Raw genomic sequence first — 57,408 nt, forward strand, 5'->3', positions numbered from 1 at the left:
CGCAATCCCTACGTGAACATCATTGCCGTGCACGAGCGCGACCGCGCTGCACCCTGGGTCGCGGCCCTGCTGCGCGCCTACCAGTCCGAGCCCGTGCGCCAGTTCATCGTGAGCAGGTACCAGGGCTCGGTGCTGCCGGCCTTCTGAGGCGTGTAAGGCAATGAAGGTGGAACAGGCGGCGGCCGGCGAGCCCCATGCAATCGATGCGCTGCAGCGGCCGCACATCGTCTTCGAGGGCGTGCGCAAGTACTACCCGGGCACGGGCACGGGAAGGAGCCCGGGCGAGCCCGTGCACGCACTGCAGGCGCTGAGCTTCGAGGTGGCGCGTGCCGAGGTGTTCGGCATCATTGGCCGCAGCGGCGCCGGCAAATCCACGCTGCTGCGCACCATCAATGCGCTGGAGCGGCCCAGCAGCGGCCGCGTGCTGGTGGACGGCACCGATGTCGCCACGCTGGACGAGGACGCGCTGGTGGCGCTGCGCCGGCGCATCGGCATGATCTTCCAGCACTTCAACCTCCTGTCCTCGCGCACGGTGTACGAGAACGTGGCCCTGCCGCTGCAGGCCGCGGGCTGGCGGCCCGCGCTTGTGCGCGCGCGGGTGGACGAGCTGCTGGCCCTGGTGGGGCTGGCGGACAAGAGCGGCGCCTATCCGGCCCAGCTCTCGGGCGGGCAAAAGCAGCGCGTGGGCATTGCGCGCGCGCTGGTGCACGAGCCCGAAATCCTGCTGTGCGACGAGGCCACCTCGGCCCTGGACCCCGAGACCACGCAGTCCATCCTGGAGCTGCTGCGCGAGATCAACCGCAAGCTGCAGCTGACCATCGTGCTCATCACGCACGACATGGCCGTGATCCGCGAGGTCTGCGATCGCGTGCTGGTGCTGGACCAGGGCCGGCTGCAGGAGATCGGCGAGGTCTGGCAGCTGTTTGCGGCACCGCGCTCGGAGGCGGCGCGTGCGCTGCTGCGGCCGCTGCGGCAGGCCTTGGCGGCCGACCTGGAACTGGTGGCGGCGGCCGATGGCCCGGAGGCCGTCGCCGTGCTGGCCATCGGATGGGCCGACGGCGGCAGCCAGCAGGGCCTGCCGCTGGCGCAGCTTCAGGTGCTGGGCCCGCGTGCCCGCTTGCTGCAGGGCGGGCTGGACTGCGTGCGCGGGCGTTCGCAGGGCCGCCTGCTGGTGGGCGTGCCGGTGCAGGATCTGCCGTCGGCACCCTCGCCGCTTTCACCGCTCTCACCCCTTTCACCGGCCGCGCTGTCTTCCCTTCAACAGGCGCTGGGCGCCGATTCACTGCAACTGCTTGGCCATGTCCCTGCCCCCGCTCGATAAATACCTGCAGGCCTTTCTGGAAACCCTGCTGATGGCGGGCGCGTCCTCGCTGATCGCCATCGTTGCCGGGCTGGCGCTGGCCATCGTGCTGCACACCACGGCGCCAGGCGGGCTCTATGCCAGGCCGCGCCTGTACCGTGGGCTGTCGGCGGCAGTGAACATCGGCCGGGCCATTCCCTTCATCATCCTGCTGGTGGCCCTGCTGCCGGTGACGCGCGCCATCGTGGGCACCACGCTGGGCACCTGGGCGGCGGTGGTGCCGCTATCGGCCAACCTGATTCCGTTCTTTGCGCGCATCGCCCAGGTGAGCCTGGGCGAAGTGGACGGCGGTCTGGTGGAGGCGGCGCGCGCCATGGGCCTGCGCCGCCCGCAGATCGTGCGCCAGGTGCTGCTGCCCGAAGCGCTGCCGGGCCTGATCGGCGGCATGACCGTGAGCGTGATCGCCATGGTCAATGCCTCGGCCATGGCGGGCGCCGTGGGGGCGGGCGGCCTGGGCGACCTGGCCATCCGCTACGGCTACGAGCGCTATGAGACGCGTGTGATGTTCGAGGTCATCGTCATCCTGGTGGCCCTGGTGTCGGTGCTGCAGTTCGGCGGCGAGTGGCTGGCGCGCCGTGCCGACCACCGGCGCTCGATCTCTTGAGATGATTTGGAAATAACAGACTGAATTTTTATTATTTTTGGTTTTTTCGACTTGTCTCGACAATGGCCTGCAGCAGCATTCGGGCTGCTGATTCTTTTCCGAGACGCTTCGATGACCCACACCACACGCCCCGCCTGGCCTTCCCCTCTTGCCGGCCGCACTGCCATGAAGCCGGGCGTGGCCATTGTCTGTGGCGTCCACCATGTCCAGCTGTCCTTCCCGGCGCGCGCCCAGGCGGCCATGGAGCGCTTTTATGGCGAAGTGCTGGGCCTGTCTGCCCTGACCGTTGCCGGGCGTCCGGGCCTGAGCTTTCTGGCCGGCGGGCAGCGCATCGATCTGGTGCCCTACAAGGGGCAGTCCGGCGGCACCGAGCGCGCGGCGGGCAACCTGGTGCACCTGGCACTGACGGTCAGCGACGTGGATGCGCTGCGCCAGCAGTTGCTGGTGCACGGCGGCCTGGCGCTGGAGGTGGCGCCCGTGAGCGAGGGCCGGCGCTGCTATGCGCGCGACCCCGCAGGCAATCTGATCGAGCTGCTGGAGCTGCCCCGCGAGGCAGCGGCCGATGCCCCGGATGAGCCGGCCGTGGCCTGTTCGGCCTGAAGCCTCTCGCCGTTCCCCTCTTCTTTCCTTCCTGCTTTTGCCTTCCACAGGCCCGGGCCGCACCGGCCCCGGGCGGAGCCTTGCCCATGAACTTCCAGCAACTGCGCTATGTGCGCGAAACCGTGCGCCGCGGCTACAGCCTGACCGAGGTGGCCCACACGCTGCACACTTCCCAGCCCGGCGTGAGCCGGCAGATCCGCGAGCTGGAGGAAGAACTGGGCGTGGAGATCTTCATCCGCGCAGGCAAGCGGCTGACCGGGCTGACGCCGCCCGGCGAGGCGCTGCTGCCCATCGTCGAGCGCCTGATGCTGGAGGCCGACAACCTGCGCCGCGTGGGCGCCGACTTCAGCGCCAGCGAGCAGGGCCGGCTGTCGATTGCCGCCACCCACTCCCAGGCCCGCTATGCGCTGCCCCATGTGGTGCGCGACTTCCGCCAGCGCTATCCGCAGGTGCGCCTGCACCTGCACCAGGGCTCGCCCGAGCAGGTGGCGCAGATGCTGCGCAGCGGCGAGGCCGACATCGGCGTGGCCACCGAGGCGCTGGCCGGCTATGAAGGCCTGGTCGCGCTGCCCTGCTACCGCTGGACGCATGGCGTGGTCGTGCCGCCCGGCCACCCGCTGCTGCAGTCGCAGCAGGCGCTGACGCTGGAGGCGCTTTCGCGCTTTCCCATCATCACCTACGAGCAGGGCTATACGGGCCGCGCCCACATCGACGAGGCCTTTGCGCGCGAGGGCCTGGAGCCCGACGTGGTGCTCACGGCCATGGACGCCGACGTGATCAAGACCTATGTGGAGCTGGACATGGGCGTGGGCATCGTCGCCTCGGTGGCGCTGGATGCCGAGCGCGACCAGGGCCTGCGCACGCTGGACGCCGGCCACCTGTTCGAGGTCAACACCACGCGGCTGGGCCTGCGCAAGGGCGCCTGGCTGCGCGGCTATGCCTATGCCTTCATCGAGACCTTCGTGCCCACGCTGACGCGCGAGGTGGTCGAGCAGGCCGTGCGCCAGGGCGTGGAGCCCGAGTAGGCAGACAAAGGGGGCCGGCCTCAGCCCGGCTCGCGCGCCATCTCCAGCAGGGTGTCGCCGGTCACGCGGTAGCGGATCCACTCGGTCTGGGGCAGGGCGCCCAGGCGGTCGTAGAACTCGATGGAGGGCAGGTTCCAGTCGAGCACGCTCCACTCGAATCGGCCGCAGTCCTTCTCGACGGCGATCTGCGCCAGGCGGCGCAGCAGCGCCGTGCCCGCGCCCAGGCCGCGCGCCTCGGGCGTGACGTAGAGGTCTTCGAGGTACAGGCCGTGGCGGCCCTGCCAGGTCGAGTAATTGAAGAAGTAGACCGCAAAGCCCACGGGCTGGTCGCCATGCAGGCAGATCAGGCCGAAGACGGCGGGGTTGTCGCTGAACAGGGTGCGCTTCACATGCTCTGGCGTGGCCAGGACTTCATGCTCGGCTTTTTCATAGACGGCGAGTTCGCGCACGAAGCGGACGATGAGCTCGGCGTCATCGGGGGTGGCGGGTCGGATCTGTAGGGTGGTAGTCATTCAAACGCGGGGGGACACGGGGAGCCCGGAAAAACGGTACTGCGGCGCAAGATGGCGCCGCAATCTCCGGTTTTAGCCGATTTTCACGCCCGTGTCCGCCAGGGGCTGTTGCACCGGAAGGGGCAGGAACTGGCGCAGGATCTGGAAGTGGTCCTCGAAGAACGCGCTTTCCATGGCGGGCAGGTCGCAGACGGCCACCCAGCGCGCCAGTGCCGCATCGTCGCCGCCCTGCACGGGCGGCAGCGAGGGCAGCACGCCCAGGTCCAGGTAGTGCACATGGGTGATGGTGCGCCCGCGCAGGCTGCGGTCGGGGTGGTCGAAGACCTGCACGGACTGCAGGGCGGCCTGCAGGTCGGCCTCGCTGAGCGTGGAGCATGTCTCCTCGCGCAACTCGCGCAGGCAGGACTGCCACAGCGTGTCGCGCGGCTCCAGGAAGCCGCCCGGCAGCGCCCACAGGCCCAGGCCCGGGGCATGGCCGCGGCGTATCAGCAGGATGTGGTCCTGTTGCGCGTCTTCGTGCGGCACACGGCAGCGCAGCAGTGCATCCACGGTCACGAAGACGGGCGGGTAGGGCGCCGCAGCCCAGGCCTGGCGGTACCGGGCCAGCATGCGCCATTCCTCGCACATCTGCGCATGGACGGGCGTGGTGGCCCATTGACGCAGGAACTGCAGGGTGGCGGGCGGCACCTGGGCGGCCAGGGCCTCGAAGTCCACGCCGGATTCGCCGAAGTAGATGTCGCGCAGCGGCGTGGCGTCGAACTGGCCCAGGCGCGGCAGGCTGATCAGCTGCCAGCGCGGAAAGCGCGCCAGGTAGCCGCTGGTCGCATCCTTGAAATGGCCGACCAGGGCCACGCTGGCGCCTTCGGGCACGCAGGACTGCACGGCCTGCTGCACGGCCTGTACCCACAGCGGCTCGTTGTAGTAGTCGCGCACGGGCACGCAGTGCAGGCGGGCCGCGTCCGCGGGCGGCAGCGCCTCGCGCAGCATCTGCGCGCGCTCCTGCCAGCTGAAGGGGTTCTTGGGATTGGGCGCCTGCCAGGCGCTGCCCAGCACGACGACGATCTGCTCGGCACGCTCCAGCGCCGCACGCAGCAGTGCCATGTGGCCGTTGTGCAGCGGCTGGAAGCGCCCGATCAGCACGGCGGTGTGCACGCGCTCGCTGGTGGCCGGGGTTTCGGTGGGGGCGTCCATGGCGGCAGTCTCTTGCATAAACAGGCTCGGTGGCTTCACTCTGGCTTCATTCGTAGTGGGCGGCAATGGGCATCTGGCGGCCCGTGCCGAAGGCGCGCGGGCGCACGCGCAGTATGGGCGGGGCCTGCCGGCGCTTGTACTCGCTGCGGAAGATCATGCGCTTGACGCGGTCAACCAGCTCGGCCCCGCCGGGCTGGCCCAGCAGCTGGGTCACAAAGCGCTCGGCCGTGCCGTATTCGGCGGTGGACAGGTGCCGGCCCTCGATGGCGTATTTGAGGATTTCGTCCAGCACCGCATAGGGCGGCAGGCTGTCCTCGTCCTTCTGGTCGGGCGCCAGCTCGGCCGAGGGCGGCTTGTCGATGATGGCCTGGGGAATCAGCTCGCGGCCCGCACTGCGGTTGATGTGGCGCGACAGCTCGAAAACCTCGGTCTTGTACAGATCGCCCAGCAGGCCCAGGCCGCCGTTGGTGTCGCCATACAGCGTGCAGTAGCCCACCGAGATCTCGGACTTGTTGCCCGTGGTCAGCAGCAGGTGGCCGAAGGCGTTGGAGTACTCCATCAGCGTGGTGCCGCGGATGCGTGCCTGCAGGTTCTCCAGCGGCAGGCCCTGCAGCGGCTGGCCGAAGCTGGCCTCGAACTGGCGCGCATAGCCGTCGACCAGCTCGCGGATCGGGTGCTCGTGCAGCGTGATGCCCAGGTTGCGGCACAGGATCACCGAGTCATCGACCGAGCCGCTCGACGAAAAGCGCGAGGGCATGGTGACGGCCACCACGTTGTCCGCGCCCAGGGCCTCGGCCGCCAGGGCCAGGGTCAGCGCGCTGTCGATGCCGCCCGAGCTGCCGACCACGGCGCGCGTGAAGCCGCAGCGGCGCGCATAGTCGCGCAGGCCCAGCACGATCTGGCGGCGGTAGAACTCCATGGTGGGCAGGCCTGCGGCCGGCACGCTCATGCAGGGCTGGCCGGCCGCGTCGAGGAAGCGCCCGTCGTCGAACTGCAGCGTGCGCAGGTCTTCGACAAAGCGCTCGGCCTCGAAGACCACGCCGCGCCCGGGCTCCACCGCGAAGGAGGCGCCGTCGAACACGATCTGGTCCTGGCCGCCGATCTGGTTCACGTAGAGGATGGGCAGGCCGTGGCGCGTGGCCGCCTGGCCGAAGATCTCGTGGCGCTGCTCGCGCTTGCCCAGGTGGCTGGGGCTGGCGTTGATGCTGACCACCAGGTCGGGCGCGGCGTCGGCCATGCGCGCGAAGGGGTTGGTGGCGTAGTCGGCACCGGCGTCGTTCCAGCCGTCCTCGCACACCAGAAAGCCCACCTGGGCCTGTCCTATGCGCAGCACCTTGGCCGCGTCGGGGCCGGGCTCGAAATGGCGGCGCTCGTCGAAGATGTTGTAGGTGGGCAGCAGCTGCTTGTCGTAGCGCAGGCGCACGGCGCCGTCCTTGAGCACCAGCAGGCTGTTGTGCAGCGGCTTGCCCGGCCCGCTGGCGCGCGTGGGCGCGCCGATGACCCAATGCAATTGCGGCCACTGGCGCGTGGCCTGCAGCAGCTGCTGCAAGCCTTGCTCCAGGCGCTCGCGAAAGGCGGGCTCGTCCAGCAGGTCGCCAGGGTAGTAGCCGCACAGCGACAGCTCGGGAAAGACCAGCAGGTCCGCCTGCGCGTTCGCGGCGCGGGCAGCGGCCTCGGCCATGCGGGCCACGTTGCCGGCGATGTCGCCGACGGTGGGGTTGAGTTGGGCAATGGTGATGCGCAGCATGAATGGAGCCTTGGAGGTGTCAGGCGGTGTCAGGCGGTGTCAGGCGGTGTCAGACGGCGACAGGCTGGGCCAGGCCGAAGACCTGGCGCAGATAGGCCAGATAGGTTTCGTCGTTGCACAGCGTCTTGCCCGGCGAGTCCGAGATCTTGGCCACGGGCTGGCCGTTGGCATGGGTGAGCTTCATCACGATGTTGATGGTCTCCAGCCCCATGTCGTTGGTCAGCCGCGTGCCGATGCCGAAGCCCAGCTGTATGCGGTCGGCAAAGCGCTGGTACAGGGCCAGGGCCGTGTCCAGGTCCAGCCCGTCGGAGAACACCAGGCGCTTGGCCTGCGGGTCTATGCGCAGCTTCTGGTAGTGGGCGATGGCCTTCTCGCCCCAGGCATACGGGTCGCCCGAGTCGTGCCGCAGCCCGTCGAAGAGCTTGGCGAAATACATGTCGAAATCGGCCAGGAAGGCATCCATGCCCACGGTGTCGGTCAGGGCCACGCCCAGGTCGCCCCGGTACTCCTGCACCCAGTCCTCCAGCGCGGCGATCTGGAAGTCGCGCAGGCGCACGCCCTGGGCCTGGTAGCTCTGCAGGTACTCATGGGCCATGGTGCCTATGGGCACGATGCCGAAGTCGCGCGCCAGCAGCACGTTGGACGTGCCCTTGAACCACTGCGCCGTCTGCGTGGCAAAGGCCTGGACCACCTCGCGCTGCCAGGCGCCCGAGAAGCGCCGGCGCACGCCGAAGTCGAACAGCTCGAAGGGATTGCGCAGCCTGGCCTCGCAGGCCAGGTGGCGCAGGCGCTCGATCTTGCCGGCCAGGCGCCTGCGGCCTTCGGCCAGCGCCGCCTCGGCGTCGAAGCGCCGGAAATACAGCTCGTTGACGATGGCCAGCACATAGATCTCGAAGCCCATCACATGGACCTGGGGGCCCTTGGCCTCGATGTGCAGGGTATCGCCATCGGCCCAGGCACGGATGAAGGCGCGCTGGAACTGGAAGATGCGCAGAAAGTCGATGAAGTCGCTCTTCATGAAGCGCAGCCCGCCCAGGTAGGCCAGGTCTTCGGGCGTGAAGCGCAGAGCGCACAGGGCGTCCAGCTCGCGCTCCACCTCGGGCAGCAGCTCGGCCAGCGGGAAGGCCGTCTTCGTGCGGCAGACGAATTCGTACTCGGCCTCGGTCTGGGGATTGCGGTGCAGCATGGCCTGCCACATCGTGAATTTGTAGAGATCGGTGTCGAGCAGGCTGGTGATGATGGGAGCCATGGTGCGATGCTGGGCAAACAGAAAAGGAGGCTGCGCGCGGGAAGGCGGTCGGGCCCCTACAGGTGGAGTTCTTGGCTGGAGGCCAGCCGCAATCCGCGGGCCTGCATGGCTGCCAGGAAATCACGGTGCGCGGACTCGAAGCCCGGCACCGGGCTCATGGCGTCGTGCATCAGCACGATGCGCTCAGGATGGGGAAGGTGCTCGACCAGATGCTCGACCGTGGAGCGCACGCAGTGGCTGCTCGCCTCGCCCGCGACAACCAGCAGACCGGCGCGGTCCAGCCGCTCCAGCAGGCCGGTGTTCAGCAGGGTCGCCGGATCGGCCGGGTCGGGGACCTCGGCCAGCAGCGCGCTGTAGTGCTCGGTCCAGGGATTGAGCCCCTTGAAAACGTTGTACACGGCGCGCTGGCGCTGCTGCTGCCAGTCGCCGCAGGCCTCCAGCACATCGGCGTGGATACCGTGGCCCCAGCTGCCCACCTCGCAGTGCACGGGCCAGACCATCAGCGTGTAGCGGCTGTTGGCTTCGAGTGCATCCAGATATTCCAGGCTGCGCTGCAGCGCCCCGGCGTTGCGCGGCCAGAACACACCCGCCCGCACCTGCGCCGCCGTGATCGCGGTGAACGGCGCCACATCGCCGCCACCGCCCTGCTGCCAGAAGGCAGGATGGGCGATGTCGTAGCGCTGGTGCGAGTCCAGCGTCACCGTGATGGCGTCCACCTTCGCCCCCTCGCGCCGAATCCACCCGCCCAGCCGCTGCATGTCGGCATGTGCGCCCGCCACGGGAAGGCTGGGACGTTGCCGGCCGGGGCACCAGTCGTCAGGCAGATCGCAGAAGTCGTTCTGGGGGTCTATGACCAGGAGCTGGGTGGTGGCAGATGGCATATATGAGGGTGCACGCAAGCAACAGTGCTTGGCAGGTGCATCAGGTCAATGCTTCAGTGTAGTGCTGCAGGAACCTCGTCTGTCACCAAGGCATGATCCCGCCGCTTCTGCAGGGGTTGTGAAATACGGTGCCACATCCCTGTCAAGGCCAGGGCGAAACGAGAGGGGGAAGCGACTTCGGAACATGATGCGGAACCTACAATGGGAGGTTTTACGTATTCCCTGGGTGGTTTGGACCGTTTCATACGGCAATAGCGCTGGTTTCGGCCGTGCCCTGCATCAACCGAATGCTTTCATTCGGTAGCTTTTGATTATCAATATGGCTTCCCTTCAGGTAACAACGACTTTCATGGGCATAGGGTTGGCCGCGCTGATCCTGTACCTGATCCGGCGCGACCATCTCTATCTCATGCACGGCCTGTTCTGGGTGGTCGTTGCCGTGGCTGCCGTCGTGCTGGGCGTCTGGCCCGGGATGATCAACCGCCTGGCAGCGGTGCTGGGCATCAGCTATCCACCGGCCATGCTGCTGCTGCTGGCCAGCATCGTCCTGCTCATCAAGGCCTTGCATGCCGACATGGTCAACACCCGCATCGAGCGCGATGTGCGGCGGTTGAACCAGCGGTTGGCAATGCTGGAGGCCGATGCTGAGGATTTGCGTCGTCCACCTTCGCCCGGCGAGACTTCGTCATGAGTCATCCCCTGCTTCCTATCATTCTTTGCGGAGGATCGGGCACTCGACTCTGGCCGCTCTCCCGGGAAACCTATCCCAAGCAGTTTCTCACCTTGATGGAAGACCGGAGCATGCTGCAGCAAACTGTCACTCGTCTGAAAGGACTGGCGACACACATACCGCAGGCCTCCGTCCCGGTACTGGTGTGCAACGAGCAGCACCGCTTTTTATTAGCAAGCCAACTTATGCAGATTGGTGTTGAGCGGTGCCCCATCCTTTTGGAACCTGCAGGACGTAACACTGCACCTGCCTTGACTATTGCGGCTCTTTATGCTTGCGCTAGCGATGAGGATCCAATTTTGCTGGCAATGCCTGCGGATCATATGGTTTCCAACAAGCCTGCTTTCCATGCGGCTGTGGAGCAGGCATATACCGAAGCATGTGGGGCTTCTGTAGTTACATTTGGAGTTTCTCCTAGTCGTCCTGAAACAGGATACGGCTATATACGGTACCGAGATACCAGTGAATCAGGAGCATTATTGATCGAGAGCTTTGCCGAAAAGCCTACCGCAGAGTTAGCTCGTCAATATATTGAAAATGGAAATTACCTTTGGAACAGCGGAGTCTTTATGATGCGTTCCAGTATATGGTTGGAATTGATGGAAAAATTCCGACCGGATATTCTCGCTGCTTGTAAGATTGCGATGAACGGCGCGAGGCATGATCTTGATTTTATCAGGCCGGGTGCAGATGCATTCCTATCCTGTCCTTCAGACTCTATCGACTATGCCGTGATGGAACGATTACCGATGATGCCTGAAGTAGGTGTCAAGGCCCAAGTAGTCCCTTTAGATGCAGGATGGTCCGATTTGGGAACTTGGGATGCTTTGTGGGAGGCAAAAGAAAGAGATGATCAGGGAAATGCATTGATGGGTGACGCGGTTCAGTCCAATTGCAGGAATTCTTTTCTGGTCTCCAATGGCCGGCTTGTTACAGGAGTTGGACTGGAAAATATTGTCGTTGTAGAAACGGCGGATGCTGTCTTGGTCGTGAAAAAAGATCACACCCAGGAAATAAAAAAATTAGTTGTTGATCTTGGTGACGAAGGCCATGGATTAGCTCATTCGCATCGAAAAGTCCATCGTCCTTGGGGTTGGTATGACAGCTTAGAACGTGGTGATCGATTTAACGTAAAAAGAATCGTTGTAAACCCCGGTGCAAGCTTGAGTCTGCAAAAGCATTGTCATCGCGCAGAACATTGGATTGTTGTGAAAGGTATTGCTGAAGTTGTCAAGGGCGAAGAGAAGTTTCTATTGCGTGAAAATGAGTCCACGTATATTGGTCTAGAGGAAATACATAGGCTTAAGAATCCTGGAGATTTTCCTTTGGAAATAATTGAAGTCCAATCGGGAGATTATTTGGGAGAGGATGACATCATTCGTTTCGATGATGCGTATGGGCGTGCAGGAATATTCTAGAGTAAAAACGAAATAGTATTTTTTTCGCATGCATCAGGCTTGCGATAGATTTATAAGTATCCGAAGGCTTTTGAAAATGAGTGGCAATTCTTTGTCTGTGGTTGAGTTAATTAGGGTTGTTACTAGAAACAAGGATCTAATTATTGCTCTGACGAAAAGAGAGATCGTCGGACGCTATAAGGGGTCTGTGATGGGATTGCTATGGTCATTTTTCAATCCTGTGCTTATGCTGGCAGTATACACATTTGTGTTTGGTGTCGTTTTTAAATCGAAATGGCCGGGCGGTACTGGCTCTCAAGCAGAATTTGCATTGACGCTGTTTTCGGGGTTGATAATATTTAATCTTTTCTCAGAATGTGTGACGCGTGCCCCGCTATTAATAGTTGGTAATATTAATTACGTGAAGAAATTAATTTTTCCCTTAGAGATTCTCCCGTTAGTGACAGTAGGGGCCGCTTTTTTTCATTTTCTTGTTAGTCTGTTGGTCTGGTTGTTCTTTTATATATATTTGTTTGGACTGCCAAGTATTGAATCTCTATATTTGCTGGTAATAATAATGCCTTTGATTCTTTTGGTCATCGGATTATCTTGGTTCTTATCTTCTTTGGGCGTCTATTTAAGAGATGTTTCGCAAATTGTTGTAATACTAGTCACAATTTTGATGTTTATGACTCCATTGTTTTACGCGACGGAGTCGTTGCCAGTGAAATATCAATCGTTGATGCAAATGAATCCACTTTCTTGGTTGATTGAAGAAGCGCGTGGGGTGCTCCTCTGGAATAAAACAGTTGCGTGGGTTGAATGGGCTATGCAGATGCTTTACTCGTTTATTATCTTTCTTCTAGGATATTTCTGGTTCCAGAAGACACGAAAAGGATTTGCAGATGTCCTCTGATATAGCGATCTCTGTATCTAATATATCGAAACGATATGAAATGTATGCAGATCCTAAAGATAGGTTACTGCAATTTTTTTCCTTAAGATCCAAGCAATATTTTGAGGAATTCTGGGCACTACGTAATGTGTCTTTCTCTGTGGGTAAGGGGGAGACAATTGGTATATTGGGCCGTAATGGTAGCGGTAAAAGTACTTTGCTGCAAATTATTGCAGGTACCCTGGCTCCCACGTCAGGTGAAATAAAAACTAATGGAATATTAACGGCTCTTTTAGAGCTTGGCTCTGGATTCAACCCGGAATTCACAGGAAGAGATAATGTTTATCTGAACGGCACAATACTAGGTTTGAGCCGAGAGCAGATGGATAGTCATTTTGATAACATAGCGTCTTTTGCAGATATTGGGCTGCATCTTGATCAACCTGTCAAAACATACTCCAGCGGTATGGTTGTCAGATTGGCATTTGCTGTTCAGGCTTGCATATCTCCGCAAATATTAATTGTCGACGAGGCACTTTCAGTTGGCGATGAGAAATTTCAGCGGAAATGCTTTGATTATATTGAGAGGCTTCGGGGCAACGGCTGCTCCATTCTCTTGGTAACACACTCAACTGCGACAGTTGAGAAGTTTTGTCAGCGAGGAGTGCTTCTGCATAAAGGAGAAGTACATGGGGTGGGACCTGCAAAAGAGATCGTTGATCAATATCACGCCCTGCTTTATTCTGACGAGCGTTCTTATCTTCGCTATGTGAATCAGAGTTCCCGCCAAGCCGTGGATAAAGCTTCCTCTATTATTCTTGCGGATGACAATCATATAGAGAAGTCACAAGATGATGACAGTTCTTTCCAAGAAAAAGACGGACTTAGAGCTGTTATAAGTAACTGGGGGATGTATAACTCTGTCGGTGAAGTTTCTGAGGTTTTTTATACAGGTGATAAAGCAATCGTCCAATTCGAGGTAGATGTTCTAAAATCTGTCGAGGAAATTCAGGCGGGAATTCTGATTCGCACAGTTGAAGGTGTTTCGGCCTTTGGAACCAGTACGCTTTACCATGATTGTAATCAGGTGAACGCACGTAAGGGGACTAAGCTGGTTTTTAGCTTTGATATTGAATTGAGCCTTTGTCCTGGGTCATATTTCATTACATTAGCAATAGCTGAGGCTATCTCTCATGGAGATATGGCGTATCTGGATAGAAAAACTGATGCAATAATTATTAAGGTTGATCAAATACGCTTGATGGGGAGCGGTATAGCCATGCTGAAATCAAGCGCTAAAGTTGTGGGGATTGAGGCATGAAGTCCGTTCTTATAATAACGGAGCAGTTTACAATTGGCGGATTGGAAACCCATATTCAGAGCGAAATATTATATTTTGTGAAGAATGGGTATAAAGTCCATCTTGCAGTGGGCACGCAATTTAGTGATGTGCTTTTGCCTCAGGGAGTTGCGTCAGTCTGCAGAGATTTGAATATTAGTGCTGCCGTCAACTCTAATCAGCTGATTGAACTGGTAGATGACATCAGAAAAATTATTCAAGAGAAATCAATTGATTTGATCCATGCTCATCCGTTTAATTCCTTAATACCAAGTTTTTTGGCGGCGGAAGAAGAGGGGATATCACTAATTATCACCCTCCATGGCCCAGCATCATTGTCTGGATATAGTGGGCCATTTTATGATTTTCTCTTGAAATCGATTATCCTTCCAAATGCTTCTTCTGTCGTATGTGTTTCAGATGAGGTGCAGTCAATGGCTGCTCCGTATGTGAATGCTGAACGATTGAGTGTCGTGCCCAATGGAGTTGGATTCTCCAAGAGGAAGAGATTGGAAAGCGACTGCAGCACACAGGATCTCAGATGGTGCCTTGTTAGTCGATTGGATTCTCAGAAAATTAATGGAATTTTTGATTTTGCTGTGAAAGCCTCCTCTGCAGGGATTCCTGGTTTGTTGATCGTTGGAGATGGGCCTGCGAAGGACGATCTGCAAAATCGATTGAATAATGCAGGTCTCCAGGCGTTTGTGGATTTTTATGGTTCCAGTGTAAGGGTACAGGCACTCATGCGCCAGTATGCTGGTGTTGCCGGTATGGGGCGAGTTGCACTTGAGGGTATTGCTGCTCAAAAGACCGTCGCATTGGTGGGATACGATGGTCTTAAAGGCATAATTACTCCTCATCTTCTTGAGAAAGCAAGGGCGTCTAATTTTTCTGGGAGAAATTTAAAAAATATCGATGCCGATACTTTTCACCAGCAACTACAGGAAATTTCGGAAGATTCCATTGATTCTCTTAGAGATATTGCACGTATAAATTTTGATCAAGATGTGGTGTGGGAGCGATTCATAGCTGTATCTAGGGGATTGAGTCCGATAAGGAAAAATATCCTGAGCGAGGCTGTTCGTGTGCTCAGAATCACAGGAGTACGAGAGGATGTTTCCGTATTTGAATCCCAGGCGCTAATAAGCGCTATAGATGATTTGTCGTGCAGTCCTGGATATTTTTCACCATCTATAATTGCTAGCTTTGGCCGATGCAAGGTTGGTGTTGAAGAGATAAAAAAGAGGAGAGAGGAAATGATGGAGAGCGGAATAGCTGATGTAAATAAACAGGACACTGAATTAGAAAGTGGGAGTGATGATGCTTTGTGTGCTTTATCAAAGGGGTTAAATCAGAATACATGGGATTTAGAGGCGGTTATCTCGGATTTGAAAATTGAGGCGCATAGATTGCATGAGATTCTTCAAGAAAAAGAAAAAAAGCTAGAAGAGTTGGAGTTGAAAGTCTCATCGAGAGAAGAGGAGAATTCTGAATTCGAGGAGAAGATTGCGTTGTTGGATAAGGAGATAGCGACTCTCCGTGATTCTCAGGCAAGCTTAGCTCGTGATATTTCAATCGAATCGGGACGAGTTCATGCGATGCTTAACTCTAAGTCCTGGAGGCTAACCCGGCCGCTGAGACTGTGCGCTGATGTTTATGGAAATAAGAATAAATATATTTATCAAATCGCTAGAGCTACTTTCTTTGCATTACCTGAATTTGTTAGGAAGATGATAGAGCGTCCAGCGTACGAAATCTCTAAATATTCCAGGAACAAAATTCTTTTAGAAAATAAGGTTGAGAAGGATTGTGATTTAAGTTGGGATAGATTCTCTGAAGAAGTGCTTTCCAAAAGAAAAAAATATAAAGGAATATTCATCCAAGAGGTTGTTATTGATTGGAATGTTCCTCTTTATCAAAGACCTCAACATATGGCCGTTGCATTGGCTCGGCTGGGTTATCTGGTTATCTATCGTACAGATAATTGGACAGCAGACGATGTTAATGGTTTTAGGGAGGTTGAGAATAATGTCTGGATCTCAAATAGAGATGAAGTCGATCTGATAGATGGTGTTATCAGGTCTGTATATTCCACAGCATATTCAAATTCTGCCGAACGCCTTTTGAGAAAAGGTGCACGTGGCACGCTTATTTATGAATACATAGATCATATTGATCCAGAAATATCGGGTGACGATGAAAATATTAAGCGTCTTCTCTCGCTAAAGAATTTTGCTTTTACTGGTGGGGCTGACTATGTGGTTGCATCAGCTCAGAAATTATATGAGGAGGCCGTCCAAGCAGTAGGCGAGGAAAAGGTTATTTTTGTTCCGAATGGGGTGGATACCATTCACTACAGAAGTGAATCGCATAGGAGTTTTGTTCTGCCAGATACGCTTTTGAAATTTCGAGGGAAATACAAAAAGATTGTTGGATACTTTGGTGCTCTAGCTCCTTGGTTATGGTATGACGTAATTAAGGAACTGATCTCTCAGCGCACTGATGTTGGGTTTGTTTTTATTGGCCCTGATTACTATGGTGGCGCTGATTGCTTGCCTGAGTTAGAGAATGTTCTCTATATGGGGTCAATTGACTACAAAGTGCTCCCGGCCTATGCAAGAATGTTTGATGTTTGCTTTATTCCATTTAAGCCAGGGGAGATAGCCAGAACAACATCGCCTCTTAAATTATTCGAGTATTTTGCTCTTGAGAAGCCAGTTGTTGTTACTTCTGAAATGCTTGAATGCGTGCGCTATCCTGAAGTGTTTCGAGGTGATTCCGTAGAGTCTTTGTCAAAAGCGATTGACGATGCTTTGCTCACAAAAGACGATAAATCCTATAAATCCAGATTGTCGCTATTGGCTGATGATAATAATTGGAGCAAACGGGCGTCGGCATTGTTATTGGCAATAAAATCTGAAAAGAAGGAATAAAAGCTATGAAAAAAATTATATGTGTTGTGGGTACCCGTCCGGAAGCTATAAAGATGGCTCCTGTGATACTCGCGCTAAAAAAGGAGCCATGGGCTGATGTACGTGTGTTAGCCACAGCACAACATCGAGAGATGTTAGATCAAGTTTTGAATTTTTTTAGAATAGAGCCGGATATTGATTTGAATATCATGCGGCCAAATCAGTCATTAACGGAGTTGACGGGGCGCCTGCTTCTTCAACTCGATGAAGTCTTCAAGGCTGAAAAGCCGGATGTTGTACTAGTCCAAGGTGACACCACCACGGTAATGACTGTTGCATTGGCTTGTTTCTATCATCGAATTCCCATTGGACACGTTGAAGCAGGTTTGCGTACTTGGGATATACAGAATCCATTTCCGGAAGAGGCAAATCGCGTAATTGCAGGTAAGCTCGCGCGTTGGCATTTTGCTCCAACCGAGGGATCACGTCAGAATCTCCTTAAGGATGGAATTGCTGATAAAGATATAGTTGTGACTGGCAATACAGTGATCGATGCACTGCTAATGGCCGCGAAGAAAGACTTGGAAATCGGAATAACCATTGATCCGAATAAACGCCTCGTACTTGTTACCTCCCATCGCCGCGAAAATTTCGGAGAGCCATTTAGACAAATTTGCCTGGCATTGAAGGTGTTGGCGCGTCAAAACCCTGATATTCAGTTCCTTTATCCTGTGCACCCCAATCCGAACGTGAAGGATGTGGCTTATGAATTCTTGCAGGAGGAAGAAAATTTTATTTTATGTGAGCCGCTGGACTATGCTCCTTTTGTTGCAGCGATGAAACGCTCAGTTCTTATACTAACTGATTCTGGGGGCGTACAGGAAGAAGCGCCTGCACTTGGTAAACCTGTTCTTGTCTTGCGTGAAGAGACGGAACGTCCTGAGGCAGTTTCCGAAGGTGTGGTCAAGCTGGTTGGAGCTAATTGCGATTATATCGTGGAGCAGACACAGCGCCTACTACAAAACGACGGTGCCTATAAGGAAATGGCAAGAGGAATATCTCCATATGGAGATGGAAATGCTGCCTTGAAAATAGTTGCAGTATTGAAAGAGCAGCTTTTGTGAAAATATTGCTCATAGCATATGAGTTCCCTCCAATTTTGGCTGCACAGGCATTGCGATGGTTTTATCTTTCTCATGAGCTGTCTAAATTGGGGGTGGAGGTTGAAGTTGTTTGTCCAGACATTTCACCCGTAAATACATTTCCGATGGAGGTTGATGATCGAATTCGGCTCCATCGTGCTTGGCCAGGACCGTTTATAGGCCTGAGTCAGGTCGTTGCAAAAAAAATAGATGATGGAACTGAGGTTTTTACAGATCCTGCTCTCAGACATGGACCGTCAGCGGCGATTCGTTGCTATAGGTGGATCAGAAGTGTTTTAGATACACTTGTGTATCCAGATACAAGATCTGAATGGTATCCGTTTGCTTTGAGCAAGGTAAGGAGTCTTATAAAAGATAATCACTTTGATGTGGTAATAAGCTCTCATGAACCTGCTGTTGACATATTTATAGGAAAATACGCAAAGCAACTCGGTATACCGTGGATTATAGATATGGGAGATCCATTGCTGACTCCCTACTCTCCACGATGGCGTCGAGGTTTAGATCTCCGAGTAGAGCAGAAAGTAATTCGCGAAGCTGACCATATTTGGGTTACCGCTACAAGCGTCCTTGATCTACTAAGATTAAGGCACGGGAATGATGTTGGGGAGAAAATTTCAATAATTCCACAAGGCTTTCCAGAATATGAACTTAAAAGGTGTGTGAAAAAGAAAAGCTCTAAATTTCACATGGTTTTTACAGGAAATTTTTACAAGGATTTCAGAAATCCTGAAAAACTAGCATCGGCGTTGAAGAGGATTGTCGATGTTGATTTTCTATTTACTATCGTAGGCGATAATTACAGCTTCGCTCCGTTGTTTCAAGGTATGGATAATGTAAGAATTCTTGGTAAGAAGGATCATTTTTTCTGCCTGAATATGCAAAGAGAAGCTGACATTCTTATTAATATAGGGAATGTGCAATCTTTTCAGGTTCCGGGGAAAGTTTTTGAATATCTTGGAGCAGAAAGACCAATATTGCATATCAGGATGAGTGACAATCAGGACATAGGTGCTGATATTATTGAAGAGTCATGTGCTGGATTTTCTATTAACAACGATGTTGATTTGATTGAGCAAGCTATCCGGGATCTGTATCAGAAATGGAAAGATAATTCTCTTGATTCTTTTATAATCCGTAATGAAGAAATAATTAAAAAGCATTCGTGGAAAAGTCGTGCAGAGTTATGCCTCCTTTCTTTGCAGAAAGTGGCTGGTAAATAAATAGTTGCTGGACGTAGGAAGGCTCGCCCTATGAATTATTTGCTTTACGATTTTATGCAGGTAGCCGGGGGGGCTGAAAGAGTGACGCTGACCTTAGCGGAGTCGCTTTCTGATTTTGAGACGGTTGTGAGCCGCTGTTATGAGCAGGCTAAGCCTCTGTTGGAGACGTCTTCTGTGGAAATCCTTCAATTGAGTGGAGGATGGTCTGTATTCTTACCTAGAATATTGGAGAGCATATGGTGCTTTCGTTTTCGCTCCCATTTTCTAAGAAATGCTGAAATTGCGATATATAGTGGTTTTTATTCGCCATTAGCAGTTAATAATCAGAAAACAGGCCGGAAAATATATTATTGTCACACCATACCAAGATTTGCATATGATCTGTATGATGAGAGTAAAAAAAGATTCCCATTTTTCTTACGTCCTTTTTTCTATTTTTTTGTTATCTGGTTTCGTAATTTTTACGAATCGGCAATCCATCAAATGGATCAAGTTTTGGTGAACTCGGATAATGTAAAAAATAGGCTAAAAAAATATACAGGAATAGATTCCGTAGTTGTTTATCCTCCAGTTGCTACTTCTAAATTTGAATGTCTTGGCGATTCTGGATATTATCTTTCTACGGCACGCTTGGCGTATGGGAAAAGAGTTGATGTTATTGTTCGTGCTTTTTTGGCAATGCCAGAAATCTCGTTGGTGATATTGTCGGATGGCTCCGAAAGATTGATGCTGGAAAAGATCGCGAATAATGCAGAAAATATTAAATTTGTTGGTTGGCAATCGGACGAGGAGATAAGGCAATGGATAGGTAAATCCCGAGCGGTAATTTATATTCCGGTGGATGAGGATTTTGGTATGTCTCCTGTAGAAGCGATGGCTGCGGGAAAGCCGGTTATTGGCGTAGCAGAGGGTGGACTTCTGGAAACTATCCAGGAAGAGCAAACCGGAATTTTGTTGAAAACTCCTCTATCACCTGAGAAGTTAGTCGATGTGGTCAGGCGCATCGAGAGTGGGGAATACACATTCTCTTCGCAGGCTTGCGCCGAGAGAGCGGCGAAATTCTCTGAGGAAAGCTTCTTGGAGAAAATAAAGAAAATAATCAGTAAACATCGTGAAGAGTAATTATTTCTTTCGCTCCATACATGCAATGAGGGGACTGGCGTCATTTGCGGTGCTTATTTCCCACTCATTGACACTATACCCGTTCTTTGAATTTAGAGCGGCTGCCGCTGGAGTTGATATTTTCTTCGTAATAAGTGGAATTGTGATGTGCTTAGCTATTGAAGAAGATACCTCCAAGTTGGATTTTATAAAGAAAAGAATTATTCGTGTAGTTCCTTTATATTGGATTGCAACTGGACTTAGCGTTGCGTATATCTATGCGCGCTATCCTCATATGTCTCATTCATGGGACTGGATTATTCGTTCTTTTCTTTTTCTTCCACAGCAGCCTGGGGTGGATATGCCAATCCTATACACTGGATGGTCACTAAACTATGAGATGTTCTTTTATTTGATTTTATTTCTGTCGCTTTTTATTTTTAAAAATGCCCCAATAGCTGCTGCATGTATTGTGGCAATGATTGCATCATTTTCTGCTGTAGGTAATTTAATCTCCTATAATTATTTCTTTAAGCAAATTTTCATTGAATTTTCTTTAGGTATTTTAATTGGCTATTTCTTGAAATTTGGCGGCCGTGTTGAAAAAAATTTAGGAATATTTCTTATTTTCTTAGCATTGGTGATTTTTTTTATACATAATAAGTTCGCTTCCAGTGGCTTTCTCGCATGGGGTGTGCCTAGTGCCATGCTGATTTTAGGTGCTATCTCTTTTGAAAATTCTGAGTTATTCAAAAGAAATTTTGTTAAAATTTTTGGGGATGCTAGTTATTCTCTTTACCTTGTGCATCCGCTTGTTATATGGGGAATTGAATGGTATGTACTCCCCGAACATCGTGGAATATTACAGGTCGCAATTGCGATAGCAATATCTATTTTTATCAGTATTATTTTTTATAAATGGGTAGAGAAACCATTAATGAGATTCTTATCAAAGAATTTATAAATCTCGGATTTTTGTCACGCTTTGACAATATTTTTGAATGATTTTTTTTTGGATTTACTGTGGGCGACGCTTAAAAGGGATGAGGTTGCAGCATAGCGCACAGCATTAATCCAAGATTTGAAGATTTTTGTGTTATCTATCTTGATCGTGTGTAAGGGGAGCTCCACTTCCGCAATATGGAGTTCCTCTCGGCGCATCAGCAGCAACGTCCCGATATCCTGATAGTCGAGCATGGTCGCTTCGGTGGAACTCGCCACCTCCAGCGCCTGCCGGTTGTACAGCCTGAATCCAGAAACGAAATCCCGCAGGCCAAAACCCGTCAACCAGCGAAACCATTGCCAAGCGATGCGGCGCACCAGGCTGTTGCGCTCGGCGAAGTAGGCTACGACCATGTCCGCCTGCTGGCGTTGTGCCAGCAGCGTGGGCAGCTCCTCCACCTCATAGCGACCTTCAGCGTCGATGGTGACGACGGTCTGGAACCCATGAGTCTGCGCATAGCGCAGGCCGGTCTGCAGGCTGCCCCAATTGGTCATTGCCAGCAAGGGGCGCAGCACCCTGGCGCCGCATTGCTCGGCTTCATGGCAGGTAGCATCCGTGCTTCTGTTGTCCACGACGAGCACGCTGGCCTCGACCAATGCATGCACGCGACGTATCAGGTGCGCAATCTCGGCTTCGTTGTTGCGCGTGGAAATGACAACCAGCAAGTCCTGGCGTGCTCTTGCCGGGCGTGTGTCGGGTGCCAGGCTGCGGTAGTGGCGCGCCACGCTGCGTTCACAGGGGCCGATGCTGAAAAACCGATGCAAGGCCTTGTAGCCCGATTGGCCCAGCCGCTGCCTGAGGGCCGTGTCGTGCTGCAGGCGAGCAATGCTGCTGCGCCAGGCATCAATGTCTTCAAACGGTACATGCAGGCCGGCGTGCGAGTGGGCGACTACCCAGGGCATGCCCGAACCGGGAAGGTCGGTTACCAGGCAGGGCTTACCGTGCAGCATGGCCTCCAGCAATACGATGCCGAAAGCTTCCGTACGTTCGCGCGAGGCAAGACAGAAGATGTCGCACTCTGCAAACAAGGCATGTTTTTCCTCGTCCGACACCGAGCCCACCAGTCGCACACTGGCCTGTCTGCCCTCAGGAGTGCATTGGCGTATCAGCTCTTCCAGGGAGGCTCGCAGCTCGCCTTCTCCCGCAATCAGCAACTCCACGCCAGGCATGGCCGAGGCGGCTCGGATCAAGGTTTCGAAGCCTTTGTAGTAGGTCAATCGGCCGATGGACAACAGGCGCAGCCGGGTGTCGGGGCGCCAGCCTTGGCCGTGCTGCAGCGGTGCTGGTGCAGGAATGGTTTCGAGGTTCAGGCCCAGCGGAACGATCTCGCATTTGCTGCGCCAGGTACGAAGGGCATTGCTGGCCTCAAGATAGGGCGGCGACGTTGCGAATACCTGTTGGGCGCGTTCCAGCAAGGCCTGCTCGAACGGCCGGTACAGCATGTAGGCCAATGCCACGGACCACTTGATGTTGGACACCACCACATCGGAGTGCCAGTGGATGACCCAGGGCACGCGCCGCGCGATGGGCAGGGTAAGCGCCCAAAGCGCCGAGTTGTTGGGCAGATGCAGGTGCAGTACGTCGGGCTGAATGCGTTCGATGGCGCGGCCCAGTGCGCGCCGGAATCCCATGGCCATGGGGGCATAGACCAGATTGAATTGAACGGGCACGCGTTCCAGCCAGGCAGGATCATCTGGCTCCGGATCACCATGGACCAGGGCATGGGCATCGACACCCTGGCGTCGTTGCTCGTGTATCAGGTCGGCCAGAAAGACTTCCATGCCGCCCCGGTAGGGAGGGAAGAATTTACCGACGTGAAGTATGCGCAGGGCCATGGCGGACAGCGCCTACTTCGTCGTCTGAGGCTTTGCGGTAGCCGGGCTCAGCTGATTGCGGACCTGCCGGTACTGCGGATTCTGTGGCTCCAGGCGTATTGCCTGATCCAGACTCTTCAGTGCTTCCGGCAGGTTGCCCAGGCCGTGATAGGCCATTGCACGCCCGTAGAAAGCGGGCGCGCTGGGGCTGCGAGCAACCAGTGGTTCCAGCAGCTCTTTGGCTTGCGCGCTATCACCCTGGCCGACAAGGGCCAGCCCCAATCCGACGATCAGGCGAGGGGCGTTTGGCGAGGTCTGCAGCAGAGTTCGGAAGTCGTCAGCTGCAACTTTGTATTGCTGCACACCTATGGCCGCCTCTGCGCGTTTCAGGCGCAGGGTCTGCTCCATTTGCTTGGCATTGGCACTGTCTTCGGTGGGCTCGCCCAGGGCGCGTGAGTATTCCTCGAATGCTGCGCGCAACTGGCCTGTGGCCATCAACGCTTCGGCTTTCTGGTAGTACAGGGCTTGGCCATTGAAGCCTTTGGCCTGGGCTGCGGCAAAGGCATTGAGGGCTTCGGGGAATTTCTTTTGCTGGGACAGAACGGCACCCATATTGAACAGCGCATTACCGCCCAAGTCTCCAAGTGCGTTGGCCGTGGCGAAGTCTTGCAGCGCCTGGTCGAGCATGCCCTTGTCTGCGTGTGCTGTTCCTACGTTCAGGAAGGCACGGCCACGTCCCACGGCATTGGCGGGGGCTTTTTTGTCGATTTTTTCAGCGGCATCGGCCCAGGATGTGCCTACATCCTGAAGAGAGAGCACGCGTTCGAAAGCGAGGGCTCCGAACACCACGCCGATGACGATGCCGACGATGTAGATGGTGCGTGGTTTGACCCCCGTCAGCGCAATGGCCGCCAATCCCGGGATGGCCACAGCCCACAGATAGCTGCGATACAGAACGAAGGGGTCCTGCAGCCAGACCGTGGCGAATTCGGTCGCATACCAGAGCAGGGGAAACAGGAGGCAGAGCGCGACCAGGCCAATGACACCGGGACGCCTGAGCACGGCCCAGATCGAGCAGGCCAGCAGGGCCAGGTAACCGAGCGCGCCGGCTAGGTGCCAGATCGAGCCGAAGCCGAGAGGAAATGCCGGTCGTAGATCGATGGACATCCAGCCCGCATAGGGAACGATCCACAGAAAGCCATAGGCAAAGAAAAGGGCTGCCTCGTTGAGGATGCTCAGGGGATAGATCCGAGAGGTGATGCCGGGTTGAAGGGCTTCCAATTGCCTTGCATAGCCCTGGGATTGCTCATCGAAAATCTGGCCCACCAGACTGCCGAAAAAATGAAAGACTGCCGCCGAGGCAACGGCCAGCAGCAGCAAGGCCATTCCCACAATGACCATGGCAGCCTTCAGGCCGGGGCGCCTCACAAAAATGTAAAGCGGCACCACCATGGCGACTGTCAGAAAAGCATGCTCCTTGGACAGTACTGCAAGCACATAGCAGATCAATGCCGCAGCATGCCAGAGGGCGCGCCCGCTCTGAAGCCCACGCACAAAGGCCCAGCATGCCAGCACGGCGAACAGCGTTGCCATGACGATGGAGCGCTGCACCAGGTATCCAACGGCGTAGACCGCGACAGGGTTCAGTGCAAAAAGGATCAAGCCCAACTGCAGGGCTGCATCGCGCGATGCGAGGAAATGGGGCTGCTCCTCGATGTCATGCGGAAAGCGCGTCTGCGTCAGCAGGGCCTTGAACAGTGCATATAAAGCCGCCACGGTTGCGAGGTGCAAGGCGGTATTGAAGACGCGCTGCTTCCACCAGCCGGCTCCAAAAATCTGCTCGATCCAGACGAAGCTGCCATACGACAGCGTGCGCTGCTTGAAATCCAGCAGGCTGCCATAGTTGCCGAAGATCGTTCCATCCGTCAGGCGCATATCGTCGAACAACAGCCCGTTGTTCAGGCTGGGCAGGTAAACGCCCAATATGGCCAGCAAAAGAAGGGCACTGAACCAGTAGATCGCTTTGGGGGAGGCAGCCATTGCTTCTTGTCTTGTCTCGGATGTGGCGGAGCTTGGATGGGTTGGCCTTGCAAATGGCCTCTCATGGGAAAAGCGCAGGCAGTTTAACAGCCGTGAAACCCGGTTACTGCACCTGCTGCGTCAAGTGATGTGAGTGTTGTGAGAAGGCCCGCGATGAAAAAAGCCCCATGTCGCGGCAGGCGCGGCATGGGGCTGAGAGGCCATCAGGTGGGGCAAGTGCCCCTGGCATTTTGCTTACAGGCCGGCCGCAGCGCGCAACACGGCTGCCTTGTCCGTCCGCTCCCAGGTGAACTCGGGCTCTTCACGGCCGAAGTGGCCGTAGGCGGCGGTCTTGCTGTAGATGGGGCGCAGCAGGTCCAGCATCTGGATGATGCCCTTGGGACGCAGGTCGAAATGCGCGGCCACCAGCTTGGCGATCTCGGCGTCGGGGATGACGCCCGTGCCTTCGGTGTAGACCGTGATGTTCATCGGGCGAGCCACGCCGATGGCGTAGGCCACCTGGATCTGGCACTGGCGTGCCAGGCCGGCGGCCACGATGTTCTTGGCCACGTAGCGCGCGGCGTAGGCGGCGCTGCGGTCCACCTTGGTCGGGTCCTTGCCGCTGAAGGCGCCGCCGCCATGGGGGCAGGCACCGCCGTAGGTGTCAACGATGATCTTGCGGCCGGTCAGGCCGCAATCGCCCTGGGGGCCGCCGACAACGAAGCGTCCCGTGGGGTTGATCAGGTACTTGGTGTCCTGCAGCCACTCGGAGGGCAGCACGGGCTTGATGATTTCCTCGATGATGGCTTCGGTGAAGCTGGCCTTCATCTTGGTGGCGGTTTCCGACTGGTCGGGACTGTGCTGGGTGGACAGCACCACGGTGTCGATGCTGTGGGGCTTTCCGTCCACATAGCGCATGGTCACCTGGCTCTTGGCGTCGGGGCGCAGGAAGGGCAGGCGGCCGTCCTTGCGCAGCTGGGCCTGACGCTCGACGAGGCGGTGCGCGTAGTAGATGGGCGCGGGCATCAGCTCGGGCGTCTCGTCGCAGGCGTAGCCGAACATCAGGCCCTGGTCGCCGGCGCCGGTGTTGAGCTCGTCGTCGCTGGCCTTGTCCACGCCCTGGGCGATGTCCTGGCTTTGCTTGTCGTAGGCCACGAGCACGGCGCAGCCCTTGTAATCGATGCCGTAGTCGGTGTTGTCGTAGCCGATGCGCTTGATGGTGTCGCGTGCGACCTGGATGTAGTCGACGTTTGCGCCGGTGGTGATCTCACCTGCCAAAACCACCAGGCCCGTGTTGGTCAGCGTCTCGGCCGCCACGCGGCTGTACGGGTCTTGGGCGAAAATGGCGTCCAGGATCGCGTCAGAGATCTGGTCAGCCACCTTGTCCGGATGGCCTTCAGAGACGGATTCCGAGGTGAAAAGAAAGTCGTTCGCCATATGAATAAACTCCTTGGTTGCAGCTTTTTTGCTGGGCGCTGCCCAAGCTGCAGGAGCTCTGGCGAACGCTTTAGCAGAAATTGTTTAACGTCGCTCTGCAAGTTGCTCAGTTAACTCAGCGACACCCATCATTTTAATGCCATCCCTGTTCCGACTGTTTGCTGCACTGCCTTTGTGGCTATTGCACCCCCTTGGCGCGCTCATGGGCTGGGTGGCGTTCGCCGCTTCGGCCACGTACCGGCGCCGCTTTCTGGCCAACGCCAGGCAGGCCGGCTACGGCCTGGGCGCCGTGGCGCCGGCCGTGGGACACGCGGGGCGCATGGTGGCGGAGCTGCCGCGCATGTGGATGGGCAGGCAGCCGAGCTGCGAGATGCACAACGAGGAATGCGTGCGCCGGGCCTACGCTGCCGGGCGCGGCATCATCTTTCTGACGCCGCACCTGGGCTGCTTCGAGCTGTCGGTGCAGCATGCGGCGCGGCAATGGTCGGCCGAGCATGGCGAGATCACCATTCTCTACCGCCCCGCGCGCCAGCCCTGGCTGGCCCGCGTCATGGAGACGGCGCGCAACCGCCCCGGCGTGCAGGCTGTGCCTACCACGCTGGCTGGCGTGCGCCAGATGATCAAGGCGCTGCGCAAGGGCGCGGCTGTGGGGCTGCTGCCAGACCAGGTTCCGCCCGAGGGGCAGGGCGTCTGGTCGCCGTTCTTCGGCCGTGATGCCTATACGATGACGCTGGCGGCGCGCCTGGCGTTGCAGACGGGGGCCGCGGTGATCGTGGCCCGTTGTGAGCGCTTGTCCTGGGGGCGGGGCTATGCGCTGTATCTTGAGGAGTTGCCCGTGCCCTTGTCCGAGAATCTGGAAGCTGCGGTGCAGCAGATCAACGAGGCGATGGAACACACCATCCGCCAATGCCCGCAGCAGTACCTGTGGGGCTATGCGCGCTACAAGCAGCCGCGCCGTGAAGCACCTGCCAACGAGGTGCATGCATGAGCGGGCGCATCGGCGTGTGGCTGATGCGGTCGCTGGCTTGGATGCCGCTGCCGTGGCTGCGGGGTCTGGGTGCGTTTCTGGGGCGTGTGCTGTTCGTGCTGGCCGCGCCGCGCCGCAAGGTGGCGCTGCGCAATCTTGCGCTGTGCTTTCCCGAGCTGACCGAGGCGCAGCGCGTGGACCTGGCGCGCAGCAACTTCATCGTCTTTTGCCAGACATGGCTGGACCGCAGCTGGCTGTGGGCCGCGCCGCGCGAGGTGGTGGCCGAGCGCGTAAATCTGCAGGGCGCCGTGCATGAGCTCGACGGCGATACGCCCACCATCCTGTTCGCGCCGCATTTCTACAGCATGGACGCGGGTGGCCTGGCGCTGCCGCTGCACACCACGCGGCCTTTCACCTCGATCTTCTCCACCCACCCGGACCCTGCGGTCGATGAGTGGTTCATGTCAGGGCGCCAGCGCTTTGGCGACGTGCGCATGCTCAACCGCGCCGACGGGGTCAAGCCCATCATCTCCAGCCTGCGCAAGGGCGGGCTGCTGTACCTTTTGCCCGACATGGACTTCGGCCGCAACGACTCGGTCTTCGTGCCTTTCTTCGGCGTGAACGCGGCCACCATTCCCTCGCTGTCGCGCTTTGCACGCCTGGGCCGGGCCAAGGTGCTGGGCATGTATACGCGCATGACACCCACGGGCTACGTGGCCGAGATCACGCCGGCCTGGACGGACTTTCCCACCGACGATGCCAAGGCCGATACGGCCCGCATGAACCGCGAGCTGGAAGCGGCGATTCGCACCATGCCCGACCAGTACTACTGGGTGCACAGGCGCTTCAAGACCCGGCCCGAGGGCGAGCCCTCGGTCTACTGAACGGGGCGGGACAGGAACTGCTCCAGCGCTTGCCGCACCGCATCGGGCTGCTCGTGCACGACCCAGTGCGAAGTGCCTGCCAGGTGCTGCACCGTCAGGCGTGGTACCCACGGCTCCAGACCTTCGACCAGGGCAGGCTGCAGCGCCGGGTCGCTGTCGCCCCAGAGCACATGCGTGGGCACGCCGATGTCCAGCATCTCGGGCGGCAGCCTCAGGTTGCGCAGTGCGTCGGCTGAGTCCGGATCTTCGGGCCGGGGCGGCACCAGGGGACTGGCGCCGTAGTAGTGGCAGGAGCCTTGCACGCCCAGGTCCCAGTGCTCGCGGTAGCGCTGCTGCAACTGCGGCGTGAGCCATCCGGGCAACTCGCCCTGCGGTGTGCGGAAAAATCCCAGCATGCGCTGCCAGTCGTTGTCGGCCAGCAGGGCGGGTGCGTCGGGGCGGCGCAGGAAATGCATGTACTGGCTTGCAGCCTGCTGCACGGGGTTGTCCAGCAATTCGCGCAGAAAGGCGCCTGGATGTGGGGCGTTGAGGATCATCAGCCGCTGCATCAGCCCGGGATGGCGATTGGCCAGACCCCATGCCAGGGCACCGCCCCAGTCGTGGGCGATCACGCAGGCTGCGGGTGCGCCAGGGCTTTCGATGGCGATCAGCGCCGCCAGATCCTGCAGCAGGTGCTTGGCCTTGTACTGCTCCACGCCGGCCGGCTGGCTGGAATGGCCAAAGCCCCGCAGATCGGGGGCGACGCAACGCCATTGCGTGCCGAACTGCTCCAGCATGCCTTCCCAGATGAAGCTGCCCTCGGGAAAGCCGTGCAGGAACAGCAGCAGCGGCCGGCCGGGTTCGCCGTTGACGCGGCAGTGCAGATGGATGCCGTGAGGCAGCTCACGAATGCAGGTGGTCACCATGTTGCGCTCCTTGCGGGGCGCTGGCTACATGAGCGCCTCCGGGCGCTAATCTTGGGGGCTGTCGCTCTCGCCGGGCGTCGCGGCTGCGACGTCCGCCTGCGGTGCAGCAGCGGCCGCCTGGGCCAGCCCTTCGGGATGGCTCCAGTGCCACAGCAGCTGGGCCACCTCGTCCACACCCTGCTTCTTCAGCGCGGAGAACATGCGCACCTCGCCACCGCCGGCATTGAGCCGCGTGATGGACAGCACCTTGGCCTGCTCGGCGCGCGTGAGCTTGTCGGCCTTGGTCAGCAGCACGAGGAATTTCAGGCCCTCCTGCACGCGCGGGCGCAGGGCATCGAGCAAGGCTTCGTCGAGTTCGGTCAGGCCCAGTCGCGGATCGCACAGCAGCACGATGCCCGTCAGGCTCTCGCGGCTGACCAGATAGTTCAGCATCACGCGCTGCCAGCGCTGCTTGTCCGTGCGCGACACGGCGGCGTAGCCGTAGCCGGGCAGATCGGCCAGCACGGCGTCGGTCACGCCCTGTTTGCCCAGGGAGAACAGGTTGATGTGCTGCGTGCGGCCGGGCTTCTTCGAGGCGAAGGCCAGCTGCTTTTGCTGCGTCAGCGTGTTGATGCAGGTGGACTTGCCGGCATTGGAGCGGCCCACGAACGCGATCTCGGGCACATCGACCTTGGGAAGATGGTGCAGTTGCGCAGCCGTCGTCAAAAAGCGCGTCGTGTGCATCCATCCCATGGCGAGCTTGGGATCGATCAGGGAGGAAGTGGGGGCGGCATCGGCAGCCGGCGCAGCAGGATTCATGGTGTGGTCAGTCTCTCGGGGCCTCATTGTAGGTTCCCCCATGATCCAGCGCCCCCCCGCGGGCTATAGGCCGCGCTGCAGGCCGAGCGCATCGCCTGAAACCGGCGCGCCCCAGCGCCAGGGACAGCGAGGAAGGGCCGCCCCGCCCCGAGGCTGTCGTCCCCCTCCCGCGCAGCGAGAGAGGGGGAAGGCGCGCAGCGCCTCAGGGGGAGCCTCAAACCTCCTCGCTCCAGCAAAACCCATCCCGCGCAATCATCGCGCTGGCCGCGCTGGGCCCCCAACTGCCAGCCGCATAGCCGCGCGGTCCCGAGAGATCGTTGCGCCAGTGCTGCAGTATGGGTTCCACCCAGCGCCAGGCCTGTTCCTGCTCGTCGCTGCGCACGAACAGGTTCAGCCGCCCGGCGATCACGTCCAGCAGCAGGCGTTCGTAGGCGCCCACGCGCTTGGCGCCGAAGCGCTGGTCGAAGTCCAGGTTCAGGTGCACGGGGGCCAGCGAAGGCTCGGCCTGCTGCTGGGTGGCGCCCTGGGCCAGCAGGTGCAGTTCCAGGCCGTCCTTGGGTTGCAGGTTGATGACCAGCCGGTTGGCTTCGGACAGGGGCGAGCGGAAGATGGGATGGGGCACGGGCCGGAAGTTCACGACGATGCGCGCATCCCTTCCTGCCAGCCGCTTGCCGGTGCGGATGTAGAAGGGCACGCCGGCCCAGCGCCAGTTGCAGATCTCGGTGCGCAGGGCGACGAAGGTCTCGGTCTGGCTGCCGGCCGTCACGCCTTTCTCTTGCTGGTAGGCGGGCACGGGCTGGCCCTGGCTGGCGCCGGCCAGATACTGGCCGCGCACCACGTGCTGGCTCAGGGTTTCCGGCGTCCAGGGCTTGAGCGACTGCAGCACCTTGAGCTTTTCGTCGCGGATGGCGTGGGCCGAGGCGTTGATCGGCGGCTCCATGCCGATGGCGCACAGCAGTTGCAGGGCATGGTTTTGCACCATGTCGCGCAGCGCGCCGGTCTGGTCATAGAAGGCGCCCCGGCTTTCCACGCCCAGTTCCTCGGCAATGGTGATCTGGATGTTGGCAATGGTCTCGCGCCGCCACAGTGGCTCGAACAGGGCGTTGCCGAAGCGCAGGGCCAGCAGGTTCTGGACCGAGGGCTTGCCCAGGTAGTGGTCTATGCGAAACACCTGCTCTTCGCGCAGGACCTTGCGCAGCGTGGCGTTGATGGCCTGGTTGGAGGCCAGGTCGTGGCCCAGCGGCTTTTCCAGCACCACGCGCGTCTGCGGGCCATTCAGGCCCACGGCGGCGATCTGCTCGCAGACCGTGGTGAACAGGCTGGGCGCAGTGGCCAGGTACATCACCACCGTCTCGGCGCCGCGCGTGTTCAGCGCCGTGGCCAGGCGCTCGTAGTCGGCGGGTTGCGACAGGTCCATGCGCAGGTAGTGCAGCAGGGCTGCGAAACGCGAGAACTCCTCTGGACTGGGGCGCTTGGACAGTTCCACCTTTTCGAAGCGGCCCTGGATGAGCGCGCGGTACTGGTCGTCACTCAGATCATCGCGACCCACGCACAGGATGCGTCCCCCCTCGGGGAGGGTGCCGTGGCGGAACGCCTGGAACAGCGCGGGCATCAGCTTGCGCCATGCGAGATCACCCGTGCCACCGAACAAAACCAGATCGAAACCCATGCTGTCTCCACAAGTTGATGTGTCTATTTTTTGGTAACTTGGTTACCAAAATTTTGAAGAATCGGATAAATTATAGGAAGGTATTGAGGTTTTGTTCCAGAGATGTGTTGTCGATTTGGTAATCAGATTACTTTCATCCCATGCTGTCCGTCATTCCCCAGCCCCCGCGCTGCGACCATGCCACTGTCTGGCCTGCGCTGCACCACCATGCCTTGGCCCTGCGCAAGGGCTTCGATCTGCGCCACGCCTTTGCCGATGATCCCGGCCGGTTCGCGCACTTCAGCCAGGAGGCGCCACACTGTTTTGCAGACCTGTCCAAGAACCTCTGGGATGCACCGGCCGAGGCGCTGCTGTTGCGTCTGGCGCGCGAGTGCGCAGTGGAGCAGCAGCGCGATGCCATGTTCGCCGGCGAGCACGTCAACGGCAGCGAGGGCCGCGCCGTGCTGCACGCGCTGCTGCGCTGCCCGCGCGGCGAGTCGCCGCCGGGCCTGGCATGGGCCCTGGCCCAGGTGCACGAAACGCTGGATGCCATGCTGGCCTATGCCGAGCGCGTGAGGGCCGATACCGGCATCACCGATGTGGTGTGCATGGGCATCGGCGGATCGGGCCTGGGGCCGCAGATGGCCGTGCAGGCGTTGCAGGGGATGTGCGACGCACGGCGGCGCATGCACTTCGTCTCCAACGTGGATGGGCATGAGCTGCAATCGGTGCTCGATGGGCTGCAGCCGCGCAGCACGCTGTTCATCGTGGCCTCCAAGGTCTTCAACACGCAGGAGACGCTGACCAATGCGCGCAGCGCACTGCAATGGTTCCATGCGCAGGGCGGTGAAGATGTGGCGCGGCATTTCGTGGCGCTGACCACCAATGCCTCGGCGGCTGCGCAGATGGGCATCACCACCACTTTCGGTTTCTGGGACTGGGTGGGCGGGCGCTATTCGCTGTGGTCGGCGATCGGGCTGCCCGTGGCCCTCGCCGTGGGAGCTGCGGCATTCCGCGACCTGCTGGCCGGCGCGCATGCCATGGACCACCACTTCCGCACGGCACCGCTGCAGGCCAACCTGCCCGTGCGCCTGGGCCTGCTCGATGTCTGGAACCGCAATCTGCTGGGCTTTGCCAGCCGCTGCATTGCGCCCTACCACGCAGGCCTGAGGCGCCTGCCGGCCTATCTGCAGCAACTGGAGATGGAGAGCAATGGCAAGCGCGTGGACCGCCAGGGCCGGCCGCTGGCGCTGGGCTCAGCCCCCGTGCTCTGGGGCGAGCCGGGTACAGATGGGCAGCATGCCTTCTTCCAGATGCTGCACCAGGGGACGGACATCGTGCCGCTGGAGATCATCGCCGTGCAGCGGCCGTCGCACGGCCTGCAGGGCCACCATGAGCAACTGCTGGCCAACGCCCTGGCCCAGGCCCAGGCCTTGATGCAGGGGCGTTCCTGCGATGATGGCCATCGCCACTTCCCGGGCAACCGGCCCAGTACCTTCGTACTGCTGGATGCGCTCACGCCGGCGGCGCTGGGTGCGCTGATCGCCTTGCAGGAGCACCGCGTGTTCGTGGCGGGCGCGCTGTGGGGCCTCAACAGCTTCGACCAGTGGGGGGTGGAGCTGGGCAAGCTGCTGGCGCGCGACCTGCAGCAGCGCCTGGCCAGCGGCGATGTGGCGGAGCTCGATGCATCGACCGCAGGACTGCTGCAGCGCATGCGGGCCTGATGCCCCTGGCAACACGTTGCCGGGGTTGTGCAGGCTCAGGCTTCGCGGAAGCTGTTCACCGGCAGGCCCGGCACATCGACACGGCACTCCATCAGTGCGCCGGCAGGCACCTGCGCCGATCGCTCCGGATCGGGCCGGCCGTGTCCGGCCGAGGTGATGTACAGCGTGCGCAGGTCCTCCCCCCCAAAGCAGACCATGGTGGGGCAGCGCACGGGCGTGTCCAGGCGCTGCAGCACATCGCCCTCGGGGCTCAGTTGCAGCACGCAGCCGCCTTCGTACATGGCCACCCAGTAGTTGCCCCGGACGTCGACGCTGGCGCCGTCGGGGCGGCCGCCATAGAGCCTGCCCTCGGTCTTGGGTGCGAAGGCCTTCCACAGCGAGCGCGTGCCCAGCGTGCCGGATTCCAGGTCGAAGGCAAAGCGGTCTATGCGGTGGGCTGGCGTGTCTGCCCAGTACATCCAGGCGTCATCGGGGCTGAAGGCCAGTCCGTTGGCCGTGGTGCAGTCGCCTGCCATGCGCTGAACGGCGTAGCCTCCGGCGCCGTCCGCGCGAAGGCACCACAGCGCGGCATCGGGCGCCGTCTTGGGCGAGAACAGTGACCCCGCCCACAGCCGCCCGGCGCGGTCGCAGCGCCCGTCGTTGAGCCGCAGCTGCTGCGGATCATGGTCCAGGCGGGCGATCATTTCGGTGTGTCCCGTGGCGGTGTCCAGCAGGCCGAAGCCATCGCGCAGCCCCACCACGATGCGGCCCCGGTCCGTGGGAGCGCAGCAGCCCGGTTCGCTGGGCGTGGCCCAGCTGCGGTGCAGGCCTGTGGCGGGCTCCCAGGAATGGATGTGCCGGTCCTGGATATCGCACCAGTAGAGCCGGTGTTCCTGCGGGTGCCAGAAGGGGGACTCGCCGAGTGCACTCGGTGGAACAGGGATGCGCTGCACGGCCATGGTCTGCCTCGGAGATGCGGATGAACGGAATTCTAGGAGGTCGGGACGCACCGCAGCAGCGGCAAATGGTTTGATGCATCGGCTAAGGGATATCACCGGATTAGCTGCGCATAAAAGTATCGAAAGGCGCATCTGTCGTACCAGTCCGGGCACGAGGCCGTCGCCACAATGCCTCATCCGCAGCCGGGATGGGAGGCGCGGTGATCCAGCATTCGAAGACCAGGGAACAAGGAGACAAAAAATGCACAGCTTGCTCAAGGCCAGCCTCACATGGGCCATGGCCACTGCCGCAGCGGGCGCACTCGCCGGCACCGAACTCGTGATCGCCACCGTGAACAACGGCCACATGATCGAGATGCAAAAGCTCACCCCCCGGTTCGAGAAGGCCCACCCCGACATCACGCTCAAATGGGTGACGCTGGAAGAAGGCGTGCTGCGCCAGCGCGTGACCACCGACATCGCCACCAAGGGCGGCCAGTTCGATGTGATGACCGTGGGCATCTACGAGGTGCCGATCTGGTCGAAGAAGGGCTGGCTGCAGCCCATTGCCACCGATGCCGCCTATGACGCGGCCGATCTGCTGCCGACCATCCGCGAAGGCCTGTCCTACGAAGGCAAGCTCTATGCCTCGCCCTTCTATGGCGAAGGCTCCATGCTCATGTACCGCAAGGACCTGGCCGACAAGGCGGGTTTTCAGATGCCCGACAAGCCCACCTGGGAGCAGGTCCGGGAGTTCGCCTCCAAGGTCCACGATCCCAAGGCCGGGGTCTACGGCATCTGCCTGCGCGGCAAGCCGGGCTGGGGGGACAACATGGCCCTGATCACCACCATGGCCAATACCTTCGGCGGCCAATGGTTCGACATGCAGTGGAAGCCGCAGATCGACACACCCGCCTGGAAGAAGGCCGTGGGTTTCTATGTGGACCTGATGAAGGCCTATGGCCCCCCGGGCGCCTCTGCCAACAGCTTCAATGAGAACCTGGCGCTGTTCAACGAGGGCAAGTGCGGCGCCTGGGTGGATGCGAGCATCGCCGCCTCCTTCGTGAGCGACCCCAAGCAATCCAAGGTGGCCGACAAGGTGGCCTATGCGGCTGCACCCATCGCCAGCACGCCCAAGGGATCGACCTGGCTGTGGACCTGGAACCTGGCCATTCCCTCCAGCTCGAAGAAGGCCGATGCGGCCCAGGTCTTCGTGAAGTGGGCCACTTCCAGGGAGTATGTGCAGTTGGTCGCGCAGGAGCACGGCTGGCGTGCCGTGCCCACAGGAACGCGCCAGTCCACCTATGCCAATGCCGAGTTCCAGAAGGTGGCGGGCTTTGCCGCAGCCGAGAAGCGGGCCATCGACAGCGTGAGCCTGACCGATGCGACCGAGCCCAAGTCGCCCTATGCCGGCGTGCAGTACGTCGCGATTCCAGAGTTCCAGGCCATTGGCATTGCCGTGGGACAGCAGATGAGCGCCGCACTGTCGGGCAAGGTCACGGTGGAGCAGGCACTCAGTACCTCGCAGACGCTGGCCGAACGCGAGATGAGGAAAAGCGGCTACTACAAATGAGGGCCGATAGGACTCCCGACAGGGCAGCGTCCGCCAGGCGCCTGCTGCCCCGCGCCCTGATGGCGCCCGCCGTGGCCGTGCTGCTGTGCTGGATGCTCGTGCCCTTGTTGATGACGATTTATTTCTCGCTCGTCAACTACAACCTCATGCAGCCGGGCGAGCACCGCTTCGCCGGCTGGGACAACTACGCCTTCTTCATCACCGATCCGGACTTCCTGCCCGCCGTGTGGAACACGCTGAACTTCCTGGCCAGCGTGGTTCTGATCACCCTGGTGCTGGGCATGCTGATCGCTTTGCTGATCAACGAGCCGTTTCCGGGGCGCGGCATCGTGCGGGTGCTGCTGATCTCGCCGTTCTTCGTGATGCCCACGGTCAATGCGCTGCTGTGGAAGCACATGATGATGAACCCGATCTATGGCGTGCTGGCCAGCCTGTGGAGGGCCGTCGGACTGCAGCCCGTGGACTGGCTCACCGAGATGCCGCTGCTGTCCGTCATCGTCATGGTGTCCTGGCAATGGCTGCCCTTCGCCTGCCTGATCTTCATCACCTCGCTGCAGTCGCTGGACCGCGAGCAGATGGAGGCGGCGCGCATGGATGGCGCCAACGCCCTGCAGCGCTTTTACTACCTCACGCTGCCCCATCTGGCGCGGCCCATGGCGGTGGTGGTGATGATCGAGATGATCTTCCTGCTCAGCGTGTTCGCAGAGATTGCCATCACCACGGCGGGCGGGCCCGGCAACGAGAGCACCAACCTGACCTACCTGATCTACAAGCAGTCGCTGATGAACTTCGACGTGGGCGTGGCCTCGGCCGGTGCACTGTTTGCCGTGGTGCTGGCCAACATCGTCTCCCTCTTCCTGATCCGCATCGTCGGCAAGAGCCTGGACTGAGGGCATGATGAAAACAAGTTCCTCCACCCTGGTGCGCGCCGCTGCGGCATGGGCCGTGACACTGCTGCTGTTCTTTCCGCTGGCCTGGCTGTTCCTGACGGCCTTCAAGACGGAACTGCAGGCCATTGCCGTGCCGCCGCTGTTCGTGTTCGAGCCCACGCTGGCCAACTTCGGCGAAGTGCAGCAGCGCAGCGACTACCTGCTGTATGCGCGCAATTCGCTGATCACCAGCCTGGCCTCGACCCTGATCGGCCTGGCCATCGCCGTGCCTGCTGCCTACTCCATGGCGTTCTTTCGCAGCCGCCACACGCGCGACGTGCTCATGTGGATGCTCTCGACCAAGATGATGCCGGCCGTGGGGGCCCTGCTGCCCATCTATGTGCTGGCGCAAGGGGCGGGCTTGCTGGATTCGCTCACCGTGCTGGTCATCGTCTTCACGCTGTCCAACCTGCCCATCATGGTCTGGATGCTCTACAGCGCGCTCAAGGACATCCCCAACGAGATCCTGGAAGCGGCGCGCATGGATGGCGCAGGCCTGTGGGCCGAGTTCCGCCATGTGGTGCTGCCGCTGGCTGTGGGCGGCATTGCCTCCACCGGGCTGCTGTGCCTGGTGTTGAGCTGGAACGAGGCCTTCTGGTCGCTGAACCTGAGCAGCGCCCGGGCCGGAACGCTGGCCACGCTGATCGCCTCGTATGCCAGCCCCGAAGGGCTGTTCTGGGCCAAGCTCTCGGCCGCTTCGCTGATCGCCATCGCTCCCATCGTGGTGTTTGGCTGGTTCAGCCAGAAGCAACTGGTGCAGGGCATGACCTTTGGTGCCGTCAAGTAGCCGTCCGGCATCCATTTCGCGGCTTTGTGCTGCACAAGGAAAACCATGGCCTATCTGCAACTTCAGGACATACGCAAGCGCTTCGGAGAGGCGCAGATCATCCGCGGCGTGGACCTCGCCATCGAGCGCGGCGAATTCATCGTTTTCGTCGGGCCTTCGGGCTGCGGCAAGTCCACGCTGCTGCGCCTGATCGCCGGGCTGGAGAGCATCACTTCGGGGCAACTGCTGCTCGACGGGCGCGACATCACGCATGCGCCCTCGGGCGAGCGCGATCTGGCAATGGTGTTCCAGAGCTATGCGCTGTATCCGCACATGAGCGTGTACGACAACATGTCCTTCGCGCTGCGCCTGGCCGGCGTGCCCAAAGAGGAGATACGCCGAAAGGTCGGGCAGGCGGCCGAGACGCTCGACCTCACGCCCTATCTGGAACGCAAGCCGCGCGATCTGTCCGGGGGGCAGCGCCAGCGCGTGGCCATAGGCCGGGCCATCGTGCGTGCGCCCAAGGTGTTCCTGTTCGACGAGCCGCTGTCCAACCTCGATGCGGCGCTGCGCGGCAACACGCGGGTGGAAATCCACAAGCTGCACAAGGCGCTGGGCGCCACCACCATCTATGTCACCCATGACCAGGTCGAGGCCATGACCCTGGCCGACCGCGTTGTGGTGTTGCGCGATGGCTGCATCGAACAGGTGGGCGCGCCCCTGGCGCTCTACGACCATCCGGCCAACCAGTTCGTTGCGCAGTTCATCGGCATGCCGTCGATGAACCTGATCGCCGCCGGGGCACTGCCCGTGTTCTCCGGGGCCACGCAGGGCCGCCTGCCCGCCGACGGCACGCTGGGCATACGCCCCGAGGCCTTGCGCGTGGCCAGAGCGCAGGTCGCAACCGATGCCGTTGCACAGAGACAGGTCATGGGCCGCGTGGACCTGATCGAGGCCTTGGGCGCCGACACGCTGATCCATGTCAGCGTGGGCGGGGCGCAGCTCATTGCGCGCCAGGCCGAGCGCACGCCACTGGCCGTGGGCGACGCGGTGTCCGTCGCGCTGGACACCGGCTGCGCTCTGCACCTGTTCGACCGCCAGGGACGCACGCTGGCAGGCGCCTGAGCGCTTCGCTCCGAGAGGCTGCCCGGAGCAGTCATCCTTTCTTCCTCATCTCCCTCTGGTCACCATGAACGCGATTGTTCCGCATCTTTCCAGACCCACGGTGCTGCACCTGGGTCTGGGTTCCTTTCACCGTGCGCACCAGGCCGCTTATCAACAGCGGCTGATCGATGCAGGGGACACGCAATGGGAGCTGGTGGGGGCCAACCTGCGCTCCGACATGGCGCAGACGCTGGAGGCGCTGGCGCGCCAGGGAGGGGCTTACACACTGGAGACGATTGCGCCTGGCGGATCGGTGCGCTACCAACGCATCGAGGCCCTGCGCGAAGTGATCCCCCATGCGCCCGGGCTGGCCGCCGTGATTGCGCGCGGAGCCAGCCCCTGCACACGTGTCATCTCCCTCACCGTGACCGAGGCTGGCTACTACCTCGATGGCAGCGGCGTGCTGGACACCGGCAGCCCGGAGCTTGCGGCCGACATCGGCCGCATACGCCAGGGGCAGGTCGGAGAGACGATCTATGGCGTGCTGTGCGCCATCCTGCAGTTGCGCCGCTGTGCTCATGCCGGCCCGGTCACACTGCTGAGCTGCGACAACCTGCGCCACAACGGCGATCGCCTGCTGGCCGGTCTGCTGGCCTTCATGCAACTGGCGCAACTGCAGGAACTGGCCGAGTGGGCAGGGCACAACATCAGCTGCCCGAATGCCATGGTCGACCGCATCACCCCGCGCCCGCCGCCGGAGCTGCGCGAGCGCGTGCAGGCCGCGACGGGCTGGGACGATGCGGCCGCCGTGACGGCCGAAAGCTTTTCACAGTGGGTGATAGAGGACCGCTTCGTCGCAGGCCGCCCATCCTGGGAGCGCGTGGGCGTGGAGATGGTGTCTTCCGTGGCCCCCTACGAGGAGGCCAAGATCCGCATCCTCAACGCCAGCCACAGCTGCATTGCCTGGGCCGGCACGCTGGCGGGCCTGCGCTTCATCCACGAAGGCAGTGCCGTGCCGACGATACGCCAGCTGGCATGGGACTATGTGACGCAGGACGTGATTCCCTGCCTTGCAACACCCGGCAAGGCATCGGCCCTGGACCTGCCGGCCTACCGCGACACCGTGCTGGAACGCTTCGGCAACCCTGCGATACGCGACACTAACCAGCGCGTGGCGGCCGACGGTTTTGCCAAGATCCCGGGCTTCATCGCGCCCACGGTGCGCGAGCGCATCGCGCAGGGCGCGTCAATGGATGCCGTGGCCATGCTGCCGGCGCTGTTCCTGGTTTTTCTGCAGCGCTGGCACCATGACACACTGCCCTATGCCTACCAGGATCAGGCCATGGACCCCGCAGTGGCACACGCCATCTGCGCCGCCGCCGACCCCGTGGCCGCGCTGTGTGCCGAAGTGCCCTTGTGGGGTGAGGCCGCGGGCCATCCGCATCTGGTGGAGGCGGTCCGCCGTGCCACAGACCGTGTCCATGCTTTTGTCCAACAGGCAGCGAGGTAGAACGCATGCGCATAGCCATCGCGGGCGAAGCCCTGATCGATTTCACCGCCACGGGTGGCCTGGCCTTCCAGGGCCATGAAGGAGGCGCGCCCGCCAACTGCGCCGTGGCCGCCGCGCGGCTTGGGCAGGCCACGGGCTTTGTCTCGCAACTGTCGCGCGATCTCTTCGGCGAGCGCCTTTTCGCGCACCTGCAGGGCAACGGCGTGGACATGCGCCTGGTGCAGCGCTGCGATGCGCCCAGCACGCTGGCCTTTGTCGAGCATGCGCAAGGCACCAACCGCTATGCCTTCTAGACGCAGGCAACGGCGGACACGCTGTGGGCACCTGCCGAGCTGCCCGAGTTGCCGCCTGAATGCCGCTATCTGCAGTTCGGCTCCATCGCATTGCTGCACACCCCTGTCGGGCCGCGCATCCTGGACCTGGTGGCGGCTGAGCGCGGGCGGCGCATCATCGTCTTCGACCCGAACGTGCGGCCCACGCTGATCCGCGATGCCCAGGCCTTCCGGCGCGACTGCCTGGGCTGGCTGGCCCAGGCAGACCTCGTCAAGCTCAGCGATGAGGACCTGGCCTTTATCGCGCCCGGCGTTCCGGCGTTGGAGGCCGCTGCGCGCTGGCTGGCGCTGGGTCCCCGGGCCGTGGTGCTCACGCGCGGAGCGGCCGGCGCGACCTTGCTGCGTGCAGGACAGGCGCCTTTGTCGGTGCAGCCGCCGGCCGTGCAACTGGTGGATACCATCGGCGCGGGCGACACCTTTGGCGCGGCGCTGTCGGTTGCGCTGCTGGAGCAGGGAGTCGAGCAGCCGGGCCAGTTGCAGGAACTGCCCGAGAGCGCGTGGCGCCAGGTGCTGCGCTTTGCCGCAACGGCCGCAGCGCTCAACTGCACGCGCGCCGGTGCCCAGCCGCCCCGGCGCGCGGAACTCGATGCCGCGCTGGCAGCCCATTGCGGTGGATAGCCGCCGCTGGTGATACTGTTTGCCCATGGCCTCTCCAGAAACCTTCACGCCGCCATGACCAGCCCACGCCGCCGCACACCCCGCCAGCGTCACCCTGAACTGGAGCGCGATTTCGTGCGAACGCCCGCGCTGGGCTATGAGGATATGGAGGGCAGCGGCCTGGTGCGCTGCCTGGCACATGGTTTCCCAAGCCCCCTGGTGCGCTGGCATTTCCATGAGGAGTACGAGCTGCACCTCATCACCGACACCTCGGGCCGCGCCTTCGTGGGAGACTGGATAGGACCCTTCGAGCCCGGCCACCTCGTGCTGTGCGGCCCGCGCCTGCCGCACAACTGGATCTCGTTCGATGCGCCCGATGGGGGCTCGCCTGCACGCGATTACGTGATCCTTTTCAACCACGACCCCATCGCCCGTGCGGCCGAGCAGATCCCGGAGATGCGCGAGGTGCTTCAACTGCTGGACCGTGCGCGCCATGGCATCGAGTTCTTCGGCTTGGCGCAGACGGCGCGCGCGCACTGGGATGCGGTCAGGAGTGCGCGCGGAATGCGCCGCTTCACGGCCTTTTGCGCGCTGCTGTCCGATCTGGCCGAGTGCACCGATTACCGGCTGCTGTCAGCCGTGCAGATGCAGGGCGCCCAGGGCGAGGCTCAGGTGGATCAGATCAACGAGGTGGTCAACCGCATCATGGCGCGCGTGAGCGAGCCGCTGAGCCTGGCCGACGTGGCGGCCGAGCTGGGCATGAGCGAGAGCCGCTTCAGCCGCTTCTTCCGCCGGGCCACGGGCAACAGCTTCACCGACTTCGTCAGCCGGGTACGCATCAACAGCGCATGCCACCTGCTCATGCAGACCGACAGCTTCATCGCCGACATCTGCTACCAGGTGGGCTTCAACAACGTGGCCAACTTCAACAGGCGCTTCCTGGAGATCAAGGGCATGACGCCCTCGGAGTTCCGCCGCCAGGCGGACAGCCGCTTCGGCGCGGGTTGAAGCGACGGGGAAGCGGAATCTGGCGTGCACGGGTGTGGTATTGCGCGCCACATGGGTAGAGCCCTTATTGCCGCGCTGGCACAGATCGATATGCTGGGCTGCGAAAAACATATGTTCAGCACCGAATCCGTGGCCAGTTTGTGACCACGATCAAGGAATATGTTTTCCTCTGTGCGCAGGGGCGAAACCAGGGTTCCTGACGATATCAATCACAGGGGACCCCATTGTAGAATCCGCCGAATTTTGCGCTTTCAACAACAGAACCACGCCCTCGATATGAAGTTGCTTGCCTCTTTGCTGACGGCTGCCATTCTTGCTGCAGCCCCCGCCTTTCCCGCTTTCTCCGCTGGCGAGGCACCTGCTGCCTCGGCACAGCCGAAGGCGGCCAAGGCCGACCTGGCGAAGGGCGAGGCCAGCTACACCGCCGTCTGCGCGGCATGCCATGCGGCCGACGGCAATTCCACCATCCCGCTGCAGCCCAAGCTGGCCGGCCAGCATCCCGAGTACCTGGTCAAGCAGTTGCTGGAGTTCAAGGACGACAAGCGCAAGGACCCGGTGATGAAGGGCTTTGCCAGCATGCTCAGCGAGCCTGACATGAAGAACATCGCCGCCTGGCTGCACACGCAAAAGCCCAAGGACGGCTTTGCCAAGGACAAGGACCTGGTGGCCATGGGCGAGCGCATCTACCGCGGCGGCATCCAGGAGCGCAACATTGCTGCCTGCGCGGGCTGCCACAGCCCCAACGGCGCCGGCATTCCAGCCCAGTACCCGCGCCTGGCGGGCCAGCATGCCGACTACACCACGACCCAGCTCACGGCCTTCCGTGACGGCAAGCGCGGCAATAGCATTCAGATGACGCAGGTTGCTGCCAAGCTTAACGATCGCGAAATCAAGGCCGTGGCAGACTACATCGCTGGCCTGCGTTGATGCGATCCCGGGGCCGACGCGGTTCCCAGGGTAATCACCGGGAACCTATTGCTTTATAGACACCCCAAGCCAGGCGGGTCCATCGCATGAATGCAGATGGTCCCGCTTTTTTCATTCGGGTTTTGGCTTTTCGTTCTTCATGTCAGACAACTCTTCCGGTGCCGCTCTTGCTCCCTCCCGCCCGCAGGCCGCGCGCGCGACCCTGGAGCTGCTGGCATCGATGCGCTTCGCGATCTCGCTGCTGACGGTCATCTGCATTGCCTCGGTGATCGGCACCGTGCTCAAGCAGCATGAGCCGGTGGGCAACTACGTCAACCAGTTCGGGCCTTTCTGGGCCCAACTGTTCCTCGCGCTCAAGCTCAATGCGGTCTACAGCGCCTGGTGGTTCCTGCTGATCCTGGCCTTTCTGGTGATCAGCACCTCGCTGTGCGTGGCCCGCCATGCGCCCAAGTACCTGGCCGATCTGCGCAGCTACAAGGAAAACGTTCGCGAACAAAGCCTCAAGGCCTTCGGCCACCGTGCGCAGAACGTGGTGCCCGGCAGCTCCGAAGAGGCTGCCAGGCGCCTGGGCCAGCAGCTGGTTTCGGGCGGCTGGAAGGTGCGGCTGCAGCAGCGCGACACGGCGGCCGGTCCCGGCACGGGCTGGATGCTGGCGGCCAAGGCGGGTGCGGCCCACAAGCTGGGCTATATCGCGGCCCACAGCGCCATCGTGCTGATTTGCCTGGGCGGGCTGTTCGATGGCGACCTCATCGTGCGCGCGCAGATGTGGCTGGGAGGCAAAACACCTTATACCGGCGGTGGCCTGATCTCCGAGGTGTCCGAGCAGCACCGGCTGAGCGAGCGCAACCCCACCTTCCGAGGCAACCTGCTGGTGACCGAGGGCGGCACGGCAGGCACGGCCATCCTGTCGCAGTCCGACGGCGTGCTGCTGCAGGAGCTGCCCTTTGCGGTGGAGCTCAAGAAATTCATCGTGGAGTACTACTCCACGGGCATGCCCAAGCTGTTCGCCAGCGAGGTCGTCATCCACGACAAGGCCACGGGCGAAAAACTGGAAAAGCGCATCGAGGTCAACCACCCGGCCAGCTACCGTGGCATCGAGATCTACCAGTCCAGCTTTGACGACGGCGGCTCGTCGGTGAAGCTGCGCGCCGTGCCGCTGGAGGCGGGAGCCAAGCCGTTTGATGTCGAGGGCGTGATCGGCGGATCGGACCAGTTCGTGCGCAAGCTCCCGGACGGCAAGGACGAGACAGTGACGCTGGAGTTTGCCGAACTGCGCACCATCAACGTGGAGAACTTCGGCGGTGGCGGCGGGGCCAATGGCAGCGGCACCGATGTGCGCAAGGTGGACCTGAAGCAGGCCATCGACGAGCGCCTGGGCGCGGCCCACAAGACCGTGACCAAGAAGGAGCTGCGCAACATCGGCCCCAGCATTCGCTACAAGCTGCGCGATGCCTCGGGCCAGGCGCGCGAGTTCCAGAACTACATGCTGCCCGTGGACACGGGCGACGGCCAGCGCGTGTTCCTGCTGGGCGTGCGCGACAACCAGGCCGATGCCATGCGCTACCTGCGCATTCCCGCCGATCCCGAAAGCGAGATGGACACCTTCCTGCGCCTGCGCAGCGCGCTGCAGGACCCCCGGCTGCGCGAGCAGGCGGCCAAGGCCTATGTGGCCAAGGCCATCGACGCCTCGCGTGCCGAACTCAGTGGCGCGCTGGCGCAGTCGGCCACCAAGGCGCTGGAACTATTCGCGGGCCAGACCGACAAGAAGGGGCCGGACGGCAAGCCGCTGGGCGGGCTGCAGGCCATCTCGGACTTCATGGAAAGCAATGTGCCTGCGGCCGAGCGCGAACGTGCGGGCGAGGTGCTGGTGCGCATTCTCAACGGCGTGCTGTTCGAGCTGGCCCAGATCGTGCGCACGCAGGCAGGCCAGGCGCCGCTGGAGCCCAGCGAGCAGACGCAGTCCTTCATGACCCAGGCCGTGTTCTCGCTCAGCGATGCGCAGTTCTACCCCATGCCCATGGTCTTCATGCTGCAGGACTTCAAGCAGGTGCAGGCCAGCGTCTTCCAGGTGGCGCGCGCCCCGGGCAAGAACGTGGTGTATCTGGGCTGCCTGTTCCTCATCATCGGCGTGTTCTGCATGCTGTACGTGCGCGACCGCCGCCTCTGGATCTGGCTCACGCCCCGCGATGGGGAAAGCCATGCCGAAATGGCCTTGTCCACCAATCGCAAGACACTCGATGGTGATAGAGAATTCGCCATGCTGGCCGGCAAGCTGATAGGCGCCGAGCCCATCCACAAGAAATCTCCCGGAGGTTCCGCATGAACACCGCCACTACCACGACGACTTTGACGCTCAACGAGGGCTTCTTCGCCCGCCGCAACTGGTTCGACTGGGTGTTCGCGGCCCTGGTGGCGGCGGGACTGCTGTATGCGCTGCAGCGCTATGGCGAGTACATGGATGTCTACGAAAAGTGCATCCTGGTCGGCACCATTCCCTCGGCCATCTGGCTGGGCTGGTTCTGGCGCCCGCTGCGCGGGATGATGCTGGTGGTGGCCGGGCTGTCGCTGCTGGCCATCGGGCTCTACCAGGGGCCTGAAGGGGCGCAACTGGCGCGATCGGACACGGTGTTCGGCCTCAAGTACTTCCTGTCCAGCCAGTCGGCCATCCTCTGGATGAGCATGGTGTTCTTCATGAGCACCGTCTTCTACTGGATCGGCATGTTTGCGCGGGGCGAGGGCACGGCGCTGTCGCTGCTGGGCTCGCGCCTGGCGTGGCTGGCCGTGACGCTGGCGCTGGTGGGCACCATGGTGCGCTGGTACGAGAGCTACCTGATCGGCCCCGATGTAGGCCACATCCCGGTCAGCAATCTCTATGAAGTGTTCGTCATGTTCTGCTGGATGACGGCGCTTTTCTATCTCTATTACGAACAGCACTACGACACGCGCGCCCTGGGCGGCTTCGTGATGCTGGTGGTCAGCGCGGCCGTGGGCTTTTTGCTGTGGTACACGCTGGTGCGCGAGGCGCACGAGATCCAGCCGCTGGTGCCGGCGCTCAAGAGCTGGTGGATGAAGCTGCACGTGCCGGCCAACTTCATCGGCTATGGCACCTTTGCGCTGGCAGCCATGGTCTCCTTTGCCTACCTGATCAAGCAGCAGGCCACGGAGACCCGTTGGTACAAGCTCGCGCCGCTGTGGATGCTGGGTGTGGTGCTGTGCTTCGAGCCCATCGTCTTCCGCCAGGGTGCGACCCAGAACGGCGGCAGCTACTGGATGGTCTACTTCGGCATCTCGGCGCTGATCGTGGCCGGCATCCTGCTGGCGCGCAAGCGCATCGCCGAGCGCCTGCCCAGCTTCGAGCTGCTGGATGATGTGATGTACAAATCCATCGCCGTGGGCTTTGCCTTCTTCACCATCGCCACCGTGCTGGGCGCGCTGTGGGCGGCCGAGGCCTGGGGCGGCTACTGGAGCTGGGACCCCAAGGAAACCTGGGCGCTGATCGTCTGGCTCAACTACGCGGCCTGGCTGCACATGCGCCTGGTCAAGGGCCTGCGCGGCACGGTGTCCGCCTGGTGGGCACTGGGTGGACTGGCCATCACCACCTTCGCCTTCCTGGGGGTGAACATGTTCCTGTCGGGGCTGCACAGCTACGGCGAGCTTTGAGCCACGGCAGTGGCTGTGACAGTGGCAAGATAAGGACAGCGGCATGCGTTCAGGCGCATGCCGCTTTTTCGTGCACCATCGCATCGGTGCCGCAGGGAACTTGCGCGCGCCTGCGAGGCTCCCAATCGCCATATCGCCAGCAATAGCGCCCCGTGCCCGCCGGCACACCAGGAGATTCCCATGCTGATCCGCTCCCACGACAACGGCTTCCAACACCCGCAAGGCAGCGAGATCACGCCCCGGGCAGGCTACCTCAAGCGCCGTGCCTGGCTGCAGTACCTGGCCGCAGGCTCGGCGGGCGCGGCCTTGCCCGGCTGGGCGGCGGGCGTGCAGCGCCCCGGCAAGCTGGCGGCACTGGCCTCCGTGCCTTCCCAGGTAGTGGGCGCAAACACCATGGACCGTGTCACGGCCTATGCCGATGTATCCCAGTACAACAACTTCTACGAATTCGGGCTGGACAAGGACGATCCCGCCAAGAACGCCCACACGCTCAAGACCCGCCCCTGGACGGTGAAGATCGAGGGCCTGGTCCAACAGCCGCAGACGCTGGACCTGGATGCGCTGCTCAAGCTCGCGCCACAGGAAGAGCGCGTCTACCGGCTGCGCTGCGTGGAGGGCTGGTCCATGGTGATTCCCTGGGTGGGCTATTCCCTGGCCGAGCTGCTGCGCAAGGTGCAGCCGCTGGGCAGTGCCAAGTATGTGGAATTCGTGACCCTGGCCGACAAGGCGCAGATGCCGGGCCTGCGCAGCGGCGTGCTGGACTGGCCTTACACCGAGGGGCTGCGCCTTGATGAAGCCATGCACCCGCTGACGCTGCTGGCCTTTGGCATGTATGGCGAGGTGCTGCCCAACCAGAATGGTGCGCCCGTGCGGCTGGTCGTGCCGTGGAAGTACGGCTTCAAGAGCGCCAAGAGCATCGTCGCCATCCGCCTGACCGACAAGGAGCCGGGCACGGCCTGGAACAAGGCGGCACGCAACGAGTACGGCTTTTATTCCAATGTGAACCCCGACGTGCCGCACCCGCGCTGGAGCCAGGCCACGGAGCGGCGCATTGGCGAAGACGGCCTGTTCGCCAAGAAGCGCAAGACGCAGCTGTTCAACGGCTACGAAGCCCAGGTGGGCCAGCTCTATGCGGGCATGGACCTCAAGAAGTTCTATTGATGTGGCCCATGCAATGACGGCGGTGCAGCGTCTTTTGCTGCACCGGACGGCCAAGCCGCTGGTGTTTCTTGTGTGCCTGCTGCCGTTTGCGTGGCTGCTGGCTGGAGCCATTCTGAACACGCTTGGCGCCAATCCGGCCGAGGCCTTGCTGCGCTCCACCGGCGACTGGACCTTGCGCTTTCTGTGCGTGGTGCTGGCCGTGACACCGCTGCGCCAGGCGCTGGGACTGACGGCACTGGCGCGCTTCAGGCGCATGCTGGGTCTGTATGTGTTCTTCTACGCGCTGCTGCACCTGCTGTGCTATGCATGGTTCGACATGGGGCTGGACTGGGGCGAGATCGTGCTCGACATTCCGAAGCGCCCGTTCATCCTGGTGGGCTTTGCGGCGCTGCTCTTGCTGACCGCTCTGGCGGTGACTTCACCGCACCGTGTCATGCGCGCCATGGGCGGCAGGCGCTGGCAGTGGCTGCACCGCTGTATCTATGCGGTCGCGCCGCTGGCCCTGTTGCATTTCTTCTGGATGCGCGCAGGCAAGAACAACTTTGCGGAGGTCGGCGTGTACGCCGCCATTCTTGCGCTGCTGCTGGCCTGGCGCGTGGTCCATGCACTGCGCCGCCGGCGCGCCAGGCGCTAGCCGGCCACGGCGCGCAGGGCAGGGCGCAGCTGGCGGGTCACGGGGTCGATGTCCGCCATGGGCAACTGGTAGTTGCGCTGGTCGAACAGGTCGATGCCGCACTGCAGGCCTTCGAGCCAGTTGAACAGGTCGGCAATCGCCTTGGCGCCCATGATGGGCGCGCCGTGCTGGGGCACGATCATGTCGATGGGCAGCTGGCGCGCCATCTGCACCCACAGCCGCAGGATCTTGTTGGAGACCATGTATCGGCGGTGAAAACCTTCCATGCGGGCGATGTGCGGCACGAGGTCGGTCACGGGCACCTGCGCCTCGATGCCGTTCATCAGGGACACGCCGAGGTCGCCCGTGAAGAGGATGCGGCTGACCGGGTCGTAGAAGTGGAAGTTGCCTTCGGCATGCAGGAAGTGGGCGGGCAGCAGGTGCAGTTCATGGCGGCCCAGCGGCAGCCGGCCACCAGCGTCCGGCACGCCGATCACGCGGTTTTCGGTCTTGCCGACCTTGGTGAAGTGGGGCGCGAAGCGCTCCCAGATGCGCGAGATCACCAGCTGTGCCTTGGTGCTGGTCATCCAGCGGTCCAGCGAGGCAATGATGTCTGGATCGGCGTGGGAAGCGATCAGATAGGACAGCTTGTGCGGCGCGAAATGCCGCGACATGCCCATGAACAGCTCGTTGAATGCGAGATTGCCGCCCGGGTCGATGATGGCGCCCGTGTCGTCATCGACGATGAGGAACTGATTGGCCTGTATGGCCTGTCCATCTTCCTCGATGAGGTCGGTGAACATCAGGCAGGCGTGGTTTTTGTCTCGGTAGAGCTCTACGGGCATGGCGGGTTGTCGAGGGACAAGAGAAAGTCACTCTAAGCGCCATGCCTGGCAGCGGTGTTGATGTGCATCAAGCCGCGGCGCGGCTGCCGACTCAGTCGGCCTGCTGCTTGCGGGAGTCCGTAGTGCCGGTGGGTGTCGAGCTTTCCTCGACGGCGGCACTTGACGGGCCAGCGGGCAAGGTGGTGGGTGCAGGCGCGGGCGTTGCACGCTCGGCCGGGCTGGAAATGCCCAGGGTCTGCGGCAGTGTGGCGCGGTGGCTGGCCGCAGGCGAGCTGGGTAGAAACAGCGGGCCTTTCTGGCCGCAGGCGGCCAGGGACGCCGCACAGGCGCCAAGGGCAATGCACCTGACTAGAATTTGCGAGGCTTTCAACATAAGCGAATTGTAATGACCGACCAAGAATTTCTGGACCTTGCCGAACGACTGCTGCTGGCCGTTGAGCAGGACTGCGATCGCATCAACGATGAAACCGATGCCGACCTCGATGCCCAGCGCGTGGGTGGCATGGTGACCCTGGTCTTTGCCAACCGCAGCCAGATCGTGATCAACCAGCAAAAACCGCTGCACGAAATCTGGCTGGCGGCCAAGGCCGGCGGCTTTCACTACCGCTACGACGCGGCGCAGGGCGCCTGGCTCGACACCAAGGGCGCGGGCGAGTTCTTCGCCAACCTGAGCCGCTACGCCACCGAGCAGTCGGGCCTGGCGCTGCAGTTCTCGGCACGCTGATCCGCCGTTATCGGCAGGCTCCATGAAGAAAGCCCGGCATGGCCGGGCTTTCTTGCGTGGTCAACCGCTTGTGTGGCGGTCAGTTGCGGAAGAGGTCGAGGATGCGGTTGCGCTCCTCGGTGGCGGGCGGGGGCGTGGCGCCTGCAGCGCCGCCCGTGGAAGCGCTGTCCATGCCCAGGCTGCTGACGCCGCCGTTGCGCGCGTTTTCCTCGTAGTACCACTCGCCGCCCATGTTCACGACGCCAGGGGGCACAGGCATCTCTGCCACCGGCACGCCCTTGAGGGCATGCTGCATGAAGCCGATCCAGATGGGCAGGCTCAGGCCGCCGCCCGTCTCGCGGCTGCCCAGGTTGCGCGGCGTGTCGTAGCCGATCCAGGACACGGCGGCCAGCGTGGGCTGGAAGCCTGCGAACCAGGCATCCACCGAGTCGTTGGTCGTGCCCGTCTTGCCATACAGGTCGGGACGCTTGAGCGTGGACTGCGCGCGTGCTGCCGTGCCCACGCGCGCCACGTCCTGCAGCAGGCTGTCCATGATGAAGGCGTTGCGCGCGTCGATGGCCTGGGGTAGTTCCTGCACCGGGGGCGGCGTGAATTCGGACAGGATTCGGCCCTTGTGATCGGTGACACGGGCAATCAGCCAGGGGTTGACGCGGTGGCCACCATTGGCGAACACGGAGTAGCCGGCAGCCAACTGCAGGGGCGTGACCGCTCCGGCACCCAGCGCCATGGTCAGGTAGGCCGGATGCTTGGCTGCGTCAAAGCCGAAGCGCGTGACCCACTCCTGTCCCTGCTTGGGTCCCACGGCTTGGAGCAGGCGGATGGAGATCATGTTCTTGGACTTGTTCAAGCCCGTGCGCATGGTCATCGGCCCGTCGTAGCGGCTGTCATAGTTCTTGGGCTCCCATGGCTGGCCACCCGTCACGCCGGCGCTGAAGAACAGCGGCGCGTCATTGATCATGGTGGAAGGCGAGAAGCCTTTTTCCAGTGCCGCAGAGTAGATGAAGGGCTTGAAGGCCGAGCCGGGCTGGCGCCAGGCCTGGGTCACATGGTTGAACTTGTTCTTCTGGAAGTCGAAGCCGCCGATCAAGGCGCGCAAGGCGCCTGTCTGGGGGACCAGGGCCACGAAGGCGCCTTCCACTTCGGGCAGCTGCGTGATTTCCCAGGTGTTCTTGGGCGTCTTGACCACGCGGATCACGGCGCCGGGACGGATCTTGATGTTGGGCGCTGCCTTGGGGTTCAGGCCCGATTCGGCGGGCTTGAGACCTTCACCCGTGATCTCGATCTGTTCGCCGTCGGCGCGTGCCGCCAGGATCTTGCGTGGATTGGCATCCAGCACCACGGCGGCGAGCACATCACCGTTGTCGGGGTGGTTGGCCAGGGTGTCGTCGATGGCGTCTTCACGGTCTTCGGCGTCGGCCGGCAGGGCCACGAACTTCTCGGGGCCGCGGTACTTCTGGCGGCGCTCGTAGTCCATGATGCCGCGGCGCAGCGAGGCGTAGGCGGCTTCCTGTTCGCCGGCATTGATGGTGGTGTAGACGTTCAGGCCGCGCGTATAGGCTTCGTTGCCGTACTGGGCAAAGATCAGCTGGCGTGCCATCTCGGCCACGTATTCGGCATGTACGCGGGTGTTGAAGGAGCCCGTGCGGATCTTCAGCGGCTCGGCCTTGGCTTCAGTGGCCTGGGCGGAGGTGATGAAGCCGTTTTCCTCCATGCGCTCGATGATGTAGAGCTGGCGCGAGCGGGCGCGCTTGGGGTTGCTGATCGGGTTGTAGGCCGATGGTGCCTTGGGCAGGCCTGCCAGCATGGCCGCCTCGGCCACCGTGATGTCCTTCAGTGGCTTGCCGAAATAGGCTTCACAGGCAGCAGCAAAGCCATAGGCCCGATTTCCCAGATAAATCTGGTTCATGTAGATCTCGAGAATCTGGTTTTTGCTCAACAGATGCTCTAGCTTGAAAGTCAGTAAGACTTCGTAAATTTTGCGTGTAAAGGTTTTCTCGGAAGACAGATAGACGTTGCGCGCCACCTGCATGGTGATAGTCGATGCGCCCTGGCTTTTCACGCGGCCCAGATTGGCCAGCGCGGCGCGGGCCATTCCCTTGTAGTCCACGCCGCCATGCTCGAAAAAGCGCGTGTCTTCAATGGCCAGCACGGCGTCGGTCATCACCTTGGGGATGTCCTGGATGGGAGTCAGCGTGCGCCGCTCCTCGCCGAATTCACCCAGCAGGGCGCCTTCGCTGGAGTACACGCGCAGCGGCAGCTTGGGCCGGTAGTCGGCCAGCTCGGACACGTCGGGCAGGTTGGGATAGGCCATGGCCAGGGCCACGGCCACGGTCAGCATCAAGGCCAGCGCGCCGGCGACGGCGATGCCCGCCAGCCATAGCAAGGCCTTGGGAAACCAGTGCATGGGCTTGGATGGGGCGGAGCGAGGCTTTGCAGCCTGGGGTTCTCGGGAGTCTGAAGACGGCATGTCGCAGGGAGTGCTGAGGAGTGCCGCATTATAAAAATGCGTGCCCCAGGAGGACGGTAGGAGACGGCTGCACACGGTTGCCAGCATGGCCGCAAGCCAAGCATCCTAAGCCAGGCGTGCAGGCCGACATGCAAGCAGGGGTGCATTCATGTCGCATTTGATGGCCCGCAATAATGTCTGTTTTTGGCCACTAGCGCCTAGCGTGCTCCGGCTGGCATGGTGAGCTGTGCGCAGTCTTGCTGATAGCATTCAACCTATATGTGAAGGTTTGTTGCGTTCTTTACATACACAAGAAGAGGGAGGGCAAGTTGATTGCTATGGGATCCTTATTCAGTCGCCAGCCCGCACCTTTGCTAGGCATCGACATCAGTTCTTCGAGCGCCAAGCTCGTTGAGCTGTCTCGTGCCAAGTCGGGCGAACTGTTGCTGGAGCGCTGTGCCATCGAACCGCTGGAGCGGGGATGGATCACGGACGGCAACATCGAAAAGTTCGATGAAGTGGCAGAGGCTGTACGGCGACTGGTCAAAAAAAGCGGCACGCGGACCAAGAACGTGGCCATGGCCTTGCCGGCCTCGGCCGTGATCACCAAGAAGATTTCGCTGCCGGACGGCATGAGCGAGCAGGAATTGGAGGTCCAGGTCGAATCCGAGGCCAATCAGTACATTCCTTTCTCGCTCGATGAAGTGAGTCTGGACTTCTGCGTCATAGGCCCGTCATCGAATTCACCCGGCGACGTGGACGTGCTCATTGCCGCATCGCGCCGCGAGAAGGTCCAGGACCGCCAGGGCCTGGCCGAGGCGGCCGGCCTCAAGCCTATGGTCATCGACATCGAGCCCCACGCCTCCCGCATGGCAGCTGCACGGCTGATCGAGCGCCTGCCCAATCAGGGCAACAACGCCCTTGTGGCCTTGTTCGAGTTGGGCGCCATGACGACCAGCATGCAGATCCTGCGCGACGACGAGGTGCTGTATGACCGGGACCAGGCCTTTGGCGGCGCACAGCTGACGCAACTGATCGCGCGCCAATATGGTTTCTCGCTCGAAGAGGCCGAGTCCAAGAAGCGCAGCGGCGAACTTCCGGAGGACTACGCGTCCGCCGTGCTCAAGCCCTTTGTGCAAAGCATGACGCAGGAAGTGTCGCGCGCACTGCAGTTCTTTTTCACCAGTACGCCCCACAACCGCATAGACCACATCCTGCTGGCAGGCGGCTCGGCCCCACTTTCCGGCCTGTCCGAGGCCATCACGCAGCAAACGGGTTTTGCCTGCAGCCTTGCCAATCCCTTTGATGGAATGGAAGTCGGCAGCGGCGTACGCCTCAAGCGCATGTCGCGCGAGGCCCCCGCCTACCTGACCGCCTGCGGACTGGCCATGCGGAGGTTTGTGTCGTGATTCTGATCAATCTGCTTCCTCACAGAGAAGCAACACGAAAGCGCCGCAAGGAAGCATTCCAGGCCACCATGGTCCTGTCTGCCCTGGTGGGGCTTTTGATCATTGGCGCGGTCTACTGGTGGTACCAGATGATGATCGAGGCCCAGCAGGCAAAGAACACCATGCTGCGCGCCGAGATCACCGTCCTGGAGTCCCAGATCAAGGAAATCGCGGGGCTGGAAAATGAGATCACGGCCCTGCGTGCACGCCAGAAGGCCGTGGAGGATCTGCAGTCCGACCGCAATCTTCCGGTGCACATGCTCAACGAGCTGGTGGCGCAGTTGCCCGACGGTGTCTACATCACCAGCATCAAGCAGGAAGGTCTGGCCGTGACCATGCTGGGCACGGCACAGTCCAATGAGCGGGTGTCTGAAATGCTGCGCAATCTCTCGGAGGGGACACCCTGGATTTCAAAGCCTGAACTGGTGGAAATCGTGGCCAAGACGGTCAATGTCACGCCCAAGGACCAGCGCCGCGCCGCTGCGTTCAATCTGCGCTTTCAACTGACGCGTGCCAGCGTGGCGGAGAAGAACCTTTCGACGGCGGCCAACCCAGGAAAGTCCCAGTGATGGCCAAGAAGAAAAAGAACGACATCGACTTCTCCGCGCTGCAGGAGAACATACAGCGCCAGTTCCGTGGTCTGGATCCCAATGATCCGTCGCGGTGGCCTGTGCTGCCGCGGACACTGTTGTGCGTGGCCATCGCGCTGGCTGTGGCTGCCGTGCTTTGGTATGTGCTGATCAAGGACTACGAAGACACCCTGGAGCAGGAGCGCAATACCGAGGTCACGCTGCGGCAGGACTTCAGCCAGAAGCTGTCCAAGGCCGTCAGCCTGGATGGCCTGAAGAAACAGCGAGAACAGGTGCAGCAGTATGTGACGCAGCTGGAAAAGCAATTGCCCAGCAAGGCGGAAATGGCAGCCCTGCTCTCGGACATCAATCAGGCCGGCCTGGGCCGCAGCCTGCAGTTTGAAACCTTCCGGCCTGGTGCGATGGTGGTCAAGGAGTACTACGCCGAACTGCCCATTGCGTTGAAGGTCACGGGCCGCTTTCATGACATCGGATCCTTTGCGTCCGACGTGGCCTACCTGTCACGCATCGTGACCTTGAACAATCTGTCGATCGTCCCCGTGGGCAAGGATGGCAGCGAGGTCTTGAGCATGGAGGCGACGGCACGGACCTTCCGCTATCTGGATCCGGATGAGGTGCAGGCGCAACGCGCAGCTGCAGGGAAGGGCAAGAAGTAATGAGACACATGCGTTTCAGCTGCTGGCTCACGCTGGCAGCCTGCCTTGCCGCTTCGGGCTGCTCTTCCTCTGATCAAGAGGAACTGCAGACCTGGATGGCGCAAGAGAAAGCCAATGCAAAGCCCCGTGTCAAGCCTTTGGAGGAGCCCAAAGCTTTTACGCCCCAAGCCTACCTGGGAGCTGATGGCATGGATCCTTTCAATCCCTTGAAGCTGATGCAGGTGCTGCGCAAGGAATCCGCGCAGACCAATGCGAATACCACCCTGATCGCCTCCGAGCTAAATCGCCGCAAGGAACCGCTGGAGGCCGAGCCTCTGGATGCGATGACCATGGTGGGTAGCCTGGACAAGAAGGGCGTGCCCACGGCGCTGATCAAGGTAGGGGCCCTGTTGTACCAAGTTCGCTCAGGAAATTACCTGGGACAGAACTACGGAAAGATCACCCGGATCACGGAGACTTCCATCCAGTTGCGGGAAATCGTCCAGGATGGCAGCGGCGACTGGATAGAGAGAACTAGCACACTGGAGTTGCAGGAGGGAAGGAAATGATGGGCACACATCGAAGCATGTTGCACAAGGCTCGCTGGGGAATCGCCGTAGGCGGTTGGCTGCTGGGCTCCTTGGCATGGGCGCAGTCCGCGATAGAGTCGGTCTCCGGCTCGATTCAAGGGGGCACCGAGGTGGTGCGCATCGAGCTTTCCGAAGCGCTGGCCGCCGACCCTACGGGATTTGCGATCCAGTCTCCGGCGCGCATCGCACTGGATTTTCCTGGCGCCACCAATGGCACGGGCAAATCGGTGGTCGAGCTCAATCAGGGCAACCTGCGCTCCATCAATATCGTCGAGGCTTCAGGCCGCGCACGCCTGGTGCTGAACCTGAAGATGGCGACCTCCTACCGTACTGAACGCCAAGGCAAGGCGCTGCTGATCCTGCTGGATCCGGTGGCGGCCGCATCTGCAAGCGCAAAGCCTTCCGCACAGCAAGGCGTGTTTGAGAACAAAGCGGCCACCAATAGCGATAGCCAGCCGATACGCAATGTCGACTTTCGCCGCGGAAGCGATGGCTCGGGCCGTATCGTCGTGGGCCTGAGCAATAGCCAGGTCGGCGTGGATCTGCGCCGTGAAGGAAAGGAACTGGTGGTCGATTTCCTGCGCTCTTCTTTGCCTGAAGGGCTGCGGCGCAAGCTGGATGTTGCTGATTTCGGTACGCCGGTACAGACAATCTCCTCGTTGCAGCAGGGTGAGTCAGTCCGCATGCGCATTGCGCCCACGGGTGATTGGGAGCACAGTGCCTATCAAAGTGACAGCCAGTTTGTGATTGAAGTTCGCCAGAAAAAGGTGGACGTGAGCAAACTGACTCAGGGCCCTGGCTACAGCGGTGAGAAACTCTCCCTGAATTTCCAGAATATCGAAGTGCGATCTCTGCTTCAGGTGATTGCCGATTTCACGAACTTCAATATCGTGACTTCGGACACGGTTTCCGGGGCACTGACCCTGCGCCTGAAGGATGTTCCCTGGGATCAGGCGCTGCAAATCATCATGGATGCCAAGGGCCTGGGCATGCGCAAGTCCGGATCTGTGCTCTGGATTGCACCCAGGGATGAAATCGATGCGCGCACCAAGCGGGACTATGAGGCCGCAATGGAGATTCAGAAACTGGAGCCTCTGAGAACTCAGGGCTTCCAGCTGAACTATGCGAAGGCGGCCGATATTCTTCAGCAGATCAGTGCAAGCTCAGGTGGCGGTGGCTCGGGTGGAGCTTCCACCAGGTTCCTGTCGGAGCGTGGGTCTGCGATTTCGGAGCCTCGCACCAATCAGTTGTTCGTGACCGATACATCCACGAAACTGGAGGAGATGAAGGCGCTGTTGGCGACGCTGGATGTACCTGTTCGCCAAGTGCTGATTGAAGCCCGCATTGTGGAAGCCCGCGACACGTTTGGCCGGGCTCTGGGTGTGCGTCTTGGCGGTGGGGATTTACGTGCTCAGCGCGGTGGAGACGGGGGATACAGCATCGGTGGAGACAACCGTGTTGCCATCGGAACGGGATTTGACAATGCCAATGCTTCCGCAGGAGCGAGCGGGCAGACCGTCAATACCTCTGGGAGTTTTGTCAATCTGCCTGGAAAATTGTCGAATGTCGCAAACTCCGGCACGTTTGCCATGTCGATCTTCAATGCTGCTGCGAACCGATTCCTGACCCTTGAACTTTCTGCGATGGAATCCGACGGTCAGGGCAAGATCATTTCCAGCCCGAGGTTGGTGACGGCCGATCAGACCAAGGCATTGATTGAGCAAGGTACTGAGTATCCGTATTCTGTGACGGCGCCTAATGGTGCGACGACCATCGCCTTCAAAAAGGCCGTTTTGAAGCTGGAGGTTACGCCTCAGATCACTCCTGAAGGCGATATCATCCTGGACCTGGATGTCAACAAGGATTCGCGTGGCGAGAGCACGCTGCAAGGTGTCGCTATCGATA

The 57,408-nt window shown here is 60.5% G+C and carries 49 protein-coding genes and 1 pseudogene (2 of these 50 only partly in view); 35 read left to right on the forward strand and 15 right to left on the reverse strand.

Annotation, left to right across the window (positions count from 1 at the left end; all coding sequences use genetic code 11):
* The 5 genes from ACM14_RS05040 to ACM14_RS05060 all read left to right on the forward strand — a co-directional run.
* On the forward strand, positions 1–147 hold the final stretch of the coding sequence (locus tag ACM14_RS05040) for a MetQ/NlpA family ABC transporter substrate-binding protein (protein ID WP_063328302.1). The gene continues 666 nt to the left of window position 1, outside the view; 147 of the gene's 813 nt are visible here — the last part of the coding sequence; its start codon lies off the left edge, out of view; its stop codon occupies positions 145–147.
* A 13-nt stretch (positions 148–160) separates the two neighbouring features.
* A complete protein-coding gene (locus ACM14_RS05045) occupies positions 161–1,321 on the forward strand; it encodes a methionine ABC transporter ATP-binding protein (RefSeq protein ID WP_065345526.1) in 1,161 nt (386 codons plus the stop codon).
* Entirely contained in the window at positions 1,299–1,964 is a 666-nt protein-coding gene (locus ACM14_RS05050) for a methionine ABC transporter permease (protein WP_013800725.1), read from the forward strand. The genes ACM14_RS05045 and ACM14_RS05050 overlap by 23 nt, the downstream gene beginning before the upstream one ends.
* A 111-nt stretch (positions 1,965–2,075) precedes the next feature.
* Positions 2,076–2,564: a VOC family protein gene (locus tag ACM14_RS05055; protein WP_012207409.1), complete on the forward strand. Its 489-nt coding sequence runs from the start codon at positions 2,076–2,078 to the stop codon at positions 2,562–2,564.
* A gap of 86 nt (positions 2,565–2,650) precedes the next feature.
* Positions 2,651–3,589, forward strand: coding sequence for a CysB family HTH-type transcriptional regulator (locus tag ACM14_RS05060; protein ID WP_013800726.1), 939 nt, complete (start codon positions 2,651–2,653; stop codon positions 3,587–3,589).
* A gap of 20 nt (positions 3,590–3,609) precedes the next feature.
* Here the strand turns inward: ACM14_RS05060 and ACM14_RS05065 are convergent, their stop codons facing one another.
* From ACM14_RS05065 to ACM14_RS05085, 5 genes are all read right to left on the reverse strand, one after another.
* Positions 3,610–4,101, reverse strand: a complete 492-nt coding sequence (locus ACM14_RS05065) for a GNAT family N-acetyltransferase (RefSeq protein WP_047326490.1) — start codon at positions 4,099–4,101, stop codon at positions 3,610–3,612.
* Between the two features lie 72 nt (positions 4,102–4,173).
* Positions 4,174–5,292, reverse strand: coding sequence for a bifunctional nicotinamide-nucleotide adenylyltransferase/Nudix hydroxylase (locus ACM14_RS05070; RefSeq protein WP_065345583.1), 1,119 nt, complete (start codon positions 5,290–5,292; stop codon positions 4,174–4,176).
* 46 nt (positions 5,293–5,338) lie between these two features.
* Positions 5,339–7,039 (reverse strand): NAD+ synthase, encoded by a 1,701-nt coding sequence (locus tag ACM14_RS05075; RefSeq protein ID WP_065345527.1) that lies wholly within the window; start codon positions 7,037–7,039, stop codon positions 5,339–5,341.
* A gap of 49 nt (positions 7,040–7,088) precedes the next feature.
* Positions 7,089–8,288 (reverse strand): nicotinate phosphoribosyltransferase, encoded by a 1,200-nt coding sequence (gene pncB, locus ACM14_RS05080; protein WP_012207404.1) that lies wholly within the window; start codon positions 8,286–8,288, stop codon positions 7,089–7,091.
* A 56-nt stretch (positions 8,289–8,344) separates the two neighbouring features.
* On the reverse strand, positions 8,345–9,169 hold the full coding sequence (locus tag ACM14_RS05085; protein WP_065345528.1) for a cysteine hydrolase: 825 nt from the start codon (positions 9,167–9,169) through the stop codon (positions 8,345–8,347).
* Positions 9,170–9,488: 319 nt separating this feature from the next.
* On the opposite strand from ACM14_RS05085, the gene ACM14_RS05090 reads away from it, so the two are divergent.
* From ACM14_RS05090 to ACM14_RS30490, 9 genes are all read left to right on the forward strand, one after another.
* On the forward strand, positions 9,489–9,860 hold the full coding sequence (locus tag ACM14_RS05090; protein WP_065345529.1) for a DUF2304 domain-containing protein: 372 nt from the start codon (positions 9,489–9,491) through the stop codon (positions 9,858–9,860).
* On the forward strand, positions 9,857–11,317 hold the full coding sequence (locus ACM14_RS30460; RefSeq protein ID WP_084027311.1) for a mannose-1-phosphate guanylyltransferase/mannose-6-phosphate isomerase: 1,461 nt from the start codon (positions 9,857–9,859) through the stop codon (positions 11,315–11,317). The genes ACM14_RS05090 and ACM14_RS30460 overlap by 4 nt, the downstream gene beginning before the upstream one ends.
* 76 nt (positions 11,318–11,393) lie before the next feature.
* Positions 11,394–12,212, forward strand: coding sequence for an ABC transporter permease (locus tag ACM14_RS30465; protein ID WP_084027312.1), 819 nt, complete (start codon positions 11,394–11,396; stop codon positions 12,210–12,212).
* On the forward strand, positions 12,202–13,512 hold the full coding sequence (locus tag ACM14_RS30470; protein ID WP_084027313.1) for an ABC transporter ATP-binding protein: 1,311 nt from the start codon (positions 12,202–12,204) through the stop codon (positions 13,510–13,512). The genes ACM14_RS30465 and ACM14_RS30470 overlap by 11 nt, the downstream gene beginning before the upstream one ends.
* Positions 13,509–16,463, forward strand: a complete 2,955-nt coding sequence (locus ACM14_RS30475; protein ID WP_084027314.1) for a glycosyltransferase — start codon at positions 13,509–13,511, stop codon at positions 16,461–16,463. Before ACM14_RS30470 ends, ACM14_RS30475 begins: the two co-directional genes overlap by 4 nt.
* Positions 16,464–16,468: 5 nt before the next feature.
* Complete coding sequence (gene wecB / locus ACM14_RS30480) at positions 16,469–17,566, forward strand: non-hydrolyzing UDP-N-acetylglucosamine 2-epimerase (protein ID WP_084027315.1); 1,098 nt, start codon at positions 16,469–16,471, stop codon at positions 17,564–17,566.
* Positions 17,563–18,828, forward strand: coding sequence for a glycosyltransferase (locus ACM14_RS30485; protein WP_175403241.1), 1,266 nt, complete (start codon positions 17,563–17,565; stop codon positions 18,826–18,828). The genes wecB and ACM14_RS30485 overlap by 4 nt, the downstream gene beginning before the upstream one ends.
* Positions 18,829–18,858: 30 nt before the next feature.
* A complete protein-coding gene (locus ACM14_RS05105; RefSeq protein WP_065345532.1) occupies positions 18,859–19,950 on the forward strand; it encodes a glycosyltransferase in 1,092 nt (363 codons plus the stop codon).
* Positions 19,940–20,893, forward strand: coding sequence for an acyltransferase (locus tag ACM14_RS30490; RefSeq protein WP_139093380.1), 954 nt, complete (start codon positions 19,940–19,942; stop codon positions 20,891–20,893). Before ACM14_RS05105 ends, ACM14_RS30490 begins: the two co-directional genes overlap by 11 nt.
* Positions 20,894–20,907: 14 nt before the next feature.
* Here the strand turns inward: ACM14_RS30490 and ACM14_RS05110 are convergent, their stop codons facing one another.
* From ACM14_RS05110 to metK, 3 genes are all read right to left on the reverse strand, one after another.
* On the reverse strand, positions 20,908–22,767 hold the full coding sequence (locus ACM14_RS05110) for a glycosyltransferase (protein WP_065345533.1): 1,860 nt from the start codon (positions 22,765–22,767) through the stop codon (positions 20,908–20,910).
* A gap of 12 nt (positions 22,768–22,779) precedes the next feature.
* On the reverse strand, positions 22,780–24,786 hold the full coding sequence (locus ACM14_RS05115; protein ID WP_065345534.1) for a lipopolysaccharide assembly protein LapB: 2,007 nt from the start codon (positions 24,784–24,786) through the stop codon (positions 22,780–22,782).
* 234 nt (positions 24,787–25,020) lie between these two features.
* Positions 25,021–26,202, reverse strand: a complete 1,182-nt coding sequence (gene metK, locus ACM14_RS05120; RefSeq protein WP_012207402.1) for a methionine adenosyltransferase — start codon at positions 26,200–26,202, stop codon at positions 25,021–25,023.
* A gap of 136 nt (positions 26,203–26,338) precedes the next feature.
* Here metK and ACM14_RS05125 point away from each other — a divergent pair, with 136 nt between their 5' ends.
* Complete coding sequence (locus ACM14_RS05125; RefSeq protein WP_080649839.1) at positions 26,339–27,190, forward strand: lysophospholipid acyltransferase family protein; 852 nt, start codon at positions 26,339–26,341, stop codon at positions 27,188–27,190.
* Positions 27,187–28,053: a lysophospholipid acyltransferase family protein gene (locus ACM14_RS05130; RefSeq protein ID WP_065345535.1), complete on the forward strand. Its 867-nt coding sequence runs from the start codon at positions 27,187–27,189 to the stop codon at positions 28,051–28,053. Before ACM14_RS05125 ends, ACM14_RS05130 begins: the two co-directional genes overlap by 4 nt.
* On the opposite strand, the gene ACM14_RS05135 is transcribed toward ACM14_RS05130, so the two are convergent.
* From ACM14_RS05135 to zwf, 3 genes are all read right to left on the reverse strand, one after another.
* Positions 28,047–28,958 carry an alpha/beta fold hydrolase gene (locus tag ACM14_RS05135; protein ID WP_065345536.1) on the reverse strand — a complete coding sequence of 304 codons (912 nt, stop codon included), beginning with the start codon at positions 28,956–28,958 and terminating at the stop codon, positions 28,047–28,049. The two genes, ACM14_RS05130 and ACM14_RS05135, sit on opposite strands and share 7 nt — an antisense overlap.
* A 45-nt stretch (positions 28,959–29,003) precedes the next feature.
* On the reverse strand, positions 29,004–29,756 hold the full coding sequence (gene yihA, locus ACM14_RS05140) for a ribosome biogenesis GTP-binding protein YihA/YsxC (protein WP_065345537.1): 753 nt from the start codon (positions 29,754–29,756) through the stop codon (positions 29,004–29,006).
* A 214-nt stretch (positions 29,757–29,970) separates the two neighbouring features.
* Entirely contained in the window at positions 29,971–31,425 is a 1,455-nt protein-coding gene (gene zwf / locus ACM14_RS05145) for a glucose-6-phosphate dehydrogenase (protein ID WP_065345538.1), read from the reverse strand.
* 140 nt (positions 31,426–31,565) lie between these two features.
* Between zwf and pgi the strand changes: the two genes are divergently transcribed.
* Positions 31,566–33,128 carry a glucose-6-phosphate isomerase gene (gene pgi / locus ACM14_RS05150; RefSeq protein WP_065345539.1) on the forward strand — a complete coding sequence of 521 codons (1,563 nt, stop codon included), beginning with the start codon at positions 31,566–31,568 and terminating at the stop codon, positions 33,126–33,128.
* A gap of 35 nt (positions 33,129–33,163) precedes the next feature.
* Here the strand turns inward: pgi and ACM14_RS05155 are convergent, their stop codons facing one another.
* Positions 33,164–34,066 (reverse strand): SMP-30/gluconolactonase/LRE family protein, encoded by a 903-nt coding sequence (locus ACM14_RS05155; protein ID WP_065345540.1) that lies wholly within the window; start codon positions 34,064–34,066, stop codon positions 33,164–33,166.
* Positions 34,067–34,307: 241 nt separating this feature from the next.
* On the opposite strand from ACM14_RS05155, the gene ACM14_RS05160 reads away from it, so the two are divergent.
* The 12 genes and pseudogenes from ACM14_RS05160 to ACM14_RS05215 all read left to right on the forward strand — a co-directional run bounded on the left by ACM14_RS05160 (position 34,308) and on the right by ACM14_RS05215 (position 48,246).
* Complete coding sequence (locus tag ACM14_RS05160; protein ID WP_065345541.1) at positions 34,308–35,618, forward strand: sugar ABC transporter substrate-binding protein; 1,311 nt, start codon at positions 34,308–34,310, stop codon at positions 35,616–35,618.
* Positions 35,615–36,508, forward strand: coding sequence for a carbohydrate ABC transporter permease (locus ACM14_RS05165; protein ID WP_065345542.1), 894 nt, complete (start codon positions 35,615–35,617; stop codon positions 36,506–36,508). Before ACM14_RS05160 ends, ACM14_RS05165 begins: the two co-directional genes overlap by 4 nt.
* A 7-nt stretch (positions 36,509–36,515) precedes the next feature.
* A complete protein-coding gene (locus ACM14_RS05170; RefSeq protein WP_065345584.1) occupies positions 36,516–37,334 on the forward strand; it encodes a carbohydrate ABC transporter permease in 819 nt (272 codons plus the stop codon).
* Between the two features lie 45 nt (positions 37,335–37,379).
* A complete protein-coding gene (locus tag ACM14_RS05175; protein ID WP_065345543.1) occupies positions 37,380–38,438 on the forward strand; it encodes an ABC transporter ATP-binding protein in 1,059 nt (352 codons plus the stop codon).
* Between the two features lie 64 nt (positions 38,439–38,502).
* Positions 38,503–39,927 carry a D-arabinitol 4-dehydrogenase gene (gene dalD, locus ACM14_RS05180; RefSeq protein ID WP_065345544.1) on the forward strand — a complete coding sequence of 475 codons (1,425 nt, stop codon included), beginning with the start codon at positions 38,503–38,505 and terminating at the stop codon, positions 39,925–39,927.
* Positions 39,928–39,932: 5 nt separating this feature from the next.
* Positions 39,933–40,877 (forward strand): annotated as a pseudogene (locus ACM14_RS05185) (carbohydrate kinase).
* A 54-nt stretch (positions 40,878–40,931) separates the two neighbouring features.
* Positions 40,932–41,864, forward strand: a complete 933-nt coding sequence (locus ACM14_RS05190) for an AraC family transcriptional regulator (protein ID WP_016450966.1) — start codon at positions 40,932–40,934, stop codon at positions 41,862–41,864.
* A gap of 276 nt (positions 41,865–42,140) precedes the next feature.
* Positions 42,141–42,791: a cytochrome c gene (locus ACM14_RS05195; protein ID WP_065345545.1), complete on the forward strand. Its 651-nt coding sequence runs from the start codon at positions 42,141–42,143 to the stop codon at positions 42,789–42,791.
* Between the two features lie 139 nt (positions 42,792–42,930).
* Positions 42,931–45,114, forward strand: a complete 2,184-nt coding sequence (locus tag ACM14_RS05200; protein WP_065345546.1) for a cytochrome c biogenesis protein ResB — start codon at positions 42,931–42,933, stop codon at positions 45,112–45,114.
* Entirely contained in the window at positions 45,111–46,451 is a 1,341-nt protein-coding gene (ccsB, locus tag ACM14_RS05205; RefSeq protein WP_065345547.1) for a c-type cytochrome biogenesis protein CcsB, read from the forward strand. The genes ACM14_RS05200 and ccsB overlap by 4 nt, the downstream gene beginning before the upstream one ends.
* A 180-nt stretch (positions 46,452–46,631) precedes the next feature.
* Complete coding sequence (msrP, locus tag ACM14_RS05210; protein WP_043822218.1) at positions 46,632–47,612, forward strand: protein-methionine-sulfoxide reductase catalytic subunit MsrP; 981 nt, start codon at positions 46,632–46,634, stop codon at positions 47,610–47,612.
* 13 nt (positions 47,613–47,625) lie between these two features.
* On the forward strand, positions 47,626–48,246 hold the full coding sequence (locus tag ACM14_RS05215) for a sulfite oxidase heme-binding subunit YedZ (protein WP_065345548.1): 621 nt from the start codon (positions 47,626–47,628) through the stop codon (positions 48,244–48,246).
* On the opposite strand, the gene ACM14_RS05220 is transcribed toward ACM14_RS05215, so the two are convergent.
* Entirely contained in the window at positions 48,243–49,070 is an 828-nt protein-coding gene (locus tag ACM14_RS05220; protein WP_012207382.1) for an MBL fold metallo-hydrolase, read from the reverse strand. The genes ACM14_RS05215 and ACM14_RS05220 overlap by 4 nt on opposite strands.
* Before the next feature lie 91 nt (positions 49,071–49,161).
* Positions 49,162–49,443 (reverse strand): lipoprotein, encoded by a 282-nt coding sequence (locus tag ACM14_RS30495; RefSeq protein WP_080518227.1) that lies wholly within the window; start codon positions 49,441–49,443, stop codon positions 49,162–49,164.
* Between the two features lie 12 nt (positions 49,444–49,455).
* Between ACM14_RS30495 and cyaY the strand changes: the two genes are divergently transcribed.
* The gene (gene cyaY / locus ACM14_RS05225; protein WP_012207381.1) at positions 49,456–49,794 is read left to right on the forward strand and encodes an iron donor protein CyaY; all 339 of its coding nucleotides are present in this window, start codon (positions 49,456–49,458) and stop codon (positions 49,792–49,794) included.
* Between the two features lie 79 nt (positions 49,795–49,873).
* Here cyaY and ACM14_RS05230 read toward each other — a convergent pair whose 3' ends face one another.
* Positions 49,874–52,198 carry a penicillin-binding protein 1A gene (locus tag ACM14_RS05230; protein WP_065345549.1) on the reverse strand — a complete coding sequence of 775 codons (2,325 nt, stop codon included), beginning with the start codon at positions 52,196–52,198 and terminating at the stop codon, positions 49,874–49,876.
* A 371-nt stretch (positions 52,199–52,569) separates the two neighbouring features.
* On the opposite strand from ACM14_RS05230, the gene ACM14_RS05235 reads away from it, so the two are divergent.
* The 5 genes in view from ACM14_RS05235 to pilQ are tightly spaced (each overlapping or abutting the next) and all read left to right on the forward strand, a layout consistent with a single transcriptional unit that may run on beyond the window.
* Complete coding sequence (locus tag ACM14_RS05235; protein WP_034347621.1) at positions 52,570–53,649, forward strand: pilus assembly protein PilM; 1,080 nt, start codon at positions 52,570–52,572, stop codon at positions 53,647–53,649.
* Positions 53,646–54,257 carry a PilN domain-containing protein gene (locus ACM14_RS05240; protein ID WP_065345550.1) on the forward strand — a complete coding sequence of 204 codons (612 nt, stop codon included), beginning with the start codon at positions 53,646–53,648 and terminating at the stop codon, positions 54,255–54,257. Before ACM14_RS05235 ends, ACM14_RS05240 begins: the two co-directional genes overlap by 4 nt.
* Complete coding sequence (locus ACM14_RS05245) at positions 54,257–54,934, forward strand: type 4a pilus biogenesis protein PilO (RefSeq protein WP_065345551.1); 678 nt, start codon at positions 54,257–54,259, stop codon at positions 54,932–54,934. Before ACM14_RS05240 ends, ACM14_RS05245 begins: the two co-directional genes overlap by 1 nt.
* Positions 54,934–55,482, forward strand: coding sequence for a pilus assembly protein PilP (locus ACM14_RS05250; protein WP_065345552.1), 549 nt, complete (start codon positions 54,934–54,936; stop codon positions 55,480–55,482). Before ACM14_RS05245 ends, ACM14_RS05250 begins: the two co-directional genes overlap by 1 nt.
* Positions 55,479–57,408, forward strand: the 5' portion of a protein-coding gene (gene pilQ, locus ACM14_RS05255; protein ID WP_084027318.1) for a type IV pilus secretin PilQ. Its footprint extends 224 nt past the window's final position; only the first 1,930 of its 2,154 coding nucleotides appear in the window; its start codon is at positions 55,479–55,481; its stop codon lies beyond the right edge, outside the window. Before ACM14_RS05250 ends, pilQ begins: the two co-directional genes overlap by 4 nt.

This window comes from Delftia sp. JD2 (assembly GCF_001682645.1).
GTDB lineage: Bacteria > Pseudomonadota > Gammaproteobacteria > Burkholderiales > Burkholderiaceae_C > Comamonas > Comamonas acidovorans.

Bases quoted from the DNA above. Each gene is read 5' to 3' on its own strand.
- ACM14_RS30495 (WP_080518227.1), bottom strand. From the start codon at position 49,443: ATGTTGAAAGCCTCGCAAATTCTAGTCAGGTGCATTGCCCTTGGCGCC.
- ACM14_RS05105 (WP_065345532.1), top strand. From the start codon at position 18,859: ATGAATTATTTGCTTTACGATTTTATGCAGGTAGCCGGGGGGGCTGAA.
- ccsB (WP_065345547.1), top strand. From the start codon at position 45,111: ATGAACACCGCCACTACCACGACGACTTTGACGCTCAACGAGGGCTTC.
- ACM14_RS05190 (WP_016450966.1), top strand. From the start codon at position 40,932: ATGACCAGCCCACGCCGCCGCACACCCCGCCAGCGTCACCCTGAACTG.
- ACM14_RS05065 (WP_047326490.1), bottom strand. From the start codon at position 4,101: ATGACTACCACCCTACAGATCCGACCCGCCACCCCCGATGACGCCGAG.
- ACM14_RS05050 (WP_013800725.1), top strand. From the start codon at position 1,299: ATGTCCCTGCCCCCGCTCGATAAATACCTGCAGGCCTTTCTGGAAACC.
- pgi (WP_065345539.1), top strand. From the start codon at position 31,566: ATGCTGTCCGTCATTCCCCAGCCCCCGCGCTGCGACCATGCCACTGTC.
- ACM14_RS05200 (WP_065345546.1), top strand. From the start codon at position 42,931: ATGTCAGACAACTCTTCCGGTGCCGCTCTTGCTCCCTCCCGCCCGCAG.
- ACM14_RS05220 (WP_012207382.1), bottom strand. From the start codon at position 49,070: ATGCCCGTAGAGCTCTACCGAGACAAAAACCACGCCTGCCTGATGTTC.
- ACM14_RS05245 (WP_065345551.1), top strand. From the start codon at position 54,257: ATGGCCAAGAAGAAAAAGAACGACATCGACTTCTCCGCGCTGCAGGAG.
- pncB (WP_012207404.1), bottom strand. From the start codon at position 8,288: ATGGCTCCCATCATCACCAGCCTGCTCGACACCGATCTCTACAAATTC.
- ACM14_RS05070 (WP_065345583.1), bottom strand. From the start codon at position 5,292: ATGGACGCCCCCACCGAAACCCCGGCCACCAGCGAGCGCGTGCACACC.
- ACM14_RS05175 (WP_065345543.1), top strand. From the start codon at position 37,380: ATGGCCTATCTGCAACTTCAGGACATACGCAAGCGCTTCGGAGAGGCG.
- ACM14_RS05055 (WP_012207409.1), top strand. From the start codon at position 2,076: ATGACCCACACCACACGCCCCGCCTGGCCTTCCCCTCTTGCCGGCCGC.
- zwf (WP_065345538.1), bottom strand. From the start codon at position 31,425: ATGGGTTTCGATCTGGTTTTGTTCGGTGGCACGGGTGATCTCGCATGG.
- ACM14_RS05155 (WP_065345540.1), bottom strand. From the start codon at position 34,066: ATGGCCGTGCAGCGCATCCCTGTTCCACCGAGTGCACTCGGCGAGTCC.
- ACM14_RS05090 (WP_065345529.1), top strand. From the start codon at position 9,489: ATGGCTTCCCTTCAGGTAACAACGACTTTCATGGGCATAGGGTTGGCC.
- metK (WP_012207402.1), bottom strand. From the start codon at position 26,202: ATGGCGAACGACTTTCTTTTCACCTCGGAATCCGTCTCTGAAGGCCAT.
- ACM14_RS05125 (WP_080649839.1), top strand. From the start codon at position 26,339: ATGCCATCCCTGTTCCGACTGTTTGCTGCACTGCCTTTGTGGCTATTG.
- ACM14_RS05115 (WP_065345534.1), bottom strand. From the start codon at position 24,786: ATGGCTGCCTCCCCCAAAGCGATCTACTGGTTCAGTGCCCTTCTTTTG.
- yihA (WP_065345537.1), bottom strand. From the start codon at position 29,756: ATGAATCCTGCTGCGCCGGCTGCCGATGCCGCCCCCACTTCCTCCCTG.
- ACM14_RS30465 (WP_084027312.1), top strand. From the start codon at position 11,394: ATGAGTGGCAATTCTTTGTCTGTGGTTGAGTTAATTAGGGTTGTTACT.
- ACM14_RS05250 (WP_065345552.1), top strand. From the start codon at position 54,934: ATGAGACACATGCGTTTCAGCTGCTGGCTCACGCTGGCAGCCTGCCTT.
- ACM14_RS05130 (WP_065345535.1), top strand. From the start codon at position 27,187: ATGAGCGGGCGCATCGGCGTGTGGCTGATGCGGTCGCTGGCTTGGATG.
- msrP (WP_043822218.1), top strand. From the start codon at position 46,632: ATGCTGATCCGCTCCCACGACAACGGCTTCCAACACCCGCAAGGCAGC.
- ACM14_RS05195 (WP_065345545.1), top strand. From the start codon at position 42,141: ATGAAGTTGCTTGCCTCTTTGCTGACGGCTGCCATTCTTGCTGCAGCC.
- ACM14_RS30475 (WP_084027314.1), top strand. From the start codon at position 13,509: ATGAAGTCCGTTCTTATAATAACGGAGCAGTTTACAATTGGCGGATTG.
- ACM14_RS05045 (WP_065345526.1), top strand. From the start codon at position 161: ATGAAGGTGGAACAGGCGGCGGCCGGCGAGCCCCATGCAATCGATGCG.
- ACM14_RS05160 (WP_065345541.1), top strand. From the start codon at position 34,308: ATGCACAGCTTGCTCAAGGCCAGCCTCACATGGGCCATGGCCACTGCC.
- ACM14_RS05085 (WP_065345528.1), bottom strand. From the start codon at position 9,169: ATGCCATCTGCCACCACCCAGCTCCTGGTCATAGACCCCCAGAACGAC.
- ACM14_RS30470 (WP_084027313.1), top strand. From the start codon at position 12,202: ATGTCCTCTGATATAGCGATCTCTGTATCTAATATATCGAAACGATAT.
- ACM14_RS05215 (WP_065345548.1), top strand. From the start codon at position 47,626: ATGACGGCGGTGCAGCGTCTTTTGCTGCACCGGACGGCCAAGCCGCTG.
- ACM14_RS05170 (WP_065345584.1), top strand. From the start codon at position 36,516: ATGAAAACAAGTTCCTCCACCCTGGTGCGCGCCGCTGCGGCATGGGCC.
- ACM14_RS05060 (WP_013800726.1), top strand. From the start codon at position 2,651: ATGAACTTCCAGCAACTGCGCTATGTGCGCGAAACCGTGCGCCGCGGC.
- wecB (WP_084027315.1), top strand. From the start codon at position 16,469: ATGAAAAAAATTATATGTGTTGTGGGTACCCGTCCGGAAGCTATAAAG.
- ACM14_RS05135 (WP_065345536.1), bottom strand. From the start codon at position 28,958: ATGGTGACCACCTGCATTCGTGAGCTGCCTCACGGCATCCATCTGCAC.
- ACM14_RS05230 (WP_065345549.1), bottom strand. From the start codon at position 52,198: ATGCACTGGTTTCCCAAGGCCTTGCTATGGCTGGCGGGCATCGCCGTC.
- ACM14_RS05075 (WP_065345527.1), bottom strand. From the start codon at position 7,039: ATGCTGCGCATCACCATTGCCCAACTCAACCCCACCGTCGGCGACATC.
- cyaY (WP_012207381.1), top strand. From the start codon at position 49,456: ATGACCGACCAAGAATTTCTGGACCTTGCCGAACGACTGCTGCTGGCC.
- ACM14_RS05110 (WP_065345533.1), bottom strand. From the start codon at position 22,767: ATGGCCCTGCGCATACTTCACGTCGGTAAATTCTTCCCTCCCTACCGG.
- ACM14_RS05165 (WP_065345542.1), top strand. From the start codon at position 35,615: ATGAGGGCCGATAGGACTCCCGACAGGGCAGCGTCCGCCAGGCGCCTG.
- ACM14_RS30460 (WP_084027311.1), top strand. From the start codon at position 9,857: ATGAGTCATCCCCTGCTTCCTATCATTCTTTGCGGAGGATCGGGCACT.
- dalD (WP_065345544.1), top strand. From the start codon at position 38,503: ATGAACGCGATTGTTCCGCATCTTTCCAGACCCACGGTGCTGCACCTG.